Annotated in this window: 57 protein-coding genes, 1 pseudogene and 1 riboswitch (2 of these 59 running past the window's edge); of the genes and pseudogenes, 18 read left to right on the top strand and 40 right to left on the bottom strand. The window is 37.6% G+C overall.

Translation table 11 applies throughout. The features are described 5' to 3' along the window. The 7 genes from NIZ91_09485 to proC all read right to left on the bottom strand — a co-directional run. A protein-coding gene (locus NIZ91_09485; protein ID USY56859.1) for a DUF2164 domain-containing protein crosses the window boundary here: on the bottom strand, positions 1-22 show its start. Its footprint begins 206 nt before the window's first position; only the first 22 of its 228 coding nucleotides appear in the window; its start codon is at positions 20-22; its stop codon lies off the left edge, out of view. Beyond that, positions 19-321: a YxcD family protein gene (locus NIZ91_09480; protein ID USY56858.1), complete on the bottom strand. Its 303-nt coding sequence runs from the start codon at positions 319-321 to the stop codon at positions 19-21. Before NIZ91_09480 ends, NIZ91_09485 begins: the two co-directional genes overlap by 4 nt. Beyond that, positions 309-779 (bottom strand): hypothetical protein, encoded by a 471-nt coding sequence (locus tag NIZ91_09475; GenBank protein USY56857.1) that lies wholly within the window; start codon positions 777-779, stop codon positions 309-311. The genes NIZ91_09480 and NIZ91_09475 overlap by 13 nt, the downstream gene beginning before the upstream one ends. A gap of 216 nt (positions 780-995) precedes the next feature. After that, positions 996-1,193: a cold-shock protein gene (locus NIZ91_09470; protein USY56856.1), complete on the bottom strand. Its 198-nt coding sequence runs from the start codon at positions 1,191-1,193 to the stop codon at positions 996-998. A gap of 357 nt (positions 1,194-1,550) precedes the next feature. Next, complete coding sequence (locus NIZ91_09465; GenBank protein USY56855.1) at positions 1,551-2,813, bottom strand: glutamate-5-semialdehyde dehydrogenase; 1,263 nt, start codon at positions 2,811-2,813, stop codon at positions 1,551-1,553. A 98-nt stretch (positions 2,814-2,911) separates the two neighbouring features. Further along, positions 2,912-4,018, bottom strand: a complete 1,107-nt coding sequence (gene proB, locus NIZ91_09460; protein USY56854.1) for a glutamate 5-kinase — start codon at positions 4,016-4,018, stop codon at positions 2,912-2,914. A gap of 87 nt (positions 4,019-4,105) precedes the next feature. Continuing rightward, positions 4,106-4,948, bottom strand: coding sequence for a pyrroline-5-carboxylate reductase (gene proC, locus NIZ91_09455; GenBank protein ID USY56853.1), 843 nt, complete (start codon positions 4,946-4,948; stop codon positions 4,106-4,108). A 530-nt stretch (positions 4,949-5,478) separates the two neighbouring features. On the opposite strand from proC, the gene NIZ91_09450 reads away from it, so the two are divergent. Then, a complete protein-coding gene (locus tag NIZ91_09450) occupies positions 5,479-9,036 on the top strand; it encodes a PAS domain-containing protein (protein ID USY56852.1) in 3,558 nt (1,185 codons plus the stop codon). Here the strand turns inward: NIZ91_09450 and NIZ91_09445 are convergent. From NIZ91_09445 to NIZ91_09435, 3 genes are read right to left on the bottom strand one after another with little or no spacing between them, the layout of a single operon-like run. Further along, positions 9,033-9,656, bottom strand: coding sequence for a PAS domain-containing protein (locus NIZ91_09445; protein ID USY56851.1), 624 nt, complete (start codon positions 9,654-9,656; stop codon positions 9,033-9,035). The genes NIZ91_09450 and NIZ91_09445 overlap by 4 nt on opposite strands. Continuing rightward, entirely contained in the window at positions 9,653-10,315 is a 663-nt protein-coding gene (locus NIZ91_09440) for a cobalamin B12-binding domain-containing protein (GenBank protein USY56850.1), read from the bottom strand. The genes NIZ91_09445 and NIZ91_09440 overlap by 4 nt, the downstream gene beginning before the upstream one ends. Positions 10,316-10,336: 21 nt before the next feature. Further along, positions 10,337-12,865, bottom strand: a complete 2,529-nt coding sequence (locus NIZ91_09435; protein ID USY56849.1) for an AAA domain-containing protein — start codon at positions 12,863-12,865, stop codon at positions 10,337-10,339. A gap of 312 nt (positions 12,866-13,177) precedes the next feature. Between NIZ91_09435 and NIZ91_09430 the strand changes: the two genes are divergently transcribed. Together NIZ91_09430 and NIZ91_09425 are read left to right on the top strand one after the other, a co-directional pair. Further along, positions 13,178-14,158 carry a LysM peptidoglycan-binding domain-containing protein gene (locus NIZ91_09430; protein USY56848.1) on the top strand — a complete coding sequence of 327 codons (981 nt, stop codon included), beginning with the start codon at positions 13,178-13,180 and terminating at the stop codon, positions 14,156-14,158. Positions 14,159-14,279: 121 nt separating this feature from the next. Further along, positions 14,280-14,390 carry an LPXTG cell wall anchor domain-containing protein gene (locus NIZ91_09425; GenBank protein USY56847.1) on the top strand — a complete coding sequence of 37 codons (111 nt, stop codon included), beginning with the start codon at positions 14,280-14,282 and terminating at the stop codon, positions 14,388-14,390. A 319-nt stretch (positions 14,391-14,709) separates the two neighbouring features. On the opposite strand, the gene NIZ91_09420 is transcribed toward NIZ91_09425, so the two are convergent. Continuing rightward, complete coding sequence (locus NIZ91_09420) at positions 14,710-14,919, bottom strand: cold-shock protein (GenBank protein ID USY56846.1); 210 nt, start codon at positions 14,917-14,919, stop codon at positions 14,710-14,712. Between the two features lie 157 nt (positions 14,920-15,076). Here NIZ91_09420 and NIZ91_09415 point away from each other — a divergent pair, with 157 nt between their 5' ends. Continuing rightward, a complete protein-coding gene (locus NIZ91_09415) occupies positions 15,077-15,532 on the top strand; it encodes a MarR family transcriptional regulator (GenBank protein ID USY56845.1) in 456 nt (151 codons plus the stop codon). Positions 15,533-15,566: 34 nt separating this feature from the next. On the opposite strand, the gene NIZ91_09410 is transcribed toward NIZ91_09415, so the two are convergent. After that, positions 15,567-15,983 carry an organic hydroperoxide resistance protein gene (locus tag NIZ91_09410; protein USY56844.1) on the bottom strand — a complete coding sequence of 139 codons (417 nt, stop codon included), beginning with the start codon at positions 15,981-15,983 and terminating at the stop codon, positions 15,567-15,569. A gap of 112 nt (positions 15,984-16,095) precedes the next feature. Then, positions 16,096-17,295: a DNA polymerase IV gene (locus NIZ91_09405; GenBank protein USY56843.1), complete on the bottom strand. Its 1,200-nt coding sequence runs from the start codon at positions 17,293-17,295 to the stop codon at positions 16,096-16,098. A gap of 197 nt (positions 17,296-17,492) precedes the next feature. On the opposite strand from NIZ91_09405, the gene NIZ91_09400 reads away from it, so the two are divergent. Continuing rightward, positions 17,493-18,068, top strand: a complete 576-nt coding sequence (locus NIZ91_09400) for a VTT domain-containing protein (GenBank protein USY56842.1) — start codon at positions 17,493-17,495, stop codon at positions 18,066-18,068. Between the two features lie 37 nt (positions 18,069-18,105). Here the strand turns inward: NIZ91_09400 and NIZ91_09395 are convergent, their stop codons facing one another. From NIZ91_09395 to NIZ91_09380, 4 genes are read right to left on the bottom strand one after another with little or no spacing between them, the layout of a single operon-like run. Further along, positions 18,106-18,588 (bottom strand): sigma-70 family RNA polymerase sigma factor, encoded by a 483-nt coding sequence (locus NIZ91_09395; GenBank protein USY56841.1) that lies wholly within the window; start codon positions 18,586-18,588, stop codon positions 18,106-18,108. 13 nt (positions 18,589-18,601) lie between these two features. Then, entirely contained in the window at positions 18,602-20,608 is a 2,007-nt protein-coding gene (locus tag NIZ91_09390) for a YrzE family protein (protein ID USY56840.1), read from the bottom strand. Beyond that, on the bottom strand, positions 20,583-21,482 hold the full coding sequence (locus tag NIZ91_09385) for an ABC transporter ATP-binding protein (GenBank protein USY56839.1): 900 nt from the start codon (positions 21,480-21,482) through the stop codon (positions 20,583-20,585). The genes NIZ91_09390 and NIZ91_09385 overlap by 26 nt, the downstream gene beginning before the upstream one ends. After that, on the bottom strand, positions 21,475-21,864 hold the full coding sequence (locus tag NIZ91_09380) for a GntR family transcriptional regulator (GenBank protein ID USY56838.1): 390 nt from the start codon (positions 21,862-21,864) through the stop codon (positions 21,475-21,477). The genes NIZ91_09385 and NIZ91_09380 overlap by 8 nt, the downstream gene beginning before the upstream one ends. Positions 21,865-22,154: 290 nt before the next feature. On the opposite strand from NIZ91_09380, the gene NIZ91_09375 reads away from it, so the two are divergent. Further along, on the top strand, positions 22,155-23,036 hold the full coding sequence (locus tag NIZ91_09375) for a LysR family transcriptional regulator (GenBank protein USY56837.1): 882 nt from the start codon (positions 22,155-22,157) through the stop codon (positions 23,034-23,036). 30 nt (positions 23,037-23,066) lie between these two features. Here the strand turns inward: NIZ91_09375 and NIZ91_09370 are convergent, their stop codons facing one another. The 5 genes from NIZ91_09370 to NIZ91_09350 form a co-directional block, all read right to left on the bottom strand. Then, a complete protein-coding gene (locus NIZ91_09370; protein USY56836.1) occupies positions 23,067-23,852 on the bottom strand; it encodes an ABC transporter ATP-binding protein in 786 nt (261 codons plus the stop codon). Positions 23,853-23,876: 24 nt separating this feature from the next. Continuing rightward, positions 23,877-24,860: an iron ABC transporter permease gene (locus NIZ91_09365; protein ID USY56835.1), complete on the bottom strand. Its 984-nt coding sequence runs from the start codon at positions 24,858-24,860 to the stop codon at positions 23,877-23,879. After that, positions 24,857-25,867: an iron ABC transporter permease gene (locus tag NIZ91_09360; GenBank protein ID USY56834.1), complete on the bottom strand. Its 1,011-nt coding sequence runs from the start codon at positions 25,865-25,867 to the stop codon at positions 24,857-24,859. The genes NIZ91_09365 and NIZ91_09360 overlap by 4 nt, the downstream gene beginning before the upstream one ends. An 89-nt stretch (positions 25,868-25,956) precedes the next feature. Next, a complete protein-coding gene (locus tag NIZ91_09355) occupies positions 25,957-26,910 on the bottom strand; it encodes a Fe(3+) dicitrate ABC transporter substrate-binding protein (protein USY56833.1) in 954 nt (317 codons plus the stop codon). 184 nt (positions 26,911-27,094) lie between these two features. After that, on the bottom strand, positions 27,095-27,469 hold the full coding sequence (locus tag NIZ91_09350; GenBank protein USY56832.1) for a PH domain-containing protein: 375 nt from the start codon (positions 27,467-27,469) through the stop codon (positions 27,095-27,097). A 149-nt stretch (positions 27,470-27,618) separates the two neighbouring features. Between NIZ91_09350 and NIZ91_09345 the strand changes: the two are divergent. Next, positions 27,619-27,819 (top strand): annotated as a pseudogene (locus NIZ91_09345) (manganese catalase family protein). Positions 27,820-28,024: 205 nt separating this feature from the next. Further along, positions 28,025-29,203 (top strand): alanine--tRNA ligase-related protein, encoded by a 1,179-nt coding sequence (locus NIZ91_09340; protein ID USY56831.1) that lies wholly within the window; start codon positions 28,025-28,027, stop codon positions 29,201-29,203. Between the two features lie 28 nt (positions 29,204-29,231). Here the strand turns inward: NIZ91_09340 and NIZ91_09335 are convergent, their stop codons facing one another. Then, positions 29,232-30,152 (bottom strand): 1,4-dihydroxy-2-naphthoate polyprenyltransferase, encoded by a 921-nt coding sequence (locus tag NIZ91_09335; protein USY56830.1) that lies wholly within the window; start codon positions 30,150-30,152, stop codon positions 29,232-29,234. Between the two features lie 396 nt (positions 30,153-30,548). Continuing rightward, complete coding sequence (gene recQ / locus NIZ91_09330) at positions 30,549-32,702, bottom strand: DNA helicase RecQ (protein USY56829.1); 2,154 nt, start codon at positions 32,700-32,702, stop codon at positions 30,549-30,551. A gap of 180 nt (positions 32,703-32,882) precedes the next feature. On the opposite strand from recQ, the gene NIZ91_09325 reads away from it, so the two are divergent. Continuing rightward, positions 32,883-33,425: a DUF3231 family protein gene (locus NIZ91_09325; GenBank protein ID USY56828.1), complete on the top strand. Its 543-nt coding sequence runs from the start codon at positions 32,883-32,885 to the stop codon at positions 33,423-33,425. Positions 33,426-33,572: 147 nt separating this feature from the next. Further along, entirely contained in the window at positions 33,573-33,899 is a 327-nt protein-coding gene (locus NIZ91_09320) for a general stress protein (protein ID USY56827.1), read from the top strand. Between the two features lie 14 nt (positions 33,900-33,913). Here the strand turns inward: NIZ91_09320 and NIZ91_09315 are convergent, their stop codons facing one another. The 6 genes from NIZ91_09315 to NIZ91_09290 all read right to left on the bottom strand — a co-directional run bounded on the left by NIZ91_09315 (position 33,914) and on the right by NIZ91_09290 (position 39,887). Continuing rightward, positions 33,914-34,609 carry a metallophosphoesterase gene (locus NIZ91_09315; protein USY56826.1) on the bottom strand — a complete coding sequence of 232 codons (696 nt, stop codon included), beginning with the start codon at positions 34,607-34,609 and terminating at the stop codon, positions 33,914-33,916. A gap of 106 nt (positions 34,610-34,715) precedes the next feature. Next, the gene (locus NIZ91_09310) at positions 34,716-35,177 is read right to left on the bottom strand and encodes a regulatory YrvL family protein (protein ID USY56825.1); all 462 of its coding nucleotides are present in this window, start codon (positions 35,175-35,177) and stop codon (positions 34,716-34,718) included. Positions 35,178-35,264: 87 nt separating this feature from the next. After that, a complete protein-coding gene (locus NIZ91_09305) occupies positions 35,265-37,340 on the bottom strand; it encodes a DNA topoisomerase 3 (protein ID USY56824.1) in 2,076 nt (691 codons plus the stop codon). 131 nt (positions 37,341-37,471) lie between these two features. Beyond that, positions 37,472-38,500: a spore photoproduct lyase gene (splB, locus tag NIZ91_09300; protein USY56823.1), complete on the bottom strand. Its 1,029-nt coding sequence runs from the start codon at positions 38,498-38,500 to the stop codon at positions 37,472-37,474. 115 nt (positions 38,501-38,615) lie between these two features. Continuing rightward, positions 38,616-38,858, bottom strand: a complete 243-nt coding sequence (locus NIZ91_09295; GenBank protein ID USY56822.1) for a transcriptional regulator — start codon at positions 38,856-38,858, stop codon at positions 38,616-38,618. Positions 38,859-38,927: 69 nt separating this feature from the next. Further along, positions 38,928-39,887 (bottom strand): LacI family DNA-binding transcriptional regulator, encoded by a 960-nt coding sequence (locus NIZ91_09290; protein USY56821.1) that lies wholly within the window; start codon positions 39,885-39,887, stop codon positions 38,928-38,930. A gap of 78 nt (positions 39,888-39,965) precedes the next feature. Between NIZ91_09290 and NIZ91_09285 the strand changes: the two genes are divergently transcribed. Further along, entirely contained in the window at positions 39,966-40,109 is a 144-nt protein-coding gene (locus tag NIZ91_09285; GenBank protein ID USY56820.1) for a hypothetical protein, read from the top strand. 21 nt (positions 40,110-40,130) lie between these two features. Here the strand turns inward: NIZ91_09285 and NIZ91_09280 are convergent, their stop codons facing one another. From NIZ91_09280 to NIZ91_09265, 4 genes are all read right to left on the bottom strand, one after another. Further along, positions 40,131-40,478, bottom strand: a complete 348-nt coding sequence (locus NIZ91_09280; protein USY56819.1) for a n-acetylglutamate synthase — start codon at positions 40,476-40,478, stop codon at positions 40,131-40,133. A gap of 98 nt (positions 40,479-40,576) precedes the next feature. Further along, a complete protein-coding gene (locus NIZ91_09275; protein ID USY56818.1) occupies positions 40,577-41,887 on the bottom strand; it encodes a Na+/H+ antiporter NhaC family protein in 1,311 nt (436 codons plus the stop codon). A 78-nt stretch (positions 41,888-41,965) separates the two neighbouring features. Further along, positions 41,966-42,069: riboswitch (SAM riboswitch) on the bottom strand. A gap of 113 nt (positions 42,070-42,182) precedes the next feature. Further along, positions 42,183-42,944 carry an ABC transporter permease gene (locus tag NIZ91_09270; GenBank protein ID USY56817.1) on the bottom strand — a complete coding sequence of 254 codons (762 nt, stop codon included), beginning with the start codon at positions 42,942-42,944 and terminating at the stop codon, positions 42,183-42,185. Further along, positions 42,937-43,848, bottom strand: a complete 912-nt coding sequence (locus tag NIZ91_09265; protein USY57134.1) for an ABC transporter ATP-binding protein — start codon at positions 43,846-43,848, stop codon at positions 42,937-42,939. The genes NIZ91_09270 and NIZ91_09265 overlap by 8 nt, the downstream gene beginning before the upstream one ends. Before the next feature lie 146 nt (positions 43,849-43,994). On the opposite strand from NIZ91_09265, the gene NIZ91_09260 reads away from it, so the two are divergent. Together NIZ91_09260 and NIZ91_09255 are read left to right on the top strand one after the other, a co-directional pair. Then, entirely contained in the window at positions 43,995-44,435 is a 441-nt protein-coding gene (locus NIZ91_09260) for a YtoQ family protein (protein ID USY56816.1), read from the top strand. A 381-nt stretch (positions 44,436-44,816) separates the two neighbouring features. Further along, positions 44,817-46,436, top strand: a complete 1,620-nt coding sequence (locus NIZ91_09255) for an ATP-binding cassette domain-containing protein (GenBank protein USY56815.1) — start codon at positions 44,817-44,819, stop codon at positions 46,434-46,436. 33 nt (positions 46,437-46,469) lie between these two features. On the opposite strand, the gene NIZ91_09250 is transcribed toward NIZ91_09255, so the two are convergent. From NIZ91_09250 to NIZ91_09240, 3 genes are all read right to left on the bottom strand, one after another. Then, entirely contained in the window at positions 46,470-47,201 is a 732-nt protein-coding gene (locus NIZ91_09250; GenBank protein ID USY56814.1) for a UDP-galactose-lipid carrier transferase, read from the bottom strand. 59 nt (positions 47,202-47,260) lie between these two features. Next, positions 47,261-48,256 carry an LLM class flavin-dependent oxidoreductase gene (locus NIZ91_09245; protein ID USY57133.1) on the bottom strand — a complete coding sequence of 332 codons (996 nt, stop codon included), beginning with the start codon at positions 48,254-48,256 and terminating at the stop codon, positions 47,261-47,263. A gap of 68 nt (positions 48,257-48,324) precedes the next feature. Further along, on the bottom strand, positions 48,325-49,257 hold the full coding sequence (locus NIZ91_09240; protein USY56813.1) for a YafY family transcriptional regulator: 933 nt from the start codon (positions 49,255-49,257) through the stop codon (positions 48,325-48,327). 100 nt (positions 49,258-49,357) lie between these two features. Between NIZ91_09240 and NIZ91_09235 the strand changes: the two genes are divergently transcribed. Beyond that, on the top strand, positions 49,358-49,897 hold the full coding sequence (locus NIZ91_09235; protein USY56812.1) for a dihydrofolate reductase family protein: 540 nt from the start codon (positions 49,358-49,360) through the stop codon (positions 49,895-49,897). Between the two features lie 12 nt (positions 49,898-49,909). Here the strand turns inward: NIZ91_09235 and NIZ91_09230 are convergent, their stop codons facing one another. Beyond that, positions 49,910-51,127, bottom strand: coding sequence for an MFS transporter (locus NIZ91_09230; GenBank protein ID USY56811.1), 1,218 nt, complete (start codon positions 51,125-51,127; stop codon positions 49,910-49,912). A 178-nt stretch (positions 51,128-51,305) separates the two neighbouring features. On the opposite strand from NIZ91_09230, the gene NIZ91_09225 reads away from it, so the two are divergent. The 4 genes from NIZ91_09225 to NIZ91_09210 all read left to right on the top strand — a co-directional run bounded on the left by NIZ91_09225 (position 51,306) and on the right by NIZ91_09210 (position 56,186). Continuing rightward, on the top strand, positions 51,306-52,082 hold the full coding sequence (locus tag NIZ91_09225) for a 3-hydroxybutyrate dehydrogenase (GenBank protein USY56810.1): 777 nt from the start codon (positions 51,306-51,308) through the stop codon (positions 52,080-52,082). 170 nt (positions 52,083-52,252) lie between these two features. Continuing rightward, positions 52,253-53,341 (top strand): helix-turn-helix domain-containing protein, encoded by a 1,089-nt coding sequence (locus tag NIZ91_09220; protein USY56809.1) that lies wholly within the window; start codon positions 52,253-52,255, stop codon positions 53,339-53,341. A gap of 113 nt (positions 53,342-53,454) precedes the next feature. Beyond that, positions 53,455-54,867: a glycolate oxidase subunit GlcD gene (gene glcD, locus NIZ91_09215; protein ID USY56808.1), complete on the top strand. Its 1,413-nt coding sequence runs from the start codon at positions 53,455-53,457 to the stop codon at positions 54,865-54,867. After that, the gene (locus tag NIZ91_09210) at positions 54,864-56,186 is read left to right on the top strand and encodes a (Fe-S)-binding protein (GenBank protein USY56807.1); all 1,323 of its coding nucleotides are present in this window, start codon (positions 54,864-54,866) and stop codon (positions 56,184-56,186) included. Before glcD ends, NIZ91_09210 begins: the two co-directional genes overlap by 4 nt. 46 nt (positions 56,187-56,232) lie before the next feature. Here the strand turns inward: NIZ91_09210 and nadE are convergent, their stop codons facing one another. Together nadE and nadD are read right to left on the bottom strand one after the other, a co-directional pair. Further along, positions 56,233-57,051 (bottom strand): ammonia-dependent NAD(+) synthetase, encoded by an 819-nt coding sequence (gene nadE, locus NIZ91_09205; protein ID USY56806.1) that lies wholly within the window; start codon positions 57,049-57,051, stop codon positions 56,233-56,235. Between the two features lie 25 nt (positions 57,052-57,076). Continuing rightward, positions 57,077-57,671 carry the 3' portion of a nicotinate (nicotinamide) nucleotide adenylyltransferase gene (gene nadD, locus NIZ91_09200; GenBank protein ID USY56805.1) on the bottom strand. It continues 92 nt past the right edge of the window, so 595 of the gene's 687 nt are visible here — the last part of the coding sequence; its start codon lies beyond the right edge, outside the window — the gene reads right to left on this strand; the stop codon is at positions 57,077-57,079.

Genomic DNA, 57,671 nt, shown 5'->3' with positions numbered 1-57,671 from the left:
ATATTGTTAAGGCCTGACTCATCCTTGTCTTACCGTTGCGTAAGCAATAATGCCTTCCTCGTCATCTAACTCTAATTCCAAGCCTGTTGAAAATGGATCAATGTTCATCTGTGTATCTAACCATAAACGCAGTGCCTCAATGATATTTAACGTAATATGAACCTGTTTTCGGTCATTTACGTATGACTCGGCTGAAAAGCCATAGTCATCATCATACATCAATTCAATCTCAACTTCGTGAGGTTGCACTTGCTTTTTATCAGCAATATAAAGACACATTGCATTGATAATGTCTTGTTCTGAAATTTTTAGTTTCTCCAAGAGTTCACTTCCTGTTCTTTACGCTTGTTACGTTTAATGCTTTGAAACAGTCGAATGACGATTAAAATAAGTGCTACAATTGCTAATGCATTAATTAAGAAGCCAATTACTGGACCTAATGCACCTAGATTTCCTAACATACTACCAAACAGTAATCCTGCAAGCCCACCGAATAGTAATCCTTTCATTAAACCACCGCGATTAGAACTTGCTGTGTTCGTTGATTTTGAGTTATTTGTTGTGTTGTTCTTTTGATTTACAGAAGAGTTACTGTTTGTATTATTATTGTTGTTCTTAAACATACTTGGTTGATTGCTGTTTCCGCTATCAAAAGAACGCTTTCCTGATTTATAACCTTTTGCGCTTACAATGGTTGAGCTATCCTGAACCAATGCCCCACCTACTGGTGAAAACATAATCGTAAGCGTTACACAAGCTGCTAGTACTTTTTTCAACATAGATTTTTTCCCCCTACTATATAGTTACATACGCAAAATTTTCTACGTAACTTGTACTACGTTTCATCGTATCAAAAGGTTTCATTTTTTTATATAAAAATGAAACAATTGCCCAAAAACGTTCACAATCTTATCATTTGTTGCCCGCATACCAAAAAAACTGCTCAAATCCATGTTACAAAGGATATGAGCAGTTTCTATAAACCTCGTATTTTATTAATCAATTACTTTTGGATTGTGAATCACTTGTAACTCTTTCGTTGCTTGTTGCATTTCACTTTTACAAAGCGGACAAGTTGGTTGATCACCGCTCTTAAAGTTGTCACGAACCCAACAATTACAGCTATCTGACGTACATTCCCATACTTTTGTTTCTTCAATTACAGCTGGTTCAACATTTTTTCGGTTATACATAGACATAATCTCCTTTTAAAGTAATCTACTATCCGTCTTCATATGGGTATCATCATGAGTTTATTAAAATGGAGCATATCGGTAAATGACCTATCGTGAAGATTTAATATTATCATGAGAGAAACGAATCAAAGATGGAGTATTATTATAAGATTATAAGCGCATGTTTGTCATAAAGCATCTACGCTTATATGAGGATACAATAGTAAAAAAATTACGTATTTTTATTATAGCAGAGTTTAGAAAAAAATTCAATAATACTATATTTTCAGGGAATTGACAACTATATTTTATAAACTACATAAAAGAAACTCAGCATCTCTGCTGAGTTTCTTTTACATAATTACTTTTATGAAATTAGCGTACTTGACCATTTCCGCTCATTACATACTTAATCGTTGTTAGCGCCGGTAAGCCCATTGGTCCTCTTGCGTGAAGTTTTTGAGTTGAAATTCCGATTTCTGCTCCAAAACCAAGCGCACCACCGTCTGTAAAGCGAGTTGAAGCATTATGGTAAAGAGCTGCTGCATCTACTAACGCCATAAACTTCTTCACAACACTTTCATCTTCTGTAATTACAGCTTCTGAATGCTTCGTCCCATATACTTCAATGTGTTCAATTGCTTCATCTACGTTTGAAACAACCTTCATAGCAATTGCAAGGCGTAAATACTCCTCTGCCCAATCCGTTTCTTTTGCTTCTTTAGCACCAGGAATTGTAGAAACTGTTAGCTCATCACCAAATACTTCAATATTAAAGTCTTTAAACGCTTGAATTAAACGGCTGCTGTTTTGCTCAAGCCACTTTTCATGAACTAATACCGTCTCAGCTGCGTTACATACCGCTGGGCGATCTGTTTTAGCATTGATTAGAATTGAAATAGCTTTTTCAACGTCTGCATGTTCATCGATGTAAAGGTGACAGTTCCCTACTCCTGTTTCTAATACAGGAACAGTGGCATTGTTTACAACAGCCTGGATTAATGATGCACCGCCACGTGGAATTAATACGTCAATATGCTCTTTCATCGTAAAGAGCTGCTGCGTTGCTTCACGATTTGTGCTTGCAATAAACTGGACAGCTTCTTTAGGAATTTCTGTTTTATCTAATGCTTTATGCATGACTTCGACAATGGCTTTGTTGGAATGGATGGCAGACGAGCCACCTTTTAATAAAATTGCATTACCTGATTTTAACGCCAGACCTGTAGCATCCACCGTTACGTTCGGTCTCGCTTCATAAATCATTCCAATTACTCCAAGCGGAACGCGAACTTGTTTAACATTTAGACCATTTTCGAGCGTCCATTCAGTTAAGATATCTCCAGTTGGGTCATCAAGCTTTGATACCTGCCTTAATCCATCTGCAAAGTCTTTTACACGTTCAACAGATAATGCTAAACGATCCATTAATGCATCATCAAAACCTTTTTCTTTTCCATTTTCTAAATCTTTTTCATTGGCTTTTAAAATGTCATCCGTGTGCTCTTCAAGTACATCTGCAATTGTTAAAAGCGCTTTGTTTTTTTGCTCTGTTGTTAATAGACTAAGCTGTTTTGCACCTTTTTTAGCTAACACCGCTTGTTGCTTAACCGAAATATCTGCCTTTACCTGTACCACAAAATCACTCCTGGATAAGATTTACAATATTTTTTTAATATTATGATTATTTTTTTTACATCATTATACCATAGATTTGTTGCTCTTCGATTGATTAATTAAAGACCCACAGGAATCGGAATTTCGACGTGACAAACCAATCCTTCACTGTCAACCACAGGTTCATTGATTTCTTGGTTTTGAGCCAATTCTTCGGAAGAATAGTTCGAAACACCTAATGCAAGCTCTTGCTCATCAACATCTAAGATTCTAACAACTGAGTCTTCTTCAAAATGACCTTTTATAAACTTAATATGCTCTCGTAGGAGCGGCTTCTTTTCCTCTACAATAACCGTTCTTGCTTCGTCTTTAATAACTATTTCCCCTTCAGGTCCTGAGTTAAACGCAATCCACTGTTCTTTTTGACTTAAGTTAACAGCATCTTCTCCGGCTTCAAAATACGTTCCAACTGCTTCACCTAACACGGCTTCTGTTAAAATATTTGGAACTCCTGCTTTTCCAAGGAATGACGGAATTCCAGAAGCCATTGAAATTTTAAATGCATCGATTTTTGATCGCATACCACCTGTACCAACTGAACTTCCAGAGTCTCCCGCGCCTTCTTCAATTTCTGGCGTAATTTCAGATACATGTGATAATAACTCTGCATCTGGATTTTCACGAGGATCTGCGCTGTATAGTCCGTCAATATCAGATAGGATAATAAGTAGATCCGAATCAACTAATCCTGCAACTTTAGCAGATAACGTATCATTATCCCCGAACTTCAGACGGTTAATAGTTACCGTATCGTTCTCATTAACAATTGGGACAATTCCTCGCTCTAACAAGACGTTAATGGTATTACGTGCATTGTTATATCTGCTTTCGTCAGAAAAGTCATCCCTTGTAATTAAGATTTGTGACGCCACGTAGCCATGAGATAAGAACAGCTCAGAATATGCTTCCATTAAAAGTCCTTGGCCAATGGATGCAGCCGCTTGTTTTTCAGGTAATGAGCTAGGTCTTTCTAAACAACCAAGCTTTCTGTATCCTGCCGCTACCGCACCCGATGAAACAAGCAGCACCTCATGACCTTGATCTTTCAATTCAACTACTTGGTCAACAAGGCGCTCCAATTTCTTTCGACTAATCTCACCGTGTGAACTTGTTAAAGAACTGCTTCCAATCTTAATTACAACCCGCTTCTTACCATCGGGACTCATCAAATCACTCCTAGTTAATTCATTTCGTTTGTTTATTTTATTGATTTATAAATATGAGGGTAATAACGAAGAATATGAAGTTATGGTTTATGCTTTGCTGGATACCTTTTCAAGCTGTTCACTCATTTCTTTTGAACGGTTTGATGCTCCTTTTACCGCGCGCATAATTGCCGTGCCGCCACCATGTTCTTCAAGTGCTTTCAAGCCTGCTGCTGTTGTGCCGTTTGGAGACGTTACGTTTTCCCGAAGCTCTGTTGGCGTTTCGTCGCGCTCCATCATCATTCTTGCCGCACCATATATGGTTTGTGCTCCGATTGCTCTGGCTACTTCTGGATCTAACCCCTCTTCTTTGGCTACTTTTTCAATATGCTCCATTAAGAAATAAAAGTACGCTGGTCCACTACCGGCAATGCCTGTGAAAATGTCCATTTGTTTCTCATCAATAACGTAAACTTGACCAATTGACGATAGTAGCTCTTTTGTTAAAATGACTGAATCCATTGCTGTATATTGTCCTGGAGATATTGCTGTAGCAGATTGTTGAATCATACTTGAGGTATTTGGCATCACTCGAACAACTTGTTGTTCTTCATGCAATAGATCTTCCATAAAGGCTGTTGAAATACCAGCTAGCACTGATAAAACAACTTGATCTTTTGTGATATTGGGTTTTAAAGAGGATAATGCTTGCTCAGCATCTTTTGGTTTCATTGCTAAAATGAACACATCAATATCCGTCATGTCTAAATTAGCTCTTTTTCTTGTTTGAATACCGTATTTATTTTCCAATTCTAAGAGGCGTTCTTCATTGCTGCGGTTTGTTACCACAATATTTTTTGCTGGAACAATGTTAGAATCAATCATACCAGAAATCATTGCTTCTGCCATTGACCCGGCACCTAGAAAAGCAATCTTTTTTGTTTTGATCATCAAATCTCCCCTGTCAAATGTTCGTATTTTTGTTCGTGTTCTTTCAACGGTAACTATCGTAACACGCTCAAAATGACTGTCAACCTGTCGACAAGGTAGAAATAATGCTATCAGCACATAGTACAAAAGAGATGAAAACGAATTCAAAATTATTTTTCAACAAATTTCTCTATTAGAAAATCCTCCAGAAATCGACTTTTTTTGCTACTTTTATGTTTATGCTTGATAATTGAGGGTAAATTATTTATTTTGGATGTTTTTCAATAATTATAAAGAAATTTACAAAACAGGATTTGAACAGACCTTAAGATTTGCTAAAATACATATATGGATATTTTAGAATTTTTTTCTTTATTTACCTCATTTAAGAATTTCTAATGAGATTTCAGTCTGTAGATAATGATTAGCTTTCTACTCAGTGACAGATGAAGAAAACTTTCGCTGACCATTAATACATTTATACTATTATCGGTAAAATTCACTCCTAACATATAGAAAACAGAATTTCACCGGAACTTGGAGGTCACAATATGAAAAACAAAACGTTTTCTACCATCTTATCACCTGAAGTACATAACCAAAAAGCCATCCATGTCGTAGGAATTGGGGCTTCGGCTGGTGGTCTAGATGCAATTGAGCAATTTTTTGCAAATATGCCTTCTTCAAACGGCATGGCTTTTATTGTTATTCAGCATTTATCATCAAAATATAAAAGTTTTATGCCCGAGCTTTTAGCCAAAAAAACCAATATGGATATTGTTCAAATTGAAGACGGTATGACGTTACAAGAAAATACTGTTTACCTAGCTGCACCTCACTATTTTGTTACTTTAAAAGGCTCTGTATTAGAGCTAACACCTTACGATCAAAATGAACAAGTGAAATTTCCAATTGATAAACTCTTTTCATCTTTAGCTTTGAGTCATAAAACAAACTGCACGGCCGTTATTCTATCTGGAAAAGGAAACGATGGGACAGAAGGCGCTAAGCTGATTCGCGCAGAAGGCGGAACCGTTTTAGTTCAGGATGAAACAACTGCAAAATACCCAGATATGCCTCATAGCGCAGTCCAAGCTCACTTAGCTGATTATATTCTTTCACCCTCAGCTATGCCTGAACTAATTCAAAACAATCTACTAAACTATGACTTTCAATACAACGAAGAAACTCTTCAATATATTTTCACATTAATAAAAAAGAAAACTGGAATTGATTTTTCTCTTTACAAAAAAAATAGCGTGCTTAGGCGCATTGAAAAGCGAATGTCTTTATTAGATACTCCATGTGAGACGCTGGAAGTTTATCGAGATTATTTAAATGCTCATCCTGTTGAAATTGTTGATCTTCAGCGTGATTTATTAATTGGCGTAACGCAATTTTTGAGGGATAAAGAAGCTTTTTCATTAATTGAAGAACAGGTAATCCCCAAGATTGTAAATCGAAAAATTGAGCGTAAAGAAGATGAAATTCGCATTTGGGTTGCAGGCTGTTCCACTGGCCAAGAGGCTTACTCACTAGCTATTCTATTTCATAAATATTTATCAACTGTTAACCATTATTTCGATGTTCGAATCTTTGCAACAGATATTGACAAGCAAGCAATTAAAGTTGCGAGTCAAGGAATTTATACAGAAGATAACTTAAGCGTGTTTTCAGAAGAACAAATCAGTCAGTACTTTGAACCAACAAAGCATAATTCTTATCAAGTAAAAAAAAGCATTCGCAAAATGATTGTATTTGCTCCACATAATATTGCAAAGGATTCACCGTTTGTTAACGTTGACTTAATTAGCTGTCGGAATATGTTGATTTACTTTCAAGCTGAGTTACAGCAGCGAATTTTATCGCTCTTCCACTTTTCATTGACAGATGAAGGGACTTTATTCTTAGGACCTAGCGAAACAACAGGAAAGCTATCTAACTTATTTCAACCTATCAGTAACAAGTGGAAAGTATTCAAAAGCACAGGTCAACCGAACAGACAGCTAGCTAGCTCATTTAAATTATCAAAGTCAATTTCTAACGACTCAACAATGACACATGCGCCAATACCTAACCAGCTTTATAAACCACTTCCTTCTTTGCAGTTGGATAGCATGTATCAAGCATTAATCAATAACTTTATGAGTCCTTGTCTTGTTTTAAATGAATATAATGAAGTAATTTTCTGCTCTAAAGACGCTACAAAGCTAATTAATGTCCCAGCTGGAAAAATTCATTACACAATCTTTAAAATGGTTCCCGTACACGTTTCATTAGCGATTGGAGCTGCTATAAAACGTGTCAAAGAGCAAGGAATTAGCGTTTGTTGTCAAGATATTGACTTTATTATTGATGGATCTACAAGACGGTTTAATTTGACCGTCTCTTCGTTTCCAACAAATGATTCACTCCACCTGCTCGTATTTGACGAGCAAGAAGTAATTGGTACTTCTGCTATAGAAGAGACTTTGTACTTAAATCAAACAAGTACTATTAATGAATTATTAATTGATTTAGAGCAAGAGCTACACTATACGCAACAGCATTTACAAACAACGATTGAAGAATTAGAAACAACAAATGAAGAATTAAAATCAACAAATGAGGAGCTAATTGCTTCTAACGAAGAACTTCAGTCTACAAACGAAGAACTTCAATCTGTCAACGAAGAACTGATTAGCGTTAATAATCAATATGAACGCAAAATTGACGAATTAACAGATTTGAATAATGATATTGACAATCTATTAATTAGTACAACTATTGCTACAATCTTTTTAGATGATCAGCTTCATATCAAACTGTTTACACCGGAAACGAAAAAGGTTATTAACGTGCTACATCAGGATGTTGGAAGGCCTTTCTTTCATATTTCCCATAACCTGCGTTATAACAACTTAGTTGATGATGCTCGCTATGTACTGCAGTCAAACGAAACCATTCACAAAGAAATTCAAAGTGATAACGGACAGTGGTACAGTATGAAAATGATGCCTTATCGCACAACAGAAAACTTAATTAACGGCGTGGTTATTACATTCATTGATATTACGGAAATTAAGCGTTCAAATGAAGAGCTAGCAATTACTTCGTTTGCTGTTGCCCATAGCCCAACAAGTATCTTTATTACGGATCATCAAGGTCAAATTAAATATATGAATCAAAAGTTCACAGAATACAAAGTTGATTTTAAAGAAATGTTTGGCATGCACGTATACGACTTTTATACAAAGCAGCTAGGAGTTAAAAACTTCCCTTCTATCTGGAATGAAGTATATCGTGGAAAGAAATGGAATGGTGAGATTTCTTATACAAACGATGACAGTGAAGCCGTTTGGCAGCGTTTATTATTAATGCCGATTAAAAATGAAGCAAATGAAGTGCTTCATTACATTGGATTAAGCGAGGATATCTCTCAGCACAAACAATCTGAAATCATGCTGAAAAATTCTGAAATGCTATCTGCTTTAGGACAGCTAGCAGCTGGAATTGCGCATGAAATCCGCAATCCCTTAACGTCATTAAAAGGCTTTTTGCAGTTGATGCTTCAAGAAGAAAAGTACAAAAAAGAATATATTGACGTAATGATGTCAGAGTTTAACCGTTTGGAACTCATTATCAGCGAGCTATTGATTTTAGCGAAGCCTGAAGTGGTAAAGTATGAGCACAAAAACATTAGCACAATCTTAATGGATGTCTGTACCCTTCTTCATACACAAGCCATTATGAAAAACATTACAATTACTAGTAATATTGCTGATGACCTTCCTACAATGTATTGTATTGAAAAAGATATGAAGCAAGTATTTATTAATATGGTGAAGAATGCAATTGAGGCAATGGACAATCCAGGTTCAATTTACGTTAATGCAAACTATGACCTTACGGATCAACGAATTGTTGTACATGTTATTGATGAAGGTAAAGGAATGCCAAAAGAACGTTTAAAAAGAATTAGCGAACCATTCTTTACTACCAAAGAAAAAGGAACAGGGCTTGGACTAATGGTGAGTCATAAAATCATTAGCAATCACAAAGGAACCATTTTCTATGATAGTGAAGAAAACAAAGGTACTACCGTTGAGATACGCTTACCCCTCTCTTAATTAACGGCGGCATTCTTTTCATTTAATTGACATAAAAGCTCGTCTATAATTTCATGTGTATGTGAAAGCTGAGTAACGATTAAATCGAAGTACTCAGCTTTTTCAGCTTCAATTACATCCGGATGAATAATCGTCAATAAATCTAATACCGTCTTTACATTTCTTTTCATTTCCCGTAGCTGACGCTTAGATGAGAGTGAATGAAGCTGGGTAATGGTGTCTTGATCTTCTTCAATAACAGTCAATGTTTGCTTTGCATGTTCTGGCTCTTGAATAATCATACTTCTAAATTGGTTTAGCGTTGACTGAATATTTGTCATATATTCATGAACAGGATAACAAATAAATACATCCTGGTTATTATACGCTGCTGGTTTATAGTAAACATCAAATAAAGCAACCGGATTATCAAACGTAACCATATTAAGTTCCACACGCTTTTCTTCTCGTTCTCGAACGAGAGTTTTTAGCTTTTGATGACTATCTTTATCAATTATGTCGGCTATTTCATGAGCTGGTAAAAATGTTTTAGTAACGCTCGGTGTAAAATCAATGATTCGTCCATTTTTATCCACAATAAATAACGGAACGGGAATAGCTTCAAGCGATAATGACGTCATATTTTTTCCCCCGATACAAGAGACTGCTTCAGTGCGTTTTCAAGCAGCCACTGCTCAAATTGTTCAACCTTATTAATAAATACGGTTTGTGTTGAACCATATCCAGTTAGATCATAATGTTGAAGTAACCTACCACCTACTAAAACAGTCGGTGGATAAGCTAAACTTTCTATTTCGTTAATGTATTGCTTTAAGCTTGGCAACAAATGTACCTGTGAAATAGATATTCCAACAACTTCTGGCTTCCACTTTTCAATGCTGTTAATAGCGTATGGTAAAGGAAGATTAGCTCCTAAATTTTTCACTTCCCACCTATATTCTTCAAGCAAAGACGCCAACATCTTCAAACCGATATAGTGCTCTTCTCCTTCGACACAAAAAAGCAAAGCACGCTTGCTTGGAAGCTTATCTTTGTTCAACGTAAACTGTAGTCGAGCAAGTACATAATCACATGTCGCGGTAGCCAAATGTTCATCAGCAACTGAAATTTTATTCTCTTGCCACCATTGTCCAATCTGATACATAGCATTGGTTATTAAAAGATACGTATCCAATAAGGACGAACCATTTTCTAGATATGAACCCACGATCAACCAACTTTTTTGTATCTTCCCTTCTACAAGTGATTTTGCTAATACTAAGGGGGCTTGGTTGTCCAAAGTGAACACACCCTTTCTCTTTTAGATAGAAAGCAAATCTTTCGGTAGCGCCTCTTTTTTACATGACGGACAGTAAGCGTAAACACCTTCTCGAAAAGCAACTTCAACCTCTTTGTTGCAGGCTTTACATTCAGCAGTTACATACCTTAAATAATCTTGGAAAATTTTCCTCGTTATACCACCTGTATTCCCACAGTGATGACAAACAAACCGAACTTTTCCTTTTACTGTCACTTCAGCGTCTCGAACGCTATGACATTCCGAACATCGATCCCATATACTTAAGTAGTCTGCTAATGAATATCCTATTTTATTTATCTGCAGCCAATCTTGCCTTGAATGACTAAAAACGGGCGTCATATCCACATAACTTAAGAACATTTGGACAAAGTCTAAGCACTCAATGCGAACGGTTAAAGGAATAGAGTTTCCTTGATTACTCTCGTTGCTACACCACAAACACTTCTCATCCATCGCAAAGATAAAAAAAGGAAGATGAGAAGGTATAACTTCAACTCCTTCTTTGACCTTAAGCCTTCCAGGTTCTTTTGTCAAAATTGTAACCGTTCCCTGAAATTTATTAATCGCTTCCCAAAGCCTATTTGGCCATTCTTTTATAGTAGGCAACACGATAAACAATTTATTTTTCGCACGTCTAATATCCATTACTATCTTGTCAACATCCATTCCTTTATGCCAAATTAGCTGGCTATCTTGAATCATTTCTTTCAAATATTCATTCGGTTGGTAGATGACATTTTGTTCATTCATATATTGAAGTAGCTTAAAAAGCAAGCGCTCTTTAGGCAAACGTTTAGCTAAGTAAGGAACGTCACCTATCATAATAAATTTTCCTTTTGCTCTTGTAATTGCTACGTTTATAAGGCGGTCTGCTAATTCATTTGTAAGAAGCATGCCTGGCTTTGAAAAAGGATGACTATCAACCGCATCAAAAATCATAAGGTCTTTTTCAGAACCTTGAAACTTATGAACCGTTGCAGCAAGAATATGCTCTTCAGGAATCGTTCCTTTTACTAGGTCTCTTACAAGCTGCGCTTGTGCTCGATATGGGGTAACATAACCTAATGATGTAATTCCACTTTTAAATGCGCGAATAAGCAAGCTACTTGAAATAAAAGCAGACACTAAGTTATACCGTGACCCCCCATTTTTTTCTTTTTGAGCAAATGTCTTAATACCGCTTGTATTCAGAAGTACAAGAGCTTTATCTACAAACGGTTTTAGTTGAGCAACTGCTTCTCGCTGTACTACAGATGGATGATCGCTTACTTTACCACCATATACATGAGCGTTTGTAAACGCTGAAATATTTGGATGCATACGACGTTGCTGCTTTAATATTACTAAATGTGGATGCCAGTTTCCTTCATGAATTTGTGCTGCAATCCCCGATTGTTCAAATATATCACGTCCTAGTGCTTCTTTCACATACGCATGCTTTGATTGAGAAACGGCTGGAAGTTGCTTGAAATCTCCACAAACAACAATGTGCTTACCTAAAGAAGCTGCTAAAGCCACTTGTGGCGTATAAGCCATACTTACTTCGTCTACAATTACTACATCATATTCTTTTTCATAAACCGATGCGTCCGTTGCCATTTTAGTTAATGTTGTTCCAATAATGACTGCTTTTTGTACCAGCTCTTTTTCCAGCTCTGCCATCTCCTGCTTCACGCTAGTGAGCTTCTTTTTAACCTGTTGAATTTCACGCTCTTTAGAAGGATATCTTGTTAAACGTACATATTGTTCTTGCAGGTCCTTTTCTTTTCTTGCAAGATCTGGATGCTCGTGTTCAACTAATAGAGTCGTAGAAAGTTTTGTTTGAAGCTCTTCATTTGCCATAGCTCCATAACGTACAACCTCTCCTTTTTTCCACTTATGCTTCGCTTCAATACGCATTAATGCTTCGTTCATTAATACATCAACCGCTGCATTGCTGTGCGACACTACCAAGACACGCTTCTTCTTTCGGTACATGCTATTAATAATACGTGAAAGCGTATATGTTTTTCCTGTTCCAGGAGGCCCCCATAAGTACGTTGTTTGATTATGGTGAGCTCTCAATAAAATCTCATGAAGATCATTTTTTATTTTGTATTCTTCATGATTCACCTTCGCTGTACCCGCCATTAAACGTTTAACTCTTGCACGCTTTTTCTTATAGTCTTTCAGTTCTTCTAACCGGTCAATCAGTGCCTGTAAAAGCTCCCATGGTTCATTGAACAAGTACAAAACAGGAACATCTGCCCCTAAATAGACCCCTACTTTTATATATACCTCGTGCTTTTCATGAGCTAAAATCTCGCCATCAAGCTCTGCATCTTGAACCCTTACACGCATGCTCGTTCCATCTATTATGTGAAAAAAGCGTACCATCTGAAAACGGTACACAAAAGCTTCTCCATATCGTCCTACGTATTCACCGTTAACTAGCTGCTCTTTTCTCCCTCCTTCTTTCTTTAAGTGGCTAATTTCCATTGATAAAGCCTGAACCCACTCTTTTAAATACTGTGAAACTGTTTTTTTCAATTGAGTTAAGCACTGTCTCAAGGTTTTTCTAACAGTGCCTTTCACCTCCAACTCATTCGTTCCGTTCTCTACAACTTTTCTATTCTAGCATGTTCCAACACTTTATGCAGTCACAAAATCTGACATGTATTTCCTATTTTTTCTATCATTAACTATTGATAGGACTTTATATCTACAAATAACGACAAAAAACACACAATTTTTCTCCTTTATTTTCTTTTTTGTAACAAACTATCTATACTATTGAAACATTCCTGTCACATAAGATTGATAGAATGGTAATAAATTCATAGTCACAAAGGAGAAAAAAGAATGAAAAAACATATTTTTTCACTTGGTGCAACGGCACTTGTTTCAATGGGAATTGCAGGCATGGCATCAGCAGACGCGGAAACTTATAAAGTTCAGTCAGGAGACACGCTTTATAGCATTTCAAAAAAATACAATGTATCAGTAAAAGACCTACAAGTATGGAATAACTTATCATCCACTATCATTTATGCAAATCAAACCTTACATATTAGTAGTTCATCTGACACGAATACAGCATCACCATCACCCTCTACGTCTCAAAATACATATAAAGTTCAATCAGGCGATACGCTTTATCGTATTGCAAAATCTCACGGCTTATCGGTTGAGCAATTAAAACAGTATAATAACCTATCATCCAATGTTATTTACGTGAACCAAGTGTTAACTGTAAATGGCTCCAGCGCTGTAACAGCACCGGCAGATGAAAAAATAGAACAACCAGAACAACAAGCTCCTGTTAGTACATATAAAGTAAAGCCAGGCGATACGTTGTGGAGCATTGCCCAAAGGCACGGTGTTTCAGTTTCAAGATTACAGGAGCTAAACGGCTTGTCAGCAAACACAATTTACATTAATCAAGTGCTTAAAGTCAATGGATCTGTTGCTCCAGCACCAGCTGCCCCTGAGGTATCAAATCCTGTATCTTCTAAGCCACAAACACCAGCCCCTTCTGAAAACCAGGAAGTAAAGAAAGAATTTCAGGTTGTAGCTACGGCTTACACAGCTTTTTGTACTGGCTGTAGTGGTATTACAAAGACAGGTATTGACCTCCGTGCAAACCCAAATCAAAAAGTAATTGCTGTTGACCCGTCCGTTATTCCTCTTGGATCACGCGTTTATGTGGAGGGATATGGAGAAGCGATTGCAGGCGATACGGGTGGTGCTATTAAAGGGAACCGTATTGACGTTTTTATTCCGTCTCAAAGCGAAGCAATGAAGTGGGGTCGCAAAACGGTTACAGTTAAAATATTAAACTAAAAGAAGCCTGGGAGGCTTCTTTTTTTATTTTAGTGTTTAACCCTCTGCATAAAGGGAATAGGAATTCTAAGACAACGTAAACGTTTCAACTATTTAGATTGCTATACTGGAGGTTATGACTATGAATATTGGCACCTTATATTTTCCAACCAGCGTATTATTATTAGTTGCTTTACTATTAGGAGGCTTTTACTTTTATTTTAAAAGACGCCGCAAGCATAATAAAAAATAAAAGAGGGGCGTACATAACAAAGCAAATTTCCAAAAAGACGAATATTTCCTTTTCTGAGCTCTTCGTCATAATACATTCGTTCCATTGCGCTAATGCCTCTCTCCGCGGGGAGGAAGCTGACCCTCCTCGCTGCGGGGACCTCTGTTTATCATCCCGCAGGAGTTGAGTGCCCTGCGCTTTCATTCCACCTTGTTTCCAAATTCATTTTTCCAATCAACAAAAAAAACCTGAACGATTAAAAGTAAGGAACTCTCAACCGTTTAGGTTTATCATTGGCTGTATGACTTATACCCCAGCCTCTTTATTAGGCGCTCTTTGCTTAACGATTATAAAACTGAAAATCCTTCTTGATTTTAGGTAGCTCTCTCACTTCTTGAGACATTTCATTTCCACACATTGGACAATTATAATCTGCCGTCACAAAGTCTTCTCTCATCCATCCGTTACAAGAGTCAGACTGACACGCATAAACGTTTGTATCCATCATTTGAGTAACTTGTTCTTCCATACCTTTTTTCGCGAAATACATGAGCACAGCTCCCTTTTTTTCTTAGTATATGTAAAAAATGCTTTTTTATTTAAGGTATTTTGACAAACTATGTCAAAATTTATGTTTGTTTATTTTGAATCTCTTTGATAAATTGTATATAATTACATAGTGAACAATTATATTGAAGGAGCTTAAAATGACCGATTTATTTTCAAGATTAAAGTTAGAAAATCAGCTTTGCTTTTCGATTTATGCTACGTCACGTGAGATTACAAAAGTATATAAACCCCTTTTAGATAAAATTGGCGTCACGTATCCACAGTACTTAGCTCTTCTTGTCCTATGGGAGCATGGACAAGTTAGTGTAAAAAAAATGGGAGAGCTTTTATATTTAGATTCTGGTACGCTAACTCCAATGCTGAAACGTATGCAAGAGCAAGAGCTTGTAATCCGCGAACGCTCTCAGGAAGATGAGCGAGTTGTGTTAGTAAGCTTAACAGAAAAAGGTGCTACGCTTCGAGATAAAGCGTGCCAAATTCCAGATGAAGTATTTAATATGACCGATTACTCTCCTGAAGAGCTAGCAAATTTAAAACGAATGCTTCATGAGTTGTTAACTGCTATCCATAGTTATAATGGAAAAAACAATTAAATAAAAAAACGGTGCACAAAAGTGCACCGCTTTTTTATTCAGCCGTTGTGTTTAACGTTACATCAATATTTCCTCTAGTTGCTTTTGAATATGGGCAAAAATCGTGTGCTGCTTTCACTAGCTTTTCAGCATCTTCTTGAGATACCCCTTTTATATGTGCATTTAGCGTTACTGCTAGCTTAAATCCATCATCTGCTGGGTCTTTCATTAAACTAACTTCAGCGGTAATAGATGATTCAATAGAATGCTTTTGCTTTTTAGCAATTAAATTTAAAGCTCCGTCGAAGCAAGAAGCATATCCTGCTGCAAAAAGTTGCTCAGGGTTTGTTCCTTCTTTTTTATTGTTTGGCGAAGGCATGACTAAATCTAAATTAATTAGGCCATCATCTGATTTGACGTGCCCTTCCCTTCCGCCTACTGCTGTTGCTTTTGAAGTAAATAAAACTGACATTGAAATCACCTCATATACGTAATTGTAAAGTCCTTGCTCATGCAAAAACGCTCTTGCACGTTCTATGGATATATTACCCTTTTAGAGTGGATTGAAACATCTCGTTCTATACTCACTTTTCCTCTTTTTTTAACCCTTTGCGTATTATTTCGTCACCATACTTACTTTGAAGCTCCTGAACTGCTTTATAAAGCGGTTCATCTTTTGCATGTCGTTCATATGTAAATAAGCTCAGCTGTTCTTGATCTCGAGCATTGATTCTTTCTACTTGTAAAGCAGCTACTCCTAACAATCGAACAGGTTCACCGTCCCAATGCTTTTGAAGCAGCTTGTTTACCCAATGTAACAACACTTTTTGCTGATTCGTCCACTGATCAATGGTTTGGGTTCTTGTAATGGTTTTAAAATTACCGTAGCGAATGGTTAACTGAATCGTTTTGCTGACTACTTTTTTTGCGCGCATTCGCTGGCTAACAGACTCCGTGAGGTCATTTAAAACCGGTACCATTTCACGATCATCTGTTAGATTTTTCGCTAGCGTTTTTGAATTTCCAATCGATTTAAACTCTGACCGGCGATTTGGGTTTACAGATCGATCGTCAATTCCATTAGCTCTTTGCTTCATTTCTATTCCTCTTATTCCCACTACGGTCTTTAGCTTATGATCATCTGCATGCGCTAGCTCTTCAATCGTATGGATATGAACAGCATTCAATTTCTCAGCAGTTTTATCACCTATACCATGCATATAAACTACTGGATGTGGCCAAAGTTTCTGACTAACATCTCGCTTTCTTAAGATTGTAACTCCAAGAGGTTTTTTCATATTGCTCGCCGTTTTAGCTAAAAATTTATTTGGTGCAATGCCAATTGAGACAGGTATTTGTAATTCATTCAACAGGTCGTTCTGTATTCGCTGTGCAATCTCAAGCGGCGTACCTTGATGAAAGCAATCCGTAATATCTAAGTATCCTTCGTCAATTGAAGCAGGCTCAAGAATAGAAGAGATTGTCGATAAGTAAGAAAACATTTGCGCTGATACTTTACGGTAAAGAGTAAAATCTGGTTTTAATACAATGAGCTGAGGGAAAATTTTCTTCGCTTCCCATAGTGGCATCGGTGCGTATACCCCTTCATTGCGCGCTGCATAGTTACACGTTACCACAATTCCTCTACGTTCTTTTGGGTTACCTGCAATGGCCATAGGTTTTCCTTTTAGCGCTGGATTACGTGCTTCTTCCACCGAAGCATAAAATGCATTCGCGTCAATATGCAATATTACTCTTCCCTTTTTTGGATACATCTCTTTCAACACTCTCACCTTCTTTCTATTCGAACCAACAGAATGTACGTTCTTATTTTAAACCAAAAAGCAATTAATGTGAATAATTCTACAGCAGTTTGTAATATGATGGACAAAGAGTTAAAAACGGGCGGATTGTTTAATGAACATCCCTGTAAAGCATTCGTATACTATAGTAACTTTGACAAAAATAGGGAGGAAGCGCCGTGGTGGATCAAATTATTTCAGTAATTCAACAGTTTGGATACGGATATTTCTTTTTATTAATCATCATTGGTGCTAATTTCACACCTATTCCAGACCCTCTCTTCATTATGCTTGCAGGCAATCATGCCACCCTTTCGACTTTTCACCCTTTTGTTGCTTTTCTTCTGACTTACAGTGCCATGATGCTTAGCTTATATATAAAATTCTTATTTGCTAGATGGTTTCGCAAGCAAACGATAAAATCTCTATCTCAATCACGCTTTCAAAAAAAACGATATGAAATTGAAAATCTTATTGCTTCATACGGTTCCTTTGGTATTATGCTCAGCTTCTTCTTGCCGGGAATGCGCCACGTTATGCCCTTATTTTTAGGAACAACGAAAATGCCACATCTTAATTATATAACCACAACATTCTCGTTTGGATTGATTTGGACATTTGCGTTTTTCTTATGGGGGTTTAAAGTTGATGATACCGCTTCATTTGAAACCATTTCTCAATTCACTATTTTGTTTATTGCCATCAGCATTGGAAGTTTAGCGTACCAAAAACGAAAAATGCGCAGTAAGGAATGAAAAAAGCCAATCCTCTAAGTAGAAGATTGGCTTTTTTTCACATAAGCTGATATGCATAATGCTTCATAAATAGCTTGCGTGCTCGATAAAGTGCTGACTTAATAGTCGTCACTTTCATATTAAATTGCTCAGAAAGCTCTTCATATTTCAAACCATACTCATATTTTAAGATAAGTAGGTTTTTGTATTGAGGCTTTAGTTTATTTAACGCTTTCGCATATTGCTCGAATTGCTCTTTTGATAATACAAAATCCATCGGCGCATTTTGCAGCTCTGTTGCTCCCTGTGTTAACACATAGCGAGTTTGAACGGAATTTTTTCTGATTAAATCACAGCGCTTATTTAAAGCAACTCGAAACAACCAGGCTCTTTCTTTCCCGTGTTCAACCTTATGCTGATTTTCTAAGTATTTCATCGCCACATCTTGTGTGATATCTTCAGCATCTTGCTTGCTGACACCTCGCTTTTGCAAATAAGCTAGCACCTGTCGCAAATATGGTTCAATATTGCTAGCACTCATACTTCTTCTCCCTTTATTTTAATAGTTTTTCTTTAACAAAGTCGGGAACTGTTTCTTCAGTAAATTCCTGAACTTCAGGTGTACTAGGATCTTCTTTATAATAGATACCAACTAAGTAAGCTCCATTGTTGGCCCAAGACACGTTTTTCAAAATTTCTTCTTTTTGATCGTTATTCTTCACTTCAATCGTTTGCTCAGATTCTACTAATGAAGGAAACTCTTGGTCTGCATAAAAATCTATTTCATGCTGATGCGGGTTTTTTAACACAACTATTTTTTCAATATCTTCTGGCAATACACGTGCTTTGTTATATAAACCTTTTTTCTTTAACCACTCGCTCACTTCATCATACGATTTTTCCCAGGTTACGTTTTGTTTATTTTTCCCTTGACCCGTATAGAAGTCAATATAAGCCCATGGTACGCGCTCACTGTACATTTCTTCAAACGTTTCGTTTTTCATTGATGTTTTTATTACTTCAGCGAGCTCTTTAATATCTTCAGGATTTCGAATGCTAACTTGCTTACTGATTTGTCCATCCGAACTAATTTGTACACTCGTGACGTCGCTCATATCTCCACTTCGTAAAAATGGATTAAAGTTTTCCTTAAACTCTTTTGTTTCAGAAATTTTCTTATATAGCGGATGGTACGCTTTAAAGTTCAACTCATATTCACGCACAAGCGTCTTTCCATTTTTAAGTTTATATGCTATTGCTGCTGTGCGCCCATTATCTCCTTGAATATCCTTATTTGTCATTGAGACTGGATTCTTTGCTAATTGCTCATGCAGTCGATGAATTGCCTCAACTGCTTCTTTACTTGTGTAGTAATAAGGAGGCACATACTCATTTCCATATTCTGTGTACTGTTCACTAGTTGGATCTTCAGTTAGTAAATAGGTTCCTTCTTCAAAATAAATACTTTCCACTTCATCTAATGCTGGAACCTTTGATTCATAGCCAAATGCATCAATATGAACAAATGCACCAATTGCAAAGAAAATAGCTAATGCAATCACGAACCCTTTCCAATACTTAGCAATCCTCCACGTTTTGTGTAGTATTACCTGAGCAACAATATAACCAATAAGAGCACCTAATATATAGCCAAAAATCATCCAGCCAAACGTTCCTTGCATGGCTCCAAAGTAAACACCACCAACAAGTAGTGCACATGTTGTCGCACCGTAAACAAAGATTGGCTTCACCCATTTAAATGAGATGGACTGAGTTGCCGCTTCGATATGACGCTTTTTATACGCAATGTATCCAATGGCATAAAAGATAATGATAAGTATTACATAAATCCATGGGCTAATTGTTAAATTCTTTTTTGTCATTAACTCCGTTGCATGTAAAAACGGTATTAGCTTTTCAGCACTTTTATTTAAATAATAATCAATTGGGAATCCATACCAATAAAATTTCAAATTTGATAAAAGAAGCATGATAAAGCCACCAGGTAAAAGAAACAGAACGTATAGGAAAATAGCTTGTAAGATTGAGATTCCGGTGAACATTCCGAATGCTACTGTTCCAAAGAACACAACAAGGTTAAAAACGACTGTGTAACCTGCCCATACCATAACATCTTTTACTGTATAGAGGTCTTCAACGTTTAACATCCCTTTTATCAGACCAATTATACCCGCTGTAATTACCACAGGTACGACGAGAATCACGATACCTACAATGATATTTTGGTGATATAAGGCTTCTCTTCGAACTGGTAAACTATGAAAATAATCTGCTGCTGCTTTTGTTTGAATATAGCGGAATATAAACACCGCGAGTAGAACCGGTACTGTAAACATAAAGACAAGCTGTAAGCCATCAAATAGCTCAAATAATGTCTTAATCTTTTCTGGCTTAAACTCTGGATTACCTGTATACTTCATCAGAAGCTGGAGAGGAAGAGCAAACAAAAGAAGAAATGAGTAAACTAACCCAATCCATCCCACGCTTCTAAACGACTGTGTAAACAGCCCTCGATTAAACGATGATATTTTCGATGGCATAACCAACATCCCCCATTTCATAAATAAAGATTTCTTCGAGCGTAAGCGGTAAAATATCGAATACAAGCGGTTTGTATGATTGAATACGAGACGCCAGCTTCTTTTCTTTACCGCGTACAATACAAAGAAGTACGCTTCCTCGCTTCTCTTCGTATAAGATTTCTAAGTCTTCATGAAATGCAAGCGGTACATCGCCTTTAAATGCTACTTGAATTTTATGAATATCGGATTTTAAATCGTCAAGGTCTTTTTCAATTAATAGCTGGCCTTGGTGCAATATGCCGACATGATCACATAAATCTTCCACTTCGCGAAGATTATGAGACGAAATTAAAATAGTCATTTCGCGTTCCGCTACGTCTTGTACAAGCAAATTTTTGATTTTTTGACGCATAACAGCATCCAGTCCATCTAGAGGCTCATCTAATATTAAAATGTCTGGCATCGTAGATAAAGCAAGCCAAAATGCTACTTGACGTTGCATTCCTTTCGACATACGGTGTACTTTTTTCTTCAAGTCAATTGGAAATGCCTGCTTTAACTGCTGAAAACGCTCTTCGTTCCACGTCGGATACATATTCTTATAAAATTGCGCAAGCTGCTTAATAGTTGATTGTGCAAAAAAATAAGGAATGTCTGGGAGAAAAATAATGCTTTTTTTAAGAGCTACATTTTCAAAAACTTCCTCATTATTGATATGTATACTCCCTGAATTTTGACGGTAAATCCCCGCAATTGTTTTTAATAATGTTGTTTTACCTGCACCGTTTGATCCTAGCAAACCATAAATAGACCCTTTTCTAACAGTTAGAGAAACATTGTTTAATACTTTTATATCTTCAAAGGATTTCTTTACTTCTGTTAATTCAATCATCACTTTCTCCCCCTTTGACGGTTTGTTCAGCTTGTGAAATAAGTGATAAGATCTCGTCTTTTCCCATTCCCAAATACATCGCTTCAGCAATAAGTTTTACTAAGTCTTCTTTCATTTTTTTCACCTTTTCATTGTTTAATAGTTCCGATTGCGCCGTCACAAAACTTCCTTTTCCAGGAATTGAATAAATGTAATTTTGATGTTCTAGCTCTCGATATGCTTTTTGAATTGTATTAGGATTAATTGTTAGTTCTTTCGCTAACAAACGTACAGACGGAAGCTTCTCGTCTGCTTTAAATACCTCATGAATAATTAGCTCCTTTAACTTATCAACCAATTGCTCATAAATAGGCTTACGACTGCGAATATCTAAATCAAACATACTTTTCCTCCTCTCTATCTCGCTTATCATTCATCATGCACTATGTTTAGGTGTATTAACTGTATTAACTGTACTACATGTGTTACTACAGTTAGTATTATACATCGTTTTTTGGAAAAAACAAGTACTTTTATTACTTTTATTACAAATAAGTAACAAATAGATGATCTGAAATAACCCGCTTCAATAGCTTATAAATCAGATAAGGAAAATAGGTATTGTACTATCTATTAGCAAAAACTTACTATATAATGAATTCATAAGATGTTTTATGTAAGGAGCGATTCATCATGTATTACGACGCATTACGAACCTTTGTGACCGTTGTAGAAGAGAAAAGCTTTACAAAAGCTGCCGAAAAATTATTAATTTCACAACCAAGCGTAAGCGTACATATAAAAAACTTAGAAAAAGAATTTCAAACATCATTGTTTTTACGCTCACCTAAATTATTAAAAATTACGCCAAGTGGAGAAATTCTTTACACTCGTGCAAAGCAAATGATTCAAATATATGAGCATACAAAACGAGATATTTATGAACATCATCACTTAGTCAAAGGTACTTTAACTATTGGAGCAAGTTTCACAATTGGTGAATACGTCCTTCCTTCTTTTCTCGCTAAACTTCAAGCACAGTATCCCGATATAAATGTGAACGTAACGATTGGAAACACAAAAGAAATTGCTCAGCTTGTTCGACACTTTAAGTTAGATGTAGGATTAATTGAAGGACAAACAGATGATCATGAGTTACATATTGAACCGTTTATGGAAGATGAGCTCGTGGTTGTAGCTGGTACCTCTCATCCATTGGCAGCACAGGAGCATGTTGCAATAAGTGAACTGCAAAACGAAGGATGGGTTGCGCGCGAAACGGGGTCTGGGACAAGAGCCTACCTTGATTTGATGATGAGCTCAAATGGATTAAAAATGAAGAATATGCTAACAATCAGCAGCAATCAGGGAGTTAAGGAAGCTGTTATGCAGAACTTAGGATTGTCTGTACTTTCTAAATCAGCTATAAAACAAGATGTTGCACAAGGCAATTTAGCCATCTTAAACCTTGATACAGAACCATTCAAACGTAAATTTTCGTATATTTATCCAACAACAAATGGGCAAAACAAAATTGTAGAACTTTTTTTACACCTGTTAACTTCTAACCAATAAGAAAGCACACTTCAATTGAAGTGTGCTTTCTTACCTAATTACGCCTGTTGGAATACAAATTGGAGATTGATCCACCGGATTTTTAATAATTGTTGAAGATAAACGAAAAACATCTTCAATCATTTTTTCTGTAAATACTTCTTCAGGTGGACCTTCCTTATAAATAGCCCCTTCAGAGATGCTAATTAAGTAATCACCATAGCGTGCAGCTTGATTTAAATCATGGAGAACCATCACAATTGTTCTCTGATGCTGTTGATTTAACGAACGAAGCAGTTCCAACACTTCAATTTGGTGAGCTAGATCAAGGTACGTCGTTGGCTCATCCAGCAGTAAAAGATCGGTGCCTTGGGCAAGGGCCATCGCAATCCACGCTCGCTGACGTTGTCCACCTGAAAGAGCATCAAGCGTACGTTCACTGAAAGCATCCATGCGCGTTGCACGCAAAGCTTCATCAACAATTTGGTGATCTTCTTGCGTATACCTTGCAAATAGCCCTTTATGAGGGTGGCGTCCATAGTAACAAAGCTCTTTAACAGTTAAATCCTCAGGTGCTTCCGGCGCTTGAGGCAAAATCGCGAGCTGCTTCGCTACTTCTTTAGACGAATGGCGATGAATGTCTTTCCCATTTAAATAAATGCTCCCTTGCGTTGGCTTTAAAAGGCGAGCTAATGATCGAAGAATGGTTGACTTCCCACACCCGTTTGCTCCAATAATAATGCTAATTTCCCCTTGGGGAATGTGTAAATCAATATTATCAATAATTGTATTTTTATCATACGATAACGAAAGTTGCTCTGCTGTTAGCTTGTTCACAACGCTCTTCCTTTCTCACTACGATTAGCTGCTTTGTTCTTTACGTAATAAATATAAAAAATACGGACCGCCTATTATGGCCGTAACAATGCCTGCTGGAATTTCAATTGGGGGCACAAGACCACGTCCTACACTATCAGCAATTAATAGAAACAAAGCTCCTGTTAATGCAGATGTTGGCAACAAAAACTTTGACTGGCTCCCGACTAGCCTTCTTGCAATATGAGGTGCGATCAATCCAATAAAGCCAATTGTACCAACAACAGCAACTGCTACTCCTGTTAAAATCACCGCGATTCCAAGAAGCGTGTATCGCAAGGCTCTTGTTCGCTCACCTAATCCAGAAGCTACATCATCTCCAAGGTTCAAGATATCAAGCTTTGGTGTAAAGATAATAATAATAGGAGTGAGGATGAGTGCTGGTAGTAAAAACCATAGTTCGCTCCATCCCCTTCCCCAAAGACTTCCTGTCAACCAAAGCAACGTTGTATTTACGTTGTCTGGGAACTTAATCATAAAGTACTGAATACCAGCTTGACAAATTGCACCGAGCGCGACGCCCACGAGTGCGAGGGTATATGGTTTAGCTCCAGAGGTATGCGAAAAAATCATTAAAACCAGTGCGATTACCGCTGCTCCTAGAAAAGCTGCTATCGGTACAGCTATCATTGAAGCACCAGGAAAAATGATAATAACAAATACAGCCAACAGTCCAGCTCCTTTCGTCACACCAATGACGTCAGGAGATGCCAAAGGATTCTTTAAGATTCCTTGCAAAATCGCTCCTGCTACCGCAAGCGACGCTCCTACAATAAGTGCAATTAAAATACGGGGAATTCGATAGTTGTTTAAGATAAATAAACCATCCTGCGATGTACCCAGAAGCGTTTGGATAACTTCCACTGGTGAAATGTATACTGCTCCGACTCCTAAACTAATAACAGAGGCTACAATGACTAGCAGCACCAGCATCAAAATCTTCATGTATGTTTGCTTTTTTTGTTTCATTGCTTAATTCCCCTCCCTTTACGAGCAAGATATAAAAAGAACGGTGCACCAATGAGCGCAGTTACAATACCTACAGGTGACTCAAAAGGGTAAGCGATAAATCTTGATAAAATATCCGCATATACAAGCAAAATCGCTCCAAACATTGCTGAAAACGGGAGTATTCGCTGATAATCTCCTCCCACTATCTTGCGAGCAATATGCGGAGTAATTAACCCAACAAATCCAATAGGCCCAGCTACAGCCACAGAAGAACCTGCTAAAATAATGACCAACACTCCAGCTGCAGCGCGAATCCATTTTACTTTTTCACCTAGACTAGTTGCCATATTCTCACCTAATGCAAAAATAGAGACAGATTTTGACAGAATAAAAGCACCAAGTAAACCTAAAATAGTCCAAGGCAGCGCAATTTTTACATGCGTCCAATCTTTACCGCTAACAGAACCTACTAGCCAATATAAAACGTCCGTTGCTTGTTCATTTAAAACGATCGCACCTTGTGTTAAAGATGATAAAAACAAATGCACTGCCATGCCAGCTAAAGCCAATTTAACATGCGTTGTTTTACCACCTGCAGCAAATGCATATACGGTTACGCCTCCAAGTGCAGCTCCGAAAAAAGCAGCATATACGGTTACTTGAGATGTAAACATCGGGAAGAAGAGCAATACTAAAACAATGGCAAACGAAGCCCCTGCATTTACGCCAAATACCTGCGGTGAAGCAAGTGAATTTCGCGTAATAGCCTGCATTAATGCCCCAGCGACTGCTAAAGAAGCTCCAATCAAAGCTGCTAACAGGGCTCTGGGAAGCCTTAAGGTTTGAATAATAGTTGCTTCTCTGGAAGCATCATGTTCATTAAAAAAGGTGCTGAGAATCTCTTTAAGCCCAATAGATGAAGAGCCTACACCAATATGTATCACTATACCAACGAGCAGCAAACAAGCGCTAATTACAGCAACTGCGTATTTATTTATTTTCTTGTCTTGAGATTTTTTCGTCATGATACACACACTTTCTCATAGTTTCTCTTTAAACAAATAGAAGCAAGAATAGAATCTATTCTCGCCTCTAGTATTTCGCCGCTACGTTGTTATTTTGTCTTGTTGTCTAACAACTTAACTGTATCTTTTCCGATTGCTTCAGCCGAAATTACGCCTCGAAATCGTGTCCATAAATCACGATCAACTACGAATACTTTATCATTTTTCACAGCATCTAAGTCTTTCCAAAGAGGGTTGTTTTTCCATTCATCTGTAATTAGTTTACCTTCATTATTTGCTAAAATTAAAATTCCTGGGTTAATGTCTGACAACTGTTCTAAGTTCATTTCCGCATACGCTTCTTCTGATTCAACAGCATTCTTTAAGCCTAGCTTCTCTAGAAACTCCCCATCGTATGAAGAAGATGTATGAGCTTGGAAAGAAGTGTCTCGTACAACAGCTGGCAGCACTGTTTGACCGGCTTCTTCTTTTAACGTATCCTTTAACTCTTGAATGGTTTGTTCGTGCTCTTGTAACCTTTTGTTCGCTACGTCTTCTTTCCCAACTGCTTTTGAAATCGTTTCAAATGACTCTATGTTCTCTTCATATGTAGATTCACGGCTTTTCAGTTCAATGGTTGGTGCAATTTGCTGTAACTCTTTATAAATGGCTTTATGACGCTGAACATCCGCAATAATCAAATCCGGCTGAAGGGAGCTAATTACTTCTAGATTCGGCTGTTGACGCGTTCCAACTGATGTGTAATCCACTTTACCATCAACTAGTTTTTCAATCATGTCTTTTTTATTGTCATCTGCAATCCCTACAGGCTGCATACCTAATCCTTCAAGCGCATCAACAAAAGACAATTCAAGCGCAACTACTTTTTTCGGTTCTTTTGAAACATCCGTTTCGCCAAGCTCATGCTTCACGGTTACAGTGTCACCATTTTTTTCACCAGTTGATTTAGACTCTTCAACCGCTCCGCCGCAAGCTCCTAAAAACAATAGCCCTGATAAAGCAGCAACCATCCCCAAGCTTTTTTTCATTCTTATATTCTTCATATGTACTTCCTCCTACTGCATATAAACCTTACCGTATATGATAATCATTATCATTAATACTAGACGTTTCAATTAGAACCGTCAATAGTTTTCTCACAATTTGGTAGATTGTCTTAGCAAATAAATAATATTTTTATCAAAACAAACCGCTCCTTTCGACCTGAAAGAAGCGGTTTGTTCTTACTCATAGTACATACGTAGCAAGTGCTTTTTGTACTGCATAAATGTTTTTATCTTTACGAAACTCTTTTACGATTGGAGCTGTTGAGCCTGAAACCCAGATAACCAGTTCTGCATCCAAATCAAATGTTCCAGCCGTTTCGACGCTAAAATGCGTAATATTTTTATATGGAATGGAATGATAGCTTGTTTTCTTACCAGTTACACCTTGCTTATCGATTAATATTAATCGTTTATTAGAAAAAACAAAGATATCGCGAATCAATTTAAACGCATGCTCTACCTGTTCTCCCTGTACTAAAATATCTCGCAAATCTTTTTCTACTGAAGACACGCTTACTTCTGATGCATTGCCCATTAAACCATCTAGTAAACCCATATGATTCACTCCTTTACTTTTCCTACTGCTTTTACCCTATATCATAGGCTCATAAACAGCTGGTACTATTTTATACGGCTCAAATATAGTTATGTTTCACTTTTTTTACATAGATTGTAAAGTGAACTGAAAAAGACAGGATGTTGTTAATGTTTTTCCATAAAAAAGAACTCCAATACCTTTCAAAGCCAGACAGACCCGACCCCGTTTTTGCCAGACAGCTTCAAGAAGTTTTAGGTGGCCAATTTGGAGAGATTTCAGTTGCCATGCAGTACCTGTTTCAAGGCTGGAACGTTAGAGGAAATGGTAAATACAAAGATTTATTAATGGATACAGGAACGGAGGAGCTTAAGCCTAACTTAAACCCTGCTCCTTCTTACATTCATAATACACTTCCGAAAAACTTACGTACCTCTTCCCACACGCTTCCTCCGTCACATATGTAAACAAGCTCATTCTCCATCACAAGTTGATGGAGATTTTTTTATCATTGCTCTTTATTTTCTGTTAGGATAAGAGTTAGATACTGAATTTTTCTTTACAGGAGATGACAAAATGATTGAAAAAATTTATTATACGTCCCCTTATACAACAAAGTGGACTGCTTCTATTTTATCTTCATTCGAAAGCAACAATCGTTATTACGTTGAACTAAACAAAACGGCTTTTTATCCAGAAGGTGGTGGTCAACCTTCTGACATAGGCACTATTGCAGGACATAAAGTGTTAGATGTCACGGAAAAAGATCATTCTGTCTTCCACGAAATTGATAAGCCATTAGAGGTAGATATACAAGTAGAGTGTGAGATTGATTGGAATCGTCGCTTTGATCACATGCAGCAACATACAGGGCAACATTTACTCTCAGCAATCTTAAGTGATGTGTTCAACATACATACTGTAAGTTTTCATTTAGGTAAGGATATCGCTTCAATTGATGTGAACGTTCCTTCAATTGATGATAAAGCGTTGATAGAAATTGAGCAGACAGTAAATAAAGCTATTTATGCGAACAAGCCGTTGAACACATATTATGTATCACAAGATCAGCTATCCACTCTTTCTCTTCGTAAAATGCCTGAGTTAGAAGATGAACAAATTCGAATTGTGGAAATCCATACGCTAGATACCTCAGCATGTTGCGGAACTCATGTGAGAAGTACAGGTGAGCTAGGCATTATTAAGCTATTGAAAACTGAAAAACAACGAGGACATACTCGATTGTTCTTTAAATGCGGAATGCGAGCGCTAAAAGACTACGAACAAACCCACCGTATCCTTTCTCAAGTCAGCTACCATTTTAGTACAAAAAGCGAGCTTGTCTTAGAGAGATTGGAAAAACTAGAAGCTGACTTCAAGGTCCTTAGTAAACAAAACGACGTGCTAAAATCTGAAAATGCTCATTACTTATCTCAATCTCTTCTTGATAAAAAACAAGGCTTTGTTTTAACTCATGAATTTGAAGATAAGACGTTAAAAGATGGACAAGCTATCATTAAGCAGCTGCTTCAAACTGAAAACATAATTGGTATCTTCTCTTCGTCTTTAGAACCAAAAGTGTTATTAGCACACAATACTGATAAAATTCACAGTGGAAACCTTTTTAAAGAGCATCTTTCTCAATTTAACGGAAAAGGTGGCGGAGGTGCAAACCAAGCGCAGGCGCAGTTCTTAAAGATGGAAGATCGTAACCACTTTATCTCTTATCTCCAAGAATACTTAGATAAAGTATAAAAAAAACCACGCGTTAAGCGTGGTTTTTTTATAAGTAATAGCCAATAAACAATCCAACTGACAACAATAGTCCGAAGAACGTATTTGTCTGCGCAGTAGATTTCATTGCAACGATCATATTCATCGGTGGCGTACCCGACACAAACCCTTTAATTGCTCTAATCGGTTTTGGGATACTTAAGAAAACTAACAGCGCAAACGCACCCACAACTCCTGTTATGACAAGAACAACAATCCAGATATATGAAATAACAAATAAAAATCCAAGAAAATAAACTGCTTTCTTTTCGCCTAATAAAATTGCTAGCGTTTTACGTCCACCTTTTGTGTCTTCTTCAATATCACGAATATTATTTGATAAATTAATCGCTCCAACTAAAAAAGCAATAGGAATTGAAACAAGAATACTTTCTGTCGTAACGACGCCTGTTTGAATGTAGAAAGAAATTAAAATAAACAGAGCACCCATACATACACCGGCGAACAGCTCTCCAAAAGGTGTATAGGCTATTGGCAACGGCCCTCCAGTATATAAATATCCAATCGCCATGCCGAATAGCCCGACAAGTGCTAGCCACCATGTGCTACTCATACAGATGTAAACACCTAATAACAAAGAAATTCCATAGCAAGCTAAGGCAAGCTGCAACACAGTTTTTGGCTTCATTCCGTCGCGTACAATGGCACCGCCAATCCCTACTGAATCTTCTGTATCCAGTCCTCTTATAAAATCATAGTATTCATTAAATAAGTTCGTTGCAATTTGAATAAATAAACATGCAAAAAGCATGGCTAAAAATAACCATACATCAACTTGTCCAACATACATTGCCATTACTGTTCCAATTAACACCGGTACAAACGAAGCTGTTAATGTATGGGGACGAGTTAACTGCCACAGTACTGTTTTTAGCGGTCTTTTAGGTTGAGCGTAACTCGTTTGACTCATCTTCCTCTTCCTTTCATTTTAAAAGTGAACATGTCACCTTTCTCTTTCTAGTTGATAATTGTAGAAAGCGACCATACACAGCTTACACATTTCTAAAAAAACAAGTAAACGTTTTATTTTCATACTATTTTTTATTATCTGGTACAGCTTTTCCTATTCAACGCCTATCCATTATAACAAAAAGTTCACACATTCGACATAGAATTATATCAAAAAAATAACGACTGGAAGGTGGTCAACGTCTATCACAAAACATTTCATGTAAAAATGTTCGTTTTCTTGCACTAAGGCTACTCGCTTTGCCTGGGGAGGAACTGACTTTTCTCAATCAACAAAAAAAGCCTGAACGATTAAAAGTTGTAAACTCTCAATTGTTCAGGTAGTGAAGGGGCTGACCTACTTATGTCTCAGCTTCTCTTCTTTGTTCATACGACGCAAAAATAAAGCGACCTTGATCATAAAATACGTAACCTCTTCAGGTACGGCTTCTTTAATTGGCTTTAGCTTATCGTCTCCCACCAATTCAACCGCTTCGTTGATAAGCTCTTGCTGTTTAGTTGTTAAAAACGGCTGCCAATCTATTTCGTACCCTTCTTCAGCACATTTAAATAAATGATTTTCAACTGTTTGCGTACTTAACTCTCGCTCTGCTGCAATCTCTTGAATAGAGGAACCCGTTCTCCACATTTGATACGAATCTAGATGCGACCCTTGCTTAGATGCACTTTTCGCTTTTCTTTCCCTCTGTACTTCAACGACCTGCCTCTCGCGATCAGGATGTTCTGCACAAAAGTTCACAATCGCTTGAATAAAACGGCTGCCATACTTATCGAGCTTTTGGGAACCTACTCCTTTTACATTCTCAAATTCAGATAATGTAAAAGGAAGCTTTGCACACATGTCCTGAAGCGTATCGTCTGAAAAAATAACAAAAGGAGGAACATTTTCAAGCTCTGCGATTTCTTTTCGTAAAGCGCGCAGATGCATAAACAGCTCATCATCCTGTACAAGCTGACTCACTTGAATCTGTTCTTTTCTCATTACTTTTTCTTCACCAAGAAGTACTCCTTTCCCCTTAGCTGCAACAGAAAGAGTTGGAAAAGCCCCTTGCCCAACCACAATATACTGCTCTGAAATGAGAAATTCTATAAACTCACTTACTTCTTTTAACGACTGCTTGTTCATCACTCCATAGGTAGAGAGTTGGTCAAAGCGAAAGTCTAGAATCTTTTTGTTTTTAGAACCCGTTAATACTTGAGCAATCATCGTTTTACCAAAACGCTCTCCCATTCGGATCATACAAGATAAAACCTTTTGTGTATCAACGGTTACATCAACAGCTTTACGAGTATCCGTACAGTTGCTACAGCGTCCGCAAGCATGAGCTTCCTCTTCACCAAAGTAGTGTAAGATGTATGCTTGCAAACATTCTTCTGTGTGACAATAATTTACCATTTGCTGTAGCTTCTCCAGATCTTGAACAAGCTTTCCTGAATGGTTAGTTGACTGCTCGATTAAAAAGCGCTGAACGCGAATATCTTGAGCAGAGTATAAAACTATACACTCACTTTGCAAACCGTCTCGTCCTGCGCGACCCGCTTCTTGATAGTAGCTTTCCATATTTTTGGGAAGTTGATAGTGAATGACGAAACGAATATTGGACTTGTCAATTCCCATTCCGAAAGCAGAAGTAGCAACCATAAGCGTTACATCATCCTGTAAAAAGCGATTTTGCTCATGCTCTCGACTTGATGGACTCATTCCAGCATGATATTTTCCGACTTGTACACCTAAGCTTTGCAAATGTTCATGTAAACTATCCACTTCTTGGCGCGTTGCTGCATAGATAATACCTGCTTCTTGCTTATTTTTCTTTACATACTCATCGATATAAGCTAAGCGATCTTGCCCTTTAACAACATTAAATGACAAATTTGAACGCTCAAACCCTGTCATGACCGTATTTTGTTCCTGGATTTGTAGAGCTGTACAAATATCTTCTCGTACTTGAGGCGTAGCAGTAGCCGTCAGCCCGACCACAATTGGCTTACTCGGCAGCTCGCAAATCAAGTTGCTAATGCGTAGATAGCTAGGCCTAAAATCATGCCCCCACTGTGAAATACAATGTGCTTCATCAACGGCGATTAAAGGAATAGGTAACGATTTAAGCTGTTCAAAGAAAAAAGGTGACTCCATACGTTCTGGTGCTATGTATAAAAGTTTATACACACCAAGAGAAACTTCTTCTAATCTCTCTTCCACTTCTGACGCTGTAAGTGAACTGTTAATATACGTTGCCGATATTCCAACTTCATTCAGCGCATCCACTTGGTCCTTCATTAAGGAAATCAGTGGCGAAATAACGATTGTTGTTCCTTCTAATAAAAGGGATGGAATTTGATAGCAAATGGACTTCCCTCCACCTGTAGGCATAATACAAGCGGTATTGTGCCCTTCCAAAATATGACGTATCGTCTGCTCTTGTCCTTGGCGGAAGCTGTCGTAGCCAAAATAGGTTTTTAACTGTGATAACGCTTTTTCAAATAACAAAGAAACTCCTCCTTACAAAATACATATCGGGGAATAAACGAAGAAATTATCTTGTGGGTAATGGATTTATTTTATCAAAAAGCACTAAGAGTTCCTAGAAAATCTTTTGTTTTTCTAGGCAAAGTGAGTATTATTTCATAAAAAGGAAACAATTTAAATATAAAAAATACAAAAGGGTTGATGGCATTGATTCACGCTATTGAAGCATTAACAACATATTTAAAAACAATTAATACTAACAAGCACGAACCATTACATATAGGAGAAGCTATGGGATGCTGGCTTTATTTTACGGCACTTACTGAAGAAATACCGGCAATTGAAACATCCTTACATACAACAACCGATGAAACGCTATTAGAACTTGCCCATGAATCAAAACTGTTAGCCTTGACTCAACGAAATAAGTTAAAGGAATTCATGCTACACGAAGGAATCCCACTTTCTGATATTCCAGCCCAAAAACCAGAATCTGACCCTTACCAAATACCTCCTGGTGTACGCGCAACAGATTCTGAAATTGCTAATTTAATATCGGCAAAAGTTGCTTCAAACATCATTATGTGCAGTACAAACATTAGTCAATCCATCCGAAATGATGTCGGTATGCTCTGGCTAAAATTTCATAGTGAAAAAGTTGCATTTGGTTTTAAAGTAAAAGAAACACAGCGAGAAAAAGGTTGGTTAAAAAAGCCGCCAAGCTATACTCCTCCTGGTTCTTAAATTCATATGTATAAATTTTTTTACCATTTTTGGTTTAACCTTCTTTAAAACGTCTATATACATAGCAAGGAGATTGATATTCTTCTTAAATCACAGATGAAGCAAGAAAAAGCACGTTGCACGTACTAAAACTAGGAGGTTTTACAAATGACAAACGTAAAAGTAGTCGAAAATGGTGTTCAAGCAAAAGAAACGATTGATCAATTCTTACGAAGTGGATATACGAAAGATGAAGTTTATTTGCTCGCACATCACAAAGAACGCTCCAAGCATTTAACAGACGCAACGGATGTAAACAACATTGGATTATCAGAACAAGGGCTAACAGATTCAGTCGCAAATATTTTCCGTTCCCGAGGAGACGAGCTTCGTTCAAAAATGGAATCGCTTGGGTTATCTCGAGTAGAGGCTGAAAAGTATGAAGAAGAATTGGACAAGGGTCGCGTCTTAGTCGTGGCTAGTAAAAGTGCATAATTAAAAAGACGCGACTAGTAATAGTCGCGTCTTTTTATTTGGTTATCCTTAACCGTTTTTAATGTGAAGTCATATTCCCAAACCCTTGAAGTGGTTAATTCAACACATGCTAATCTCCCTTTACTCACAACCTGAGCTCCGAGGTCAATCCCAATTCTCGCCCCATCAAACACCACGTTCGGTGCTGGCGTATGTCCGTGGACGACAGGCTTACCGTTTGTTTCTTGTAAGAGGCGATTAATTGAAGTTTGATAAAACTCTTTTCGGGGTAGCCACAAATTACTTCTATTATTAAAAGCAGTTTTATAAGGTAGTTGAAAGCCCGCATGCGCATAAACGTATTCATTATCTTCAAAAATGAGAGGTAATTTTTTCACCCAATGAATCGCTTCATCAATTCCCTGTTTGCCAAATGCTTCAATAATAGTACTCGAAGAACGTTGCCCACCAAACTGCGACCACATGGGATTTTTACCTTCAATATACCAAAGCATCATCTCTTCGTGATTACCAATCGTAACGTGCACATGGTCATACGCTTCATTTAAGCTTTTTATTTCTTTCAAAACCTCGCCGCTATAAGGGCCACGATTGATTAAATCTCCTACTATTACGAGCTGATCTACGCTTGGATTAAACTTTACGGCTTCTAATAAGCGCATCATTTCGTAATAGCTACCGTGAATATCACTCATTGCAAATTTCCTCATGTCGCCCTCTCCTTTTTCATTTCATAAATTTATTATACTCGTAGGCTAGGCAATTTTGCACCAGGCAAAAAAGCCGCCAGTACTAGCGACTTTTCATCATGAGTGTTTATGTATTATTTTCAACCTTTACTTTTACGCTCCCGACTTTCATATCTAGTCCGTAATCAATAATAAATAAAATGACCGCTAGGGCGAATTCAGCACCAAAAGATAGCGTAATTCCTTTAACGAATGTATCCGCTGTGTAAATAGCAAACCAAGAGAACCAAATGTCGATAGTGGCAATTAAAATGAAGCGACTTAAAGTTGATGTAGCGAAGGGTTTAAATAGTGAAATGAGTGCTCTAGAAAGCAAATCTACTATGCTTCCAACAATAAGTAAGAGTAAAACAAACCATAAAAAAGCACTTGTTGTTGTATACGTAACTCCCATAAATTTAAATATGCCTAAGAGACCAAAAAAGTACACTCCAGCAATAGCAACAAGCGCTACGACAATAATTAGCATAACGAATAAAATCGCAATTATCTTGGACATCATATCTTCTTTTTTCTTTTGTTTTCTCATTCTATCTCCTTTACTGTTAGCTTTAAGTTAAATTATACCAAAAAACAACAAAAAAAGGGCTAGAAAAATCTAGCTCCTTCTTTTTTCTCACTCTTTTTTCTTCAACGCTTGCTTTAATGCATCCCCTAAACTTGAGCCAAAGTCACCGTCATCACTGTATTTATTAAGCAGTTTTCTTTCTTCTCGCTTCGTCATCTTTTTCTTTTTGTCCTCTGCTTTTTCAACAACTTGACATTGACGGCATTGGAAATACTTACCTGCTTTCCCCTCGTGAATTTCCATCTTTTTATGGCACTGTGGACAGCGACGATTGGATAGCTTCGGATCTTTAGCACGTCGATAGCTACATTCAAGGCTAGAACAAACAAGCACTCTTCCCTGCTTTGTCTTTTTCTCTTTTAAGAACGAGCCGCACTCTGGACACTTTGATCCTGTTAAGTTATGAGGCTTATACGTTTCTTCACTTGTTTTCACTTGTTGTACAAGCTTTGCTGTTTGTTTTCGAATGTTAGCTAAAAATTCTTTGGCATTTCCTTTTCCTTTTGCAATTGCTTCTAGCTCTCGTTCCCATTTTGCTGTTAAATCCGGTGATTTTAGTTCATCTGCTACAAGGGAAATGAGCTGCTTTCCTTTTGGCGTCGGATGCAGACGATTATTTTGACGATCAATGGACTCATTTTGTAACAGCTTTTCAATAATATCAGCACGAGTTGCTGGCGTTCCAAGATTATGCTTTTCCATTTGACCAAGTAAATCCGCTTCTGAGTGACGCAGAGGTGGTTCTGTTAAAGCATGCTTCATTTCAACGGCTTTAATCGATAAAGTAGCACCTTCTTGTAAATTAGGAAGCGTTGACTCTTCTAAATCACTACTAATCACTTGTTTAAATCCAAGTTTTATCACTCTTTTCCCTTGTGCTACAAGCTGCTCTCCGTTAACTTCAAGCTCTACTTTTACTACTTCAAATTCGTATGCAGGATAAAATAGTGCAATGAAGCGCTTGGCAATTAAATCGTACAGTTTACGCTCATCTGAAGATAAATCCTGTAAGAAGACAGGCTGATCTGTTACGATAATCGCATGGTGATCGCTGACTTTTTCATTGTTCACTACGCGCTTTGGGAGCTGTGCATTTTTAGCAATCAGCGGCCTCACTTCTTCTTTATAGGCACCTGATACGGCTTCTAATCGCTCTTTCATTGTTCCGACCATATCCGTTGTAAGGTAGCGAGAATCTGTTCGTGGGTAGGTTACGAGCTTGTGTTGCTCATATAATTTTTGTAACACGTTTAACGTCTTTTTCGCTGAAAATCCAAAGCGCTTGTTGGCATCTCGCTGCAGTTCATTTAAATCATACGGAAGCGGCTGCGATTCTTTCATTACTTTCTTTTTGACATGCTTAACTACCGCTTGGCCCATAAGCTTTTTACGCAGCTCTTTTGCTTTTTCTTCATTAAAAATTCGCTTTTCTTGTCCACCTTGCCACTTTGCTTCAAACCCAGGTAAAACTGCCGTTAGCATCCAATATGGTTGCGGCTTGAATGCTTGGATTTGTTGTTCTTTTTCAATAATCATAGCTAGAGTTGGCGTTTGAACTCTTCCAGCTGATAACGGCTCTTCATATTTTGTCGTTAGCGCACGCGTAACGTTGAGGCCAATTAGCCAATCCGCTTCTGAACGGCACACGGCTGATTCATACAAGCGGTCGAATTCTTTTCCTGGCTTAAGCTGTTGAAAACCTTGCTTGATTGCTTTATCTGTTTGAGAAGAAATCCATAAGCGTTTAAACGGTTTGTTCCATCTCACTTTTTCCATAATCCATCTTGCAACAAGTTCTCCTTCACGCCCTGCATCTGTTGCAATAACTAACTCTTTGATGTCGCTGCGTTTAGCCAGTTGAGAAACTGTTCGGAACTGCGGGCTTGTTTTTTTAATCACCTTTAATTTCATTTTCTCTGGCATAATCGGTAAATCTTCCATGCGCCATGTTTTATATTGATTATCATAATCTTCTGGTGTTTGTAGCTCAACTAAATGACCTAACGCCCAGGTTACTACATAATTAGGTCCTTCAATGTAGCCTTTTTTCGATTGAGTGCAGCCAAGCACACGCGCCAAATCTCGCGCAACGCTTGGCTTTTCTGCTAATACAAGTGATTTCATTTTATGTATACCTCCAATTCACTTGTTCCATTATACATGTATTGTGATTGTTTGTGTATGATTAGATAAGTTTACATAATAAATTTATAGTTAATAAAAAGTGCAGGCTAAAAACTGCCTGCACTTTCTGCTCATGTAAAGTATTCAATTTTTGCATTTGGAAAGAATTGCCCAATATAATATTCAAGCGTTTCACGCAGCTCATGCTCTTCGTCTTTTGTATACACATATTTTCCAATTCCATAGCGCCCCCACTTATAACGACGCTCTTCTTCATTCATTTGCAGCTTAGATTTTGGATAATTCTTTTCAATGACACGCTTAGCTGGTTTGGTAAATCGATGCTGAATCATTTCAAATGTAATATCATCTCGTGATTCCTGTGGAATGGAAGCATCCAGCTTTTCAAATAGCTCCCGATATCCATCTCTCCACCCCTCATGGATATAGATAGGTGCTACGATAAATCCTAGAGGATAACCGGCTTTTGCAACTTTGTTTGCCGCTTCAATCCGGTAATCTAATGGTGATGTCCCAGGTTCGAAATATTTAATTACATAATCAGCGTTCACGCTGAAACGAAAGCGTGTTTTACCGTTATGTTTTGCATCAAGTAAATGATCGACATGATGAAATTTTGTTACAAAGCGGAGTTGTCCTAAGTCGCTTTCTCCAAAATATTCAATCGCATGCTTTAACGTATGAGTTAAGTGGTCAATACCTACGATATCAGACGTACACGCAGCCTCAAATCGCGTAATTTCTGGTGCTCTTTCCTTCATGTATTGCTCAGCTCTATCTAGAATTTCTTCTACATTTACATACGTTCGAATGTATGGCTTACTTCCCATTGTTGTTTGTAAATAACAATAGTGGCAATGTCCCATACATCCTGTGGCAAAAGGAATTGCATATTCTGCTGAAGGCTTGGAAGTATCAAAATTCAGCGTTTTACGTACACCCACAACAAGCGTCGATTTTGCATTGCGATATTTTTGAAGATGATTCTCTCCAGGAATATTTCGAACCTGGTTATGAGACGTTGTTTCGCGAATTTCAATGCCCATTTTTTCAAATTTGTCTTTTAGCTCTACGCCTAATGGATATTCTAAAGCTCTTGGCTCAATATATACTAATTGCGGCACAAACGGTTTTATCACATTCATCACTTCCCTTTACTATTCACTTCATAGCATATAGTCTTTGAAGAAAAGAAAAGCATATGCCTGTTAAATGTAGGCTAAAAAAAGACGCTGTTTAATACAGCGTCTTTTTTTAGCCTTGGTATGGTTCGTAATCAAATAGTTCGTTATATGCTCGTTCTGCTTCTTCATAGCTTGTATATATTGCGTCATCATCTGATAATAAGTGATATGACTCATGTAAAAGCAGCGCAACGTCACTGTCATTTTCAGGATGCTGAACTACTTCTCCTTGCGTAATATTAGCCACGTTTGCCGTGTGAGGATTTCGATAGATTACAAAAACTTGGTCACCAACATGATATTCTTTTTTCATTATGTCACCTTCTCTATTTAGCTTTATCTCTATAGTGTCCGCACATAATGATTTTATAATGGTGCTTTTTTACACTGTCTGGCGCTCAATAAGCTGAAATGGAAGTTCCATATATTGAAGACTTTTATCAAGCACGAGTTTAAATAAATACTCCCCCATTTCAAAAAGAGGTAGCTCAATCGTTGTAATGTCTAAATAAGCTGTTAATGGATGATTATCAAATCCAATAATTGCAATATCTTTGGGAACTGATAAACCTTCTTTTTTACAGCGAGTAATAACTCCTACTGCAAGCTGATCGTTGGTCACAAGCAGCCCTGTTGGCCGATCATCCATTGCAAGCAAACGATCTACAATCATATCTCCGTCCGTAATGTATAAACAATCTGTAAATATCCACTCTTTTCTTATCGGTTCTTGCATTCTTTTCATAAAATCACCGTAAGCGTTAGCTCGCTGTTCGCTGTTTGTGCCACTCATCCTACCTACGCAGTAACCAATTTTCTGATGTCCGTTCTCATGCAGGTAAGATAGGGCTTTTTCAAAAGCCGCGTAATGATTAACATAAACGGATGATACCTTTTTAGCTGTTCCGTTTTCACATACAGCAATGGGTCCATAAGATTGGTACTCACTAAGAACATCCCAGTCATTTGCCCTAGAGCAAATAATTACGCCATCTACCTGCTTTGTTTTCAGCATATGGAGTGCATCCATCTCTTTTTGTAGATCATAAGCGGTTTGACACAAAATAAGCTGACAGTGGGCACCAAGAGCTTCTTTTGCAATGCCTTCAAGAATAACACTAAAGTAAGGATGGTTGATAAAAGGGAGGGCAACTGCAATTCGATTAGTTTTTCCTTTTGATAAATGAACTGCATTGATATTCTGCTCATAGTTCAGTGCATCTACTACGGCTTGTACACGCTCTCTCTTTTCTTCGCTTACATAGGGGTGATTGTTCAAAACTCGCGATACGGTAGAAACGGATACTCCTGCTTTCTTTGCAATATCTCGAATATTTACCATTTTTCTCTCCTTTTGCTCTTGTTCTGAAACGCGTTTCATCATTTATGCTGTTTTTATTATAACGGAAGGTGGTCATAAATGATGCTTGGATTGGTTATTTTATTTATTTTATGTGGAGTTGAACTTCTACTAGCTGCGATAGCTTTAAATCAAAAAACAGATTTATGGAAGGAGATTGAACTCGAAGATTTTTATGATTTTTATGATTTAAAAAAGCGATAGAACTTCTATCGCTTTTTCTACTTATTTATGTACAAGTTCTTCAATGATTGACTGACCTTTTGTTTTATCCGTATCTAACCATTGCCAGTCTTCATGCAGGCGAATTCTTCCATCTCGCAAAACTTCCGGTGTAGAAAAGCACGTCCCTCCGCGGATTTCATAAGCTTTGTTAACATGCTGATAGCGGAATGTAAGACAGCTCTTTTCATCTATGGTCCCCACTAACGTCCCATATAAAATGTCTCCACCTTCATATGTTGCATGAATAATTTTACCTTCCTGCTCATAGCGAAATGTCGTATGAGAAGAAACTTCACCGTTAGCCGTATTCTCTACAGAGCGAAATACTCGATTCTTAAAACAAATCATCCCTTCACCTCTTTTTCAATTTTCTAACATTTTAACCCTAAAAAAAGATGACATCAACCCTTCTTTCTGGTTAATGTCACCTAATGAAAATGATAACGTTACGCTATTTGTTTTTTAGCAGGTTGTTTACGAGTTAGCCTTGGATAATTAAAAACAATCGCTAAAATTCCAAATACCGCTGTTAAAATCGGATAAAATGCGAATGGCATTAGTTCAACTGAGGATACTTTTGCAAACTCTGATGCAATAAGCATTTGTGCTCCATATGGAACAAGTCCCTGCACGCTACATGAAAATAAATCAAGGATACTTGCTGACTTGCGATTATCGATTTCATATTCATCTGCAATCTCTTTTGCTAAAGAGCCCACCGTAATAATTGAAATTGTATTATTAGCTGTAGAAAGGTTTGTTGCGCTTACTAACCCTGCAATACTAAACTCTGCGCCTTTTCTTGTTTTAATATTACGTGTTAGCAACCCAAGCAAGAAATGGATTCCTCCATTATGCTTAATCAGTTCAACAACTCCACCAATTAAGATACTAAGAATAATGAGTTCAGCCATACCGCCTATTCCTGTTGTAATAGCTTTTGCAAACGATGCTAGCGTATAACTTCCATCTGCCAACCCAATAATCCCAGCTACAACAATACCACCTGTCAAGATTGCCAATACATTAAACCCAAGTAATGCCGCAACCAAAACGCCTATATAAGGAAGCATTTTTACAAAGCTAAAGCTTTCAACATCTATATTAGAATTATTTCCAAGCGTCATTACTAGTAAAAGAACCATTGTAATAATTGCTGCTGGTAATACGATTAGAAAATTAACTTTAAACTTATCGTTCATTTTTGTCTTTTGCGTACGAACCGCAGCAATTGTTGTATCAGAAATAATAGATAAATTATCTCCAAACATCGCACCGCCAATAACGGCTGCTACGGCTAGCGCTGCAGAAATATCCGTTTCAGCACTTACTCCAACTGCAATTGGTGCTAGCGCCGCAATGGTACCAGTCGACGTTCCCATTGCAAGTGAGATAAAAGCACCAATAACGAATAACCCAACTACAAGCAAGCTTTGTGGCAAAATAGACAAAGCCAAATTAACGGTTGAATCAACCGCTCCCATGCCGCTTGCTACTTCCGAAAAAGCACCCGCTAGAATAAAGATAAAGACCATAATCATCAAATCCGGATGTCCTGCGCCTTTAGCAAAGCGCTCTACCTTTGCGTTTAGCGTTTCTTTTCGATTCATCGCTAATGCCACAATAGCCGCTACGATGATTGCTACAAGTACAGGCAGCTTATAAAAATCACCTGTAATAATCCCTGAGCCTACAAACAAAGCCAAAAACACTCCTAGCGGAAGCAGTGCCCAGCCGTTTTCTTTTTGTTTTTCCATGTTTACACCTCTTTACATAAATAAAAGACCTCTTCATCAAGAAGAGGCCCTCTTATAATTCTTTATAAGAATACGCTCTTCTCATCTTTCAAACAAAATTGTTTGCTGGATTTGGCACCGCACTCTGTGAGTCAGTTGCCGAGACATCATCGGGCCAGTCCCTCCGTCTCTCTTGATAAGAAGTATAATATTTTTTAAATTTATTATTCAAAATTAACTCTTAACTACTGTAATATCTTTTACTTTCCTTGTCAAACACTATTGTAGAAAAACAAAAAGAAAGAAAATTCAAACTTCAGTTCGCTACGTCTCGCTTTAGGAAAAACAGCCAAGCCGTTCCTACAAAGAAAATCAGGTGAGCTATAATAATAAATAAAGAAAACGGTAGGGTCATGCCTGGGAAATAAGTTTGGCTCCCTTCCATATATTGACTAAGGTTCGTGTTAGCAAACAGTAAAATAATTCCCCACTGCACTTGAAACTCAGATAAAATTCCAGCAAGCATTTTTGCTCCTACTCCAACAACAATGCTAAGACCAACGGCTAATGCACTATTTCGGAATACCGAAGATAGCATAAATGCAAAAGCAACCATCATAAAGGTTTCAAGGTATGAAACGCCGTATGCAATCCATATCCCTTGCGCTTCTTGACCACTAAAAGATTCTCCTGAAAAGAAGATAGCTCCCCAAATGACTGAAAAGAAAAAGAAGGCAGCCAAATAGTATAAACTAATCAAAATACTAGTCAGGTATTTCGATAAAAGAATAGTTGAGCGACTCTTGGGACGAATTAACAAAAGTTTAATCGTTCCTTTTTCGAATTCAGACGCAACAATTGATCCTGCAGCAGCTACAGCAAAAAATTGGACAATAACTAAGAAGTTTGAAGTGAAAGCAACAAAGCCTGGCAGCGTTTCTGTAATTCCTGCATTCGTCGTAATAGCCCTCATTACAAGAGCCATACCAAGCGTTAAAGCAGCAAGTGCTAAAAATACGACCTTCGTGCTTTTCTTCATAAACCATTTCATGTGTTCATTTTGTATTAAATTAAGCATTGAAATCTCCTCCCGTAACAGACATAAACGATTGTTCTAACGATTCATAAATTGGGGTAATTTGGTACACTTCAATGCCTTCTTCCACTAGCAGTTTATTGATAGTAGCAGCTTCTTTCGGTTGAGCTTGTACAGAAAGCTGATTTTCTTTTATCACACAAGTATAACCTTTAGCTAAAAGCAGCTTTTCCGCTTGCTCTAACGCGCTAACTGCAAATACAATTGTTACCCTCTCTGCCGTATTACGATTAGCCAATTCTTGAACAGATAGTAATTTACCTTCTTGAATAATTCCTACGCGATCACACAAAGCTTCCACTTCTTTCAGCAAATGGCTAGCGATAAGAATGGAAATCCCTTCTTCTTTGCACAACTGCTTTAAATATGCTTTAAACTCAATCATTCCTGCTGGGTCCAAGCCGTTAGTAGGCTCATCTAACAGCAGCAATGAGGGCTTGTGCAAAATAGCTTGTGCAACACCGAGACGCTGACGCATCCCTAGTGAATACGTTTTTACGGGTTGATGAATGCTTTTTTCTAATCTTGTTAACTTTACTACTTCATCAATGCGACTTGCAGATACACCATGCATCCGTGCAAAATGCTTAAGATTTTGATAACCAGTTAAATATCCGTAAAACTCTGGATTTTCGATGATTGCCCCAATTGATTTTACAGCTTCATTAAACTGTTTGCGCAGGTCTTTATTGTTAATGATAACGTCCCCTGTTGAACTTACTAAACCTACAACTGTTCGAATAAGCGTGGTTTTACCTGAACCATTTGGGCCTAGTAGCCCAAAGATTTCTCCTTCTTGCACAGATAATGATACGTTATCTAAAATAATCTTGCTGCCAATCTTTTTCGTGACGCCATGTACCTGTAGTACCTCTCTCTCTGACATCATGTTCATCCTTTCCTCTATGTAATCCGTCTTTTATTTTTCCTTGTTTTAAGGTATTTGTCTAGATTAAAGCAAACTATTCGTTTATCTTTGTTTTTTTTGGTAAGCTATATATACATATATTTCTTTATAAAGGGGATGCCGTTATGGAATTAGTCGTTTATTTAGCAGGACAAATTCATGATAATTGGAGAGACGATATTAAAAAACAAGCTGAAGACTTAAAGCTCCCAATTACGTTTGTAGGACCGATGACCGACCATGATCGCTCGGATAATATCGGCGAAGTAATCTTAGGTAAACAAGACTCAGCTGTTTTAAAAGATGAAGCTGCTTCAGCTTTTAATAATTTGCGTACAGAAGTACTGCTTAAGAAATCCGACGTAGTCATTGCGCTTTTCGGTGAAAAATACAAGCAGTGGAATAGCGCAATGGATGCTGCTACAGCCGTTGCATTAAACAAGCCGCTTATTCTTGTTCGTCCAGAAAAGTTGCACCATCCTTTAAAAGAACTTTCAAACAAAGCACAAGTAGTTGTTGAAACACCAGACCAAGCGATTCGTGCACTAGCTTATATCTTTGAATAAGGTTGAGATATACCTACCTCAGTCAATAAAATATCCGAGCGATTGCAAATTAATTTGCAATCGCTCGGATATTTTTTATTTTTTTCAAAAACAACTTAAATAACTAGTGGAATGAAGCATAAGACATTCCACTTCTTCAGAAAGTAGAAGAAAAATTCAGAACCAGTCGCACAACAGAGCGAAATTGTTTTTCCAAACGAAAGCCGTTAGAAAAGTCATGATTTCCCTCTTAAAAGGAATCATTTCGTTATGACGTAGCCTCCTTGACGTTATTTCTTTGTTCATGTACACTTTATGTTCAATTTATTGCTATTGATATCGCTCTTGTAAAGAAAGAATGATATAATTTGATAGATATTGAATTTGGAGGATTGCTCATACATGATTACAGTTAGTAATGTAAGCCTACGTTTTGCAGACCGTAAGTTATTTGAAGATGTAAACATTAAGTTTACTCCTGGTAACTGCTACGGATTAATTGGAGCGAACGGTGCTGGAAAATCAACATTTTTGAAAATTTTATCTGGTGAACTTGAGTCACAAACTGGTGATGTACATATGGGACCAGGCGAACGCCTAGCGGTCTTAAAACAAAACCATTTCGAATACGAAGAGTACGAAGTATTAAAAACCGTTATTATGGGTCACGCTCGCTTATATGAAGTGATGCAAGAAAAAGATGCTATTTATATGAAAGCTGACTTCACTGATGAAGATGGAATGAAAGCAGCTGAGCTTGAAGGTGAATTCGCTGAACTTAACGGTTGGGAAGCTGAATCAGAAGCTGCAATTCTTTTAAAAGGTTTAGGCGTTTCCGAAGATCTTCATGATAAAAAAATGTCTGAGCTAACAGGTAGTGAAAAAGTAAAAGTGTTACTTGCTCAAGCCCTATTTGGTAAACCGGATGTTTTACTACTAGATGAGCCGACGAATAACTTAGACATTCAAGCAATTCAGTGGTTGGAAGAGTTTTTAATTAACTTTGAAAACACAGTAATCGTTGTATCCCATGATCGTCACTTCTTAAACAAAGTTTGTACACATATTGCAGATTTAGACTTTGGTAAAATTCAAGTTTACGTTGGTAACTACGACTTCTGGTATGAGTCTAGCCAACTTGCCCAAAAAATGGCATCAGATGCTAATAAGAAAAAAGAAGAAAAAATTAAAGAACTTCAAGCGTTTGTTGCTCGTTTTAGCGCCAATGCGTCAAAATCAAAACAAGCAACATCTCGTAAAAAACTACTTGATAAAATTACGTTAGACGATATCCGTCCATCTTCTCGTCGCTATCCGTACGTAAACTTTACACCAGAGCGTGAAATTGGAAATGACGTACTGCGAGTTGAAGGTTTAACAAAAACTATTGATGGTGTTAAGGTACTAGATAATGTAAGTTTTACGATGAATCGAGAAGATAAAATTGCCTTAGTTGGTCGTAACGAAATTGCAAACTCAACGCTTATGAAGATTCTAATGGGTGAAATGGAAGCAGATAGCGGTACATTTAAGTGGGGTGTAACAACATCTCAATCTTTCTTCCCGAAAGATAACTCTGAGTACTTTGAGAATAGCGATTTAAACTTAGTTGAGTGGTTACGCCAATACTCACCACAAGATGAAAGCGAAAGCTTCCTTCGTGGATTCCTAGGAAGAATGTTATTCTCTGGTGAAGAGGTATTAAAGAAAGCCAACGTATTATCCGGAGGCGAAAAGGTTCGCTGCATGCTTTCTAAAATGATGCTAAGTGGTTCAAATGTTCTTCTTTTAGACGACCCTACCAACCACTTAGACTTAGAGTCAATTACGGCATTAAACAATGGATTGATGAGCTATAAAGGTGCAATGATTTTCACATCTCATGACCATCAGTTCGTTGAAACAATTGCGAATCGCATTATCGAAATCACGCCAAACGGAGTGGTTGATAAGCAAACAACATATGACGAATACCTAGCAAATACTGAACTACAAAAACAACTAAAAGGTATGTATGCTTAATTTAAAAAGGTGACGAATGTTCGTCACCTTTTTTTATACTCGAATTCCCCGTTCCATCAGTTTTTGTTCAAGGTAAGAAATCATCATGCTTAAGGTTTTAACTCGCGCATATTGCTTATCATTACCTGCTATAACAAACCACGGTGCTTGATTCGTATTCGTGTATTTAAACATATGCTCTACAGCTTCTTCATACTCGTCCCACTTGTTTCGATTACGCCAATCTTCTTCCGTTAACTTCCAGCGTTTAAAAGGATCTGCTTCTCTTTCTTTAAAGCGCTTGAGCTGTTCATCTTTGCTAATGTGGAACCAAAACTTCGCTACAATATAGCCGTTATCTGTTAACGTACGCTCAAACTGATTGATTTCTTCGTAAGCCCTTCCCCACTCACTTGTTGAAATTAAATTTTCAACTCGCTCGACAAGTACGCGACCGTACCAAGAACGATCGAATAAAGCTATTTGTCCAGCGTGTGGCAGCCTCGTCCAAAACCGATGGAGGTAGTGATAACTGCGTTCATCATCAGTTGGTGCACTAATTGGATACACATGAAAGCCTCGGGGGTCCAACTTTTGTGTAATACGCTTAATAGCTCCCCCTTTCCCTGCCGCATCCCACCCTTCAAACGCAAATATAACAGGTACCTTTTCCATATAGATAATGTGTTCTAATCGCAATAAGCGTAGCTGCAAAGATTTTAGCTTCTTTTTATATTCTTTTTTAGATGAAATCTTTTTAGACAGATCAATATCTTCTAAATTCATACAATCACTCCTACCTACTAGTCAGTAGTATAGTATGAACGTTCTAGGATGGAATTATGTTAGTGAAACACTTTGCTAATCAGTTCATAAGAGTGTAGCTTCGCTTGGAAATCGTGAATATTAGTAATGATTAAAAACTCATCGTTATTATATTCATTTTGTAAACGCAACAACTTAGCATGAACAGTTTCTGGAGACCCTACAATCATTCGACTTCTATTTTTCTTTATTTTTTGTTGCTCATATTCAGAATACACACGCTGATTAACTTCATTGATAGAAGAAACCTTTGTATCTTTTCCTTTTTCTACTTTCAACAACCAATCATCAAGCGTTTTGGCATGTTGTTCCGCTTCCTCCTCTGTATCAGCACATACGACAAATACACAAACGTTCGTATGAGGCACTTGCTGATAGTCTGATGGAACATATGTTTGCCGATAGTGTTTCAGCGCTTCTTTTCCTCCGATTGGGGAGATAAAGTGTCCAAATGTAAAGGAAACTCCAAGTTCCCCAGCTGCTCGCGCACCTCGTTTATTAATTCCTAACTGCCACATCTCAGGCTTAGTATCACTTTTGGGATAAGCTGTTACCCCGTAATAAGGGTGATTTTCAGGAAGGTTTTGCAGCAAATGTCCCTGTAGCGCTTGAATTTGACGTGGAAATTCATTCAGACTTTTTCGTACTCCGTCTGTTAATGCTAATCTCGTTAGTGCATCGCCTCCTGGAGATCGACCTAATCCCAAGTCAATTCGCCCTGGAAACAAATTCTCTAATAACTGTACGTCTTCAGCCACTTTATATGGGCTGTATTGAGGGAGAAGCACGCCTCCAGAGCCAATTCGAATCGAACTTGTTTGAGATGCCAAATGAGTCATTAATAAAAGTGGCGAAGAACCTGCCAACCCATTTGTATTATGATGTTCAGCTACCCAAAAGCGATGATATCCTAGTCTTTCTGTCCACTTTGCTAGCTGTACCGTCTGAGCAAGCGCATCTTTTGCTGTTTGGCCGCTTGATATTGGAGACTGATCTAATACGCTTAAAATCATGATTGATATCACTTCCTTTGCTTTTATTTTAAAAGAAAGAGGCTTTCTCGTCCGTTATTTTGCTTAGTCATTTATGTATACATATTTACAATTTCAGTTGCTTTCTTTTTTAAGGACTCCCTTAATTCTTTTGGTTCAACTACTTCTGCATAGCATCCTAAATTCAGTAATATATTTGCCGTAAAATCAAGGTCATCTCGACCAATTACTGATTTTATTGTTCCCGTTCCATCGTTATTTATGGTTATATGAGGCCCTAAACTAGGATTTGCACTTGCTAACCGCACGCCTTCTTTTGTCATTTCAATATGCAACAATAGAGCCTTTTTGGGAACATAGTCTTGAGCTAACCATTTCTTTAACGTTAGAGATTCCGTAAAATCCTCACCTAAGTGCTCAATTTTTTTAACTCTATCTGCACGAAAAAGCAGGATTTTTTCTTTTTTATAGCTATAAGCTGGAAAATACCATAGACCTTCATGTGCATAAATACCAATTGGTTTAACGATATGCCCCTTTATCCCTGTTTTACTTTCATACTGAATCGCTACTTTTTTATGCTTCATTGCTGATAACAATAAGTCTTTTAAAAAGGGGGCTTCCTCTGAACGATTTGGCGTTAAAAATACAACAAAATCATTTATTTGTTCTAGTTGATTTCTGACATCTGCAGGTAAATGAGTATAAAACTTGGTTTTTACACTTTGAGCATCTACTTGAAATGGGATTGTAGGATAATGAGTAATCATTTCAAGTAAAAAATACATCATTTTCCCTTCTTCCTCAGAAAAGAATAAAGGAGGCAATACGCGATTGTTCAAAACACGATAGCCGCCATATTTTCCTTTTTCAGCATATAAAGGAACCCCTAGTTCCTGTAAATCCAACAAATAGCGCTGAACAGTTCGCACAGACATATTAAACTCTTCTGCAACTTCCCTGGCAGTAAAATAGCGCTTCGCATTGATGTAAAACATCACTTCAAATAACCTTTTGGTTTTCATATTATTCACCTATTCATGACAGATTTTGACGTATTTAAGTGTTATTATCATACACGAAGCGGGTAAAATATAATAGCGGTTTGCTAAGGAGGAACATGAAATGACAAGAAAAGTAATCTTATATATTGCAACTACAATTGATGGCTTTATTGCACGTGAAGACGGAAAAATTGATTGGCTAGTGGAGAATGAAACAAATGAAGATTATGGATATAATGAATTCGATGAAAGCATTGATACTGTATTCATGGGGCGGCACACATATGAACAAGTATTAACCTTTGGCGAGTTTCCTTATAAAGGAAAAGAAGTATTTGTAGTAACGACAAAAAAAGGCGGCAACTCTGAAGATGTAACGTTCATCTCACCTACAGAAGTACACGATACCGTTATCAATTTAAAACAGCAGCCAGGTAAACATATCTTTTTAGTAGGTGGCGGATCACTAAATGCACTGTTTTTAAATGAAAACTTAATTGATGAGTATTGGATTTTCCAAAAACCTATATTGCTAGGAAGTGGCATCCCTCTCTTCCAAGGAAACGTAGCCGACACGCCTCTTTCGTTAATTGATTCAAAAATTTATCCTTCTGGATTTGTTTTTCTTAAATTTGTGAATGGTAAGAAGCCGACAGCGTAATGCTGACGGCTTTTATACTTCGCTATTCATCTGTTTTACTTCCTTGTCACTTGGCAATAACCACGTTAGAATTCCAAGCAGAGGAAGGATACTGCAAAACAGCATAATAAATTGCAAGCTATATATATCCGCTAACTTTCCAAATATAACGGCTCCTAGCGCTCCCATTCCAAACGCTAATCCCACGATAAGTCCTGAAACAAGACCGATTTTTCCAGGTAATAATTCTTGAGCGTAAACTACGGTAACGCTGAAACTAGACTGAAGGATAAAACCAATAAGCAATAACAACGGTGCTGCTACACCAAGCGTTACGTGCGGTAGCATAAGTGCAAATGGTGCTGATCCAAGCATGGATACCAACAAAACATTTCGCTTTCCGAAACGATCTGCTAAAGGTCCCCCAAAAAAAGTCCCAAACACCCCTGCAATCATAAATAAAAAGACGTAGATTTGTGCATGTTTTATCGTTACTCCATATGCTTCAATTAAATAGAACTGAAAATAATTCAAAATTCCTGCTCCATACCATGAACGAGCAAACACTAAAAAAATTAATAAAGCAATGGCAAACATTAATTTTTTTGTCACCTTCATTTTGTTTACTGATTGTTTTTTTTGCAACTGTTTTCGAACAATTAGCTCTTGCTTATACCACGTTGATACGTAGTAAAGGGTTGCAACTCCAACTGCTGCTAAGATTGTAAACCACATCGTGCCAAACTGCCCTAAGCTAATAAAGATAAAAGCGGTAAACAAAGGAGCCATTGACTGACCCGTATTACCTCCTACTTGGTAAATGGACTGAGCTAGTCCCCTTTTCTGTCCAGCAGCCATATAGGCAACGCGCGAGCCTTCAGGATGAAAAATGGCTGATCCTAATCCAATAAATAGTACGGACGCTAAGACAAAATAAAAGTTAGGTGCTAGCGCTAAACCAATAATACCGACTAGACTTAAACACATTGCAATTGGTAATAAAAACGGGAGTGGCCTCTTATCTGCAAAGATACCAAATACCGGCTGCATGATGGATGATGTCATATTCAAAGCAAATGCAATCCAGCCAATTTGCGTATAATTCAAATTCATGGATTTTTCTAAAATAGGAAAAAGCGCTGGAACAACTGATTGCATGCAGTCGTTTAAAAAATGACCTAAGCTGATAGCGAATAAAATACGATAAATAGTTTGTTCTTGTTTAGTTTGTAACTTTACTACTGCTTGCATAAAAAACCTTCTTTCTATTGCCTACTTGTCTCTACGTCAACTTTCTATGAACTTGTATTATATTCTTCAAACAAAGAAAATTTCCTTTTTTGAAATGTAATTATATTTCTATCAGTCTATTCTTTTGATAAAATAAAAAAGTAAGCGTTTTATATAAAACGTGTGGGAGGAATGAATAATGGTTAAGAATAAGGTTGTTTTAATCACAGGGGCTGCTCAAGGTATTGGCTTTCAAATCGGTGAGCGTTTTGCTGAAAACGGTGCGAAGGTTATCTTGACTGATTTAAATGAAGATGGTGTAAAAAGAGCAGAGCAAGAGCTTTCTTCAAAGGGGTATGACGTCTACGGTGTAAAAGCGGACGTAACGAATGAAGATGATATTAAGTCAATGATTGAAGCAGCATCTGCAAAATATGGCCGAATTGATGTCTTAATTAACAATGCAGGCATGCAGTTCGTCTCCCCAATCGAAGAATTTCCAACTGAAAAATTTGAACTCTTACTAAAGATTATGTTGACTGCACCATTTGTTGCTACTAAGCATGTCTTTCCTCTTATGAAAGCGCAAAAATTTGGCCGAATTATTAATATGGCGTCTATAAATGGCTTAATTGGCTTTGCAGGGAAAGCTGCTTATAACAGTGCAAAACACGGAGTTATTGGCTTAACAAAAGTAGCTGCGCTAGAAGGTGCTGAACATGGTGTGACCGTTAACGCTATCTGTCCCGGCTACGCGGATACACCTCTTGTCCGCAATCAATTACAAGACTTAGCTCGTACAAGAAACGTTGCGCTTGAGAAAGTACTTGAAGAAGTAATTTATCCGCTCGTTCCTCAAAAGCGTTTATTAGATGTACGTGAAATTGCCGATTACGCCCTCTTTCTAGCAAGTGATGCAGCAAAAGGCGTGACCGGTCAAGCTGTCGTTATTGACGGTGGATATACGGCTCAATAAAACTAGAGGGAGGCTCTTTTAGAGTCTCTTCTTGTTTGCAAGATTAAGATAAAGATGAAGCCCGCTTGCTCAAATGCGAGAAATTTTACTTCATCCTCTTTTCATTACACTACTAGCTCTTCACTCCCACTATGCTACACTAGTGATAGAAACCGAACGGAGGAATATGCATGATGATAGCATCCTTAGCAGATAGCATCATTTCAGAAATCAATCATCTAATTCATGAAGATTTAATTGTAGCTGATACGTCTGGCATGATTATTGCCAGCACGGATAAAAACCGAATAAATACATTTCATGAGGGAGCTCTTATTTGCACGCAAAAAAAGAAAAAGTTCATTATTACTCGAGAGGATCAAGCGACTTTAAAAGGCGTCAAAGCAGGTATTAACCTTCCAATCCTTTTTCAAAACCAAATTGCTGGTGTAATTGGAATTACAGGTAACCCAGAACGCGTATCTGCCTATGCAGAAATTTTAAAAAGAATGACCGAATTAATGATGAACGAGCGTTACTATTCCGAACAGCTTGAATGGCAAGCACGGGCACTTGAAGCATTTGTTTTCGACTGGGTGCAAAAATCTGATTGGAGCGAAGAATTTATTCATCAAGGCGAGCTGATTGGCATCGACCTTTCAATTGAAAGACAAGTGTTGATTGGCCACTGTTCAGACATGATGACGAATCAAATTTTAAAAGAGCTCATGGAAACTTTCGATAAGAATAATACAGATGTGTTTGTTCGCTGGGGAAATGAGCGCTTTGTTATTTTACAAGCTGGTAAGAAGACAAAAGAACGTACGCTTTACTTTGCTAAACAAATTAGTAGTTACCTTCAAAACAGATATCAGCTAAGCGTCGCAATTGGAATTGGACAACCTGCTTCCCCAAAGTCAGTTCATCAATCCTTCCACGAAGCGGAACGAGCTTTGAATACTGCCAAAAAATCAGCCTCCATTATATTTGATGATGACCTTCGCCTTGAAATGTTGTTAAAGGATATAAAGAAAGAAACAAAGGCTGAATTTGTACGCAGAACCATTTCCCAGGTTATGAAGGACCAAGAATTAGTAAAAACCGTTAAGACGTTTTTAAGAAAGAATCAATCCTTTAAAGCTACAGCAGATACAATGCATATTCATATCAACACGTTACACTACCGCATAAAGCGAGTCGAAGAATTAACTGGACTAAACCTTCGTCATACCGAGGACTTGCTCATTTTCCATCTCGCTTTCTTATTTTTAGATGAATAACCAACTATATCAGATAAATAACCGCTACATTTTAGAGGATTAACTATAGTTAATCCTTCTTTTATTTCTTATCATAAAAATAAGAATTTGTTTACTTAAAAGGAGCTATAATCATGATACCTATTGAACTAAAGAAATCCTTTGAAGACATTGTCGGTGCCCATAATTATGATGACTCAAAAGCCGGACGACTCGTTTATTCCTACGACGCTACGCCTCAATTTCAATCGCTGCCCGATGCCGTTATTGCACCCAAAAATACTGAAGAAGTAGTAGCTATTGTAAAGCTATGCAATCAACATAATATCCCGATTGTACCTAGAGGATCTGGTACAAACTTATGTGCTGGTACTTGTCCAACTGAAGGTGGAATTGTTCTTTTATTTAAACATATGAACAAAGTGCTAGAAATCGATGAAGAAAACTTAACAGCTACGGTTCAGCCTGGAGTCATTACATTAGACTTTATCCACCAAGTTGAAGAAAAAGGACTCTTTTATCCTCCAGACCCAAGCTCAATGAAAATTTCTACAATTGGTGGCAACATCAATGAAAACTCAGGTGGGCTTCGCGGACTTAAATACGGAGTTACGCGCGATTATGTGTTAGGCCTTGAAGTGGTGCTTGCCAATGGAGATATTATTAAGACCGGAGGAAAACTGGCAAAAGATGTGGCTGGCTACGATTTAACACGTTTATTTGTCGGCTCAGAAGGAACTCTTGGAATCATTACAAAAGCAGTCTTAAAACTAATACCAATGCCTGAAGCGAAAATGACAATGCTTGCCCTTTATCAAGACCTTGAAGCTGCAGCAAAGTCCGTATCGACGATTATTGCCAATAAAATTATTCCGACCACTCTTGAATTTTTAGATCAGCCAACGTTGAAAGTTGTAGAGGACTTTGCAAAAATTGGCCTTCCTACCGATGTAAAAGCTGTTCTTTTAATTGAACAAGATGGACCGATTGATATCGTCAAGCGAGATATGAGTAGCATGGCTGCTATTTGTAAAAGAGAGCATGCCCTATCGGTAAAGGTAGCTAGTTCGGAAAAAGAAGCGGATGATTTGCGTACAGCAAGAAGGTCTGCCCTTTCAGCTTTGGCTCGTTTAAAACCCACGACGATTCTAGAAGACGCAACGGTTCCAAGATCTGAAATTGCTAAAATGGTTGTGGCTACTAATGAAATTGCTGAAAAATATGGGTTAACAGTTTGTACATTCGGTCACGCTGGAGATGGCAACCTTCATCCAACATGCTTAACCGATGTTCGAAACCATGAAGAAATTGAGCGTGTCGAACAAGCTTTTGAAGAAATTTTTATAAAAGCTATTGAACTTGGGGGCACCATTACTGGTGAACACGGAGTTGGCGTCATGAAAGCCCCTTACCTTGAACTCAAGGTAGGTAAAGAAGGGATTGCTGCTATGAAAGCTATTAAAGCCTCTCTAGACCCAAATAACATTCTAAACCCTGGTAAAATCTTTGCTAAAGACTCGCGAAAACGGGTGGTGATTTCAAGATGACAACAATAAAAGAGCGAGAGCTTATCCAAAAACAATTTAAAGAGAAAATGAACGAAGATGAACTATTAAACTGTATGCGCTGCGGGTTTTGCTTACCAACCTGCCCTACTTATATTGAATCAGGTTTTCAAGAATCACATTCTCCAAGAGGACGAATTGCGCTTATGAAAGCTGTTGTCGATGGGATTATTGAACCTGATGAAGATGTAGAAAAATCCTTAAACATGTGCCTTGGCTGCAGAGCTTGTGAACCTGTATGTCCTTCAGGAGTCAATTATGGACATTTATTAGAGGAAGCAAGGGATATTATTAATCAAAATAAAAAGCATTCCATTCCTGTAAAAGTCGTTCGAAAAGTAGTGTTTGAAGGATTGTTCCCTCATCAAAACCGCATGCAAAACATGACGGGGTTACTTGGCTTTTACCAGCGCTCTGGTTTACAACGCGTTGTTCGCTCGACAGGAATATTAAAGTTGCTTCCAGATAACCTAGCATCAATGGAAAAAGTGTTACCTACTGTTCCAACTTTAAAAGAGATGAAAGAACGCCCTACACACCTACCTGCAAAAAATGAAACCAAAAAACGCGTTGCATTTTTTGCAGGTTGCTTGATGGATACGATGTTCATGCAAACAAATGACGCTACGATGAAGCTTCTTCAGCTTGCAGGTTGTGAAATTGTTATTCCTCAAAATCAAGCTTGCTGCGGGGCTCTACATGGCCATAGCGGTGAAAAAGATGCAGCTAAAAAGCTCGCGAAACGTAACATTCAAGCATTTGAAGATTTGAATGTAGATTACATTATCACAAATGCAGGAGGCTGTGGTGCCTTTTTAATTGATTACGATCACCTGTTAAAAGATGATCCTCAGTGGGCTCAGCGTGCTCAAACGTTCTCAAGTAAACTAAAAGATATAAGCAGCATTCTTGTCGACCTTGAATTTTTCAACAAGAAACTTTCATTACCTCAACAGGTGATTACGTATCAAGATTCTTGTCATTTACGAAACGTTATGAAAACATCAAGTGAACCTAGAAGGTTATTAAAAGCGATTGCTAACGTAGAATACCGCGAAATGAAAAACGCAGATAGCTGCTGTGGATCTGCTGGTATTTATAACATTGTTGAATCCGAAATGTCTATGCAAATCCTTGATACAAAAATGCAAAGTGCTGTGGCTACGCAAGCTACAACAATTGTGACAGCTAACCCTGGCTGCCTGCTTCAAATGAAGCTGGGAATTGAAAGAGAAGGATTATCGTCAAAAGTAAGAGCTGTTCACCTCGTCGATTTATTGCTTGAAGCCGTGCAAGAATAATCCTAAGAAAGGAGCTCTACTACTAGAGCTCCTTTTGCTATTTCTGTTATTTCCACCATGCATCAAACATCGTTGCCGGTAGCTGGCGCTTATGCTCAGTCATGCGATAGCGCTTCTCAATTTTTTCAGCTACTTCAGGTGTCACTTCTTTTCCTTCTAAATAATCATCCAGCTCATCGTACTTAATGCCTAATTCCGTTTCGTCCGCTTGGCCTGGCTTGTTATCCAGTAAATCTGCAGTTGGAATCTTCTCATATAAGCGCTTATCTGCACCTAGTTCTTTTAATAGTGCTTTTCCTTGGCGCTTTGTTAACCCAGATAACGGCAAGACGTCTGCTCCCCCGTCTCCATACTTCGTGAAAAATCCCGTGACTGCTTCGGCAGCATGATCTGTTCCTATTACCAATAATCCATTCTCTCCACCAATTGCATACTGTGTAATCATACGAACTCGTGCTTTTACATTTCCTTTATGAAAGTCTCCTAATTCATGACCAGCTGCTTCATTAAAAGTTTGTGAAAACGATGTGACTGTTTTTTCAATATTAAATGTAATTGTTTCATCAGGCTTAATAAAATCCAAAGACGCTTGCGCATCGTCTTCATCTTTTTGAACTCCATGCGGCAAACGAACCGCAATAAATTTTGCTTCATAGCCTTCTGTACGAAGTTCTTCAACGGCAAGCTGAGCGAGCCTTCCTGCTAGGCTTGAGTCTTGACCTCCACTAATCCCTAACACAAATCCTTTTGCATGAGCTGTTTTCACATACGATTTCAAAAAATCAACACGTTTACGAGCCTCTTCTGATGGAGTGATTGTTGGAGAAACATTTAGTTCTTTCATAATTTGCTGTTGAATTGTCATAATAAGCTCCTTTCAATTTCTCATTTTATCTTTTATATAAATGATGATTTTTAATATAGTCGTAACATGCGTCCGGCAATAAATAGCGAGGCTCTCCGCCTTTAGCGAATTCTTCTCTGATATAAGTAGAGCTAATTTCCATGGCTAATCCTTTATCTAAGAGCTGAAAGCGACCATCATCATAATTGCGTAAAAGAGGTGAACGACTAATGGCTTGTAACATGTCAATGCCATTTCGAGCCATGACAATAAATTGGTTTTCACTGACAAGCTCTTCTGACATTTTCCATTTACCATCCGCAATATCAATCAGTAAATCTGCCCCCATGATGAAATAAAAACTTGCTTTTGGCAAAAGTTTTTTAAAATAATCCATTGTGTAGTATGTGTAGTGATAACCTGGTAATACGTTTAGTTCATAAGTATCTAATAAAAACTTAGGATTAGTTGAAATAGCTTTTTGAATCATAGCAACGCGATGTTCATCTGTTGTCTGCAAGCGTTTATCTGTGCGTTTATTAGAAGATGGAAGAAATATAATATAATCAAGCTTTTTACGATGAGCTACGGTTGATGCGGTCCATAAGTGTACATTAGTAACTGGATCAAAAGATGAACCA

This window comes from Bacillus sp. 1780r2a1 (assembly GCA_024134725.1).
Lineage (GTDB): Bacteria > Bacillota > Bacilli > Bacillales > Bacillaceae_H > Priestia > Priestia aryabhattai_A.
This window is presented reverse-complemented; position numbering and strand designations above follow the sequence as displayed.

What these genes read in the sequence shown, in the direction of transcription:
- NIZ91_09475 (USY56857.1), bottom strand. Translation starts at nt 779, where the DNA reads ATGTTGAAAAAAGTACTAGCAGCTTGTGTAACGCTTACGATTATGTTT.
- NIZ91_09470 (USY56856.1), bottom strand. Translation starts at nt 1,193, where the DNA reads ATGTATAACCGAAAAAATGTTGAACCAGCTGTAATTGAAGAAACAAAA.
- proB (USY56854.1), bottom strand. Translation starts at nt 4,018, where the DNA reads ATGAGTCCCGATGGTAAGAAGCGGGTTGTAATTAAGATTGGAAGCAGT.
- proC (USY56853.1), bottom strand. Translation starts at nt 4,948, where the DNA reads ATGATCAAAACAAAAAAGATTGCTTTTCTAGGTGCCGGGTCAATGGCA.
- NIZ91_09450 (USY56852.1), top strand. Translation starts at nt 5,479, where the DNA reads ATGAAAAACAAAACGTTTTCTACCATCTTATCACCTGAAGTACATAAC.
- NIZ91_09445 (USY56851.1), bottom strand. Translation starts at nt 9,656, where the DNA reads ATGACGTCATTATCGCTTGAAGCTATTCCCGTTCCGTTATTTATTGTG.
- NIZ91_09430 (USY56848.1), top strand. Translation starts at nt 13,178, where the DNA reads ATGAAAAAACATATTTTTTCACTTGGTGCAACGGCACTTGTTTCAATG.
- NIZ91_09425 (USY56847.1), top strand. Translation starts at nt 14,280, where the DNA reads ATGAATATTGGCACCTTATATTTTCCAACCAGCGTATTATTATTAGTT.
- NIZ91_09420 (USY56846.1), bottom strand. Translation starts at nt 14,919, where the DNA reads ATGTATTTCGCGAAAAAAGGTATGGAAGAACAAGTTACTCAAATGATG.
- NIZ91_09415 (USY56845.1), top strand. Translation starts at nt 15,077, where the DNA reads ATGACCGATTTATTTTCAAGATTAAAGTTAGAAAATCAGCTTTGCTTT.
- NIZ91_09410 (USY56844.1), bottom strand. Translation starts at nt 15,983, where the DNA reads ATGTCAGTTTTATTTACTTCAAAAGCAACAGCAGTAGGCGGAAGGGAA.
- NIZ91_09395 (USY56841.1), bottom strand. Translation starts at nt 18,588, where the DNA reads ATGAGTGCTAGCAATATTGAACCATATTTGCGACAGGTGCTAGCTTAT.
- NIZ91_09390 (USY56840.1), bottom strand. Translation starts at nt 20,608, where the DNA reads ATGCCATCGAAAATATCATCGTTTAATCGAGGGCTGTTTACACAGTCG.
- NIZ91_09385 (USY56839.1), bottom strand. Translation starts at nt 21,482, where the DNA reads ATGATTGAATTAACAGAAGTAAAGAAATCCTTTGAAGATATAAAAGTA.
- NIZ91_09380 (USY56838.1), bottom strand. Translation starts at nt 21,864, where the DNA reads ATGTTTGATTTAGATATTCGCAGTCGTAAGCCTATTTATGAGCAATTG.
- NIZ91_09375 (USY56837.1), top strand. Translation starts at nt 22,155, where the DNA reads ATGTATTACGACGCATTACGAACCTTTGTGACCGTTGTAGAAGAGAAA.
- NIZ91_09365 (USY56835.1), bottom strand. Translation starts at nt 24,860, where the DNA reads ATGAAACAAAAAAAGCAAACATACATGAAGATTTTGATGCTGGTGCTG.
- NIZ91_09360 (USY56834.1), bottom strand. Translation starts at nt 25,867, where the DNA reads ATGACGAAAAAATCTCAAGACAAGAAAATAAATAAATACGCAGTTGCT.
- NIZ91_09355 (USY56833.1), bottom strand. Translation starts at nt 26,910, where the DNA reads ATGAAGAATATAAGAATGAAAAAAAGCTTGGGGATGGTTGCTGCTTTA.
- NIZ91_09350 (USY56832.1), bottom strand. Translation starts at nt 27,469, where the DNA reads ATGGGTTTACTAGATGGTTTAATGGGCAATGCATCAGAAGTAAGCGTG.
- NIZ91_09340 (USY56831.1), top strand. Translation starts at nt 28,025, where the DNA reads ATGATTGAAAAAATTTATTATACGTCCCCTTATACAACAAAGTGGACT.
- NIZ91_09335 (USY56830.1), bottom strand. Translation starts at nt 30,152, where the DNA reads ATGAGTCAAACGAGTTACGCTCAACCTAAAAGACCGCTAAAAACAGTA.
- NIZ91_09325 (USY56828.1), top strand. Translation starts at nt 32,883, where the DNA reads ATGGCATTGATTCACGCTATTGAAGCATTAACAACATATTTAAAAACA.
- NIZ91_09320 (USY56827.1), top strand. Translation starts at nt 33,573, where the DNA reads ATGACAAACGTAAAAGTAGTCGAAAATGGTGTTCAAGCAAAAGAAACG.
- NIZ91_09315 (USY56826.1), bottom strand. Translation starts at nt 34,609, where the DNA reads ATGAGGAAATTTGCAATGAGTGATATTCACGGTAGCTATTACGAAATG.
- NIZ91_09310 (USY56825.1), bottom strand. Translation starts at nt 35,177, where the DNA reads ATGAGAAAACAAAAGAAAAAAGAAGATATGATGTCCAAGATAATTGCG.
- NIZ91_09305 (USY56824.1), bottom strand. Translation starts at nt 37,340, where the DNA reads ATGAAATCACTTGTATTAGCAGAAAAGCCAAGCGTTGCGCGAGATTTG.
- NIZ91_09295 (USY56822.1), bottom strand. Translation starts at nt 38,858, where the DNA reads ATGAAAAAAGAATATCATGTTGGTGACCAAGTTTTTGTAATCTATCGA.
- NIZ91_09290 (USY56821.1), bottom strand. Translation starts at nt 39,887, where the DNA reads ATGGTAAATATTCGAGATATTGCAAAGAAAGCAGGAGTATCCGTTTCT.
- NIZ91_09285 (USY56820.1), top strand. Translation starts at nt 39,966, where the DNA reads ATGATGCTTGGATTGGTTATTTTATTTATTTTATGTGGAGTTGAACTT.
- NIZ91_09280 (USY56819.1), bottom strand. Translation starts at nt 40,478, where the DNA reads ATGATTTGTTTTAAGAATCGAGTATTTCGCTCTGTAGAGAATACGGCT.
- NIZ91_09275 (USY56818.1), bottom strand. Translation starts at nt 41,887, where the DNA reads ATGGAAAAACAAAAAGAAAACGGCTGGGCACTGCTTCCGCTAGGAGTG.
- NIZ91_09270 (USY56817.1), bottom strand. Translation starts at nt 42,944, where the DNA reads ATGCTTAATTTAATACAAAATGAACACATGAAATGGTTTATGAAGAAA.
- NIZ91_09265 (USY57134.1), bottom strand. Translation starts at nt 43,848, where the DNA reads ATGTCAGAGAGAGAGGTACTACAGGTACATGGCGTCACGAAAAAGATT.
- NIZ91_09260 (USY56816.1), top strand. Translation starts at nt 43,995, where the DNA reads ATGGAATTAGTCGTTTATTTAGCAGGACAAATTCATGATAATTGGAGA.
- NIZ91_09255 (USY56815.1), top strand. Translation starts at nt 44,817, where the DNA reads ATGATTACAGTTAGTAATGTAAGCCTACGTTTTGCAGACCGTAAGTTA.
- NIZ91_09250 (USY56814.1), bottom strand. Translation starts at nt 47,201, where the DNA reads ATGAATTTAGAAGATATTGATCTGTCTAAAAAGATTTCATCTAAAAAA.
- NIZ91_09240 (USY56813.1), bottom strand. Translation starts at nt 49,257, where the DNA reads ATGAAAACCAAAAGGTTATTTGAAGTGATGTTTTACATCAATGCGAAG.
- NIZ91_09235 (USY56812.1), top strand. Translation starts at nt 49,358, where the DNA reads ATGACAAGAAAAGTAATCTTATATATTGCAACTACAATTGATGGCTTT.
- NIZ91_09230 (USY56811.1), bottom strand. Translation starts at nt 51,127, where the DNA reads ATGCAAGCAGTAGTAAAGTTACAAACTAAACAAGAACAAACTATTTAT.
- NIZ91_09225 (USY56810.1), top strand. Translation starts at nt 51,306, where the DNA reads ATGGTTAAGAATAAGGTTGTTTTAATCACAGGGGCTGCTCAAGGTATT.
- NIZ91_09220 (USY56809.1), top strand. Translation starts at nt 52,253, where the DNA reads ATGATGATAGCATCCTTAGCAGATAGCATCATTTCAGAAATCAATCAT.
- glcD (USY56808.1), top strand. Translation starts at nt 53,455, where the DNA reads ATGATACCTATTGAACTAAAGAAATCCTTTGAAGACATTGTCGGTGCC.
- NIZ91_09210 (USY56807.1), top strand. Translation starts at nt 54,864, where the DNA reads ATGACAACAATAAAAGAGCGAGAGCTTATCCAAAAACAATTTAAAGAG.
- nadE (USY56806.1), bottom strand. Translation starts at nt 57,051, where the DNA reads ATGACAATTCAACAGCAAATTATGAAAGAACTAAATGTTTCTCCAACA.